Genomic DNA, 56856 nt, shown 5'->3' on the forward strand with positions numbered 1-56856 from the left:
CTTTATGACCGGCATTCGCCACCTGTTTTTATTTGGTTTAATTGGCAGCATCATCGCGCTCATTACCTCATTTTTTATCCGCGATGAAGCGGAAGCCGGCCGAAACTCTTGGCAGCCGGAAGGAACGGCGTAAGGCGGGGAAGCGGCATGGGTGCGGCCTGTTTGCTCTTTGCGAGTTGACGGTGAAAGAGGAGGCTCATTGAGAAAATCCAGTTGATTTTCTCAATGAAGCAGGCCTTTTCATCAAAGATGGCGAAAGAGCCAAAAAAACCCTAAACATTGTCTGTGATCATCCGATAATGTAGATGGAACAACATACTGATTCACAGACGGAGGATTTGCCAATGAACATGAAAATGACCGTGCGCAAAAAACTGCTGGCTGGGTTTGGCCTTGTCTACGTATTGATTGTATGGCTAGTCGGCTTTTCTTATTACGAAATTTCCAAACTGAACGGTACATATACCGATGTCATTGACAAACGGGTGCCGAAGCTCGTCAACGTCAAGGAGCTGGAGGTGCTCATCCGCCGCCAAGTCGGCAGCATGCGCGGCTATTTGTTGACTGGCGATGAGACGTCAAGGAAAAACTTTGAAAAAGCGCATGAGGAGTACAAGAAAATAAGCGAAAAACTTGCGGCGGAGTTGACGCAAGCCCAAACAAAACAATGGCTGGCTCAGCTTGATTTATTGGAGCAGCAGTTTTACGAACTGGGGCAAAAAACGTTTGATTTAAAAGATCAAAACAAAACGGCGGAATACAATGCACTCATTGTGACGACGGGTCGAGACATTACAAATCAGTTCGATGACGTCGTTTCCCGGCTTATTTCCAGCCAGCAGTCGGAGATGAACAAAGCAAGCAAAAAAGCGGATGATGAAGCTTCAGATGTGCAGAAGTTCATTATCGTTGTGGGCATATTGACCGTGGCGGTCGGCGCGATTGCCAACTATTGGATCAGCCGCTCGCTTTCCCGCCCGCTATTGGTGCTGTCGGATGCGGCTGGTCGGATCGCTGCCGGCGATTTGACCAAGACGAAAACCGGCGTCCGCAACCGGGACGAAATCGGCGAGCTGGCCGCTTCGTTTGAACAAATGGCCCAAAATTTGCGCGAAGTGCTAAAGGAAGTGGCGCAAAACGCCGAGCAAGTCGCCGCTTCGTCGGAGGAGCTGGCAGCGAGCGCCGAACAGACGAGCAAGGCGACCGAGCAAATCGCCATGACGATTCAGGGCGTTGCTTCCGGCATGGACAAGCAAATGCAAAGCGTGGAAGAAACGTCCGCCGCCGTCGATTCGATGTCTGAGAGAATCGAGCAAATTTCCGGACGGGCGCAAAGCGTGTCCGCCATCGCTAGTGAGGCGTCGAGACAAGCGGCTGAGGGCGGGCAAACGATCGAGGCGGGCGTCGCGCAAATGAACAAAGTGAACGATACGGTCGAGCGGCTGGCTGACCTCATTAAAGGGCTTGGCCACCGTTCCGAGCAAATCGGCTCCATCATCGAAGCGATCCGCAATATTGCGGCGCAGACGAATTTGCTTGCGTTAAATGCCGCGATTGAGGCGGCGCGCGCCGGGGAGCACGGGCGCGGCTTTGCCGTCGTCGCCGATGAGGTGCGCAAACTCGCCGAGCAGTCGGCGGAATCGGCGCAGCAAATCGCCGAGCTGATCGCCGCTATTCAAGACGAAACGGCTCGTGCCGTCCAATCGATGGAGTCGGTCGTCCATGAGGTGGCGAGCGGAACGGGGGTCATTCGCGCTTCCGGGGAAACATTTGCCCGCATTCGCGCTGCCGTCGATGAAGTCGCTGTGCAAATTCGCGACGTATCGTCGGCGGTCAGCGAGATGGCCGCTTCTTCCGAGCAAATCGCCCGCTCTGTCCGGCTTGTCGCTGATGTGGCCGAATCGACGTCCGCCGGCGCCCAGGAAGTGTCGGCGGCGACCGAAGAACAGTTGGCGTCGATGGAGGAAATTTCGGCTTCGGCCGCGTCGCTCTCGAAAATGGCGGACGATTTGCAGGCGATTGTCAACAAGTTTTCATTATGATGAGCGCCTTTTATGGCGTTCATTTTTTTCCATATGGTTATGGCGAAAGGGAAGAAAGGCGATTTTTCGCGTTGCCATGTATAAAACGATTTGTGGATGGCGAAAACGTATGAAAGAAATGGTTCCATGCACAGCTGTTTTTATGTATAATGATGGTTGACACAAGTCCCACAACAGAAAGCAGTGACGCGCTATGGCTGAAAAAGTCGCCGTCATCGTCGGGCCGACGGCGGTCGGCAAAACGAAGCTCGGCATCGCGTTGGCGAAAAAGCTGGGCGGAGAGGTCATCAGCGGCGATTCGATGCAAATTTATAAAGGGATGGACATTGGCACGGCGAAAGTGAAGCCCGATGAGATGGAAGGAATCCCGCATCATTTGCTGGACATCAAAGAGCCGTGCGAACCGTTTTCCGTCGTCGAATTTCAGCGGCTTTGCCGTGCGCTCATCACCGAGATTTCGGCGCGCGGCCGGCTGCCGATCATCGTCGGCGGCACCGGGCTGTACATTCAGGCAGCCCTTTACGATTACCAATTTTCCGCCGCCCCTTCCGACGAAGCGTACCGCCGGGCGCTCAAACAGCTGGCGGCCGAGCAAGGAGCCGAAGCGCTTCACCGGCGGCTTGAGGCGGTTGATCCAATAAGTGCGGCCCGCATTCATCCGCACAACATCCGCCGCGTCATCCGCGCCTTAGAAGTGTATCATTGCACCGGGAAGCCGTTCAGCGAGTGGCAGCAAGGGCAGTCAAAGCGGCTTTTGTATGAGGCGGCCATCGTTGGCTTGACGGCGGAGCGGGAGGCGCTTTACCGCCGCATCAACGAGCGGGTCGATGAGATGATCGCCGCAGGGTTGATCGAAGAGGCGAGAGCGCTTTATGACCGCGGCCTGCGCGACTGCCAGGCGGTGCAAGCCATCGGCTACAAGGAGCTGTACGACTATTTTGACGGCCGCGTTTCCCTTGATGAAGCGATCGAGCTGCTGAAACAAAATTCGCGCCGCTATGCGAAACGGCAGCTCACTTGGTTTCGCAACCAAATGCCGGTGAAATGGTTTGACATGACCGACGCCGAGCAGTTCGCCGCCAAGGTGCAGGAAATTTCTCGCTATGTAGCAGGAAAGCTTCAACTTGAAGCGAATATATAAGTATATCCTTAGAGAGAAAAGAGGAGGACGTTTGATGAAAAATACGATCAATATTCAAGACCAGTTTTTAAACCAGCTGCGCAAAGAGGGCATTCAAGTGACCGTCTTCTTATTGAACGGCTTCCAACTGCGCGGGTACATTAAAGGGTTTGACAACTTCACCGTACTTTTGGAAGTGCAAGGAAAACAACAGCTCATTTACAAGCACGCCATTTCGACGTTTGCGCCGGAGCGGAACATCCATTTTGAAACCGAACAGTAAGACCGACGGTACATATGCCGCCGAAAAAAGGCGCCTTCCTTCGCGGAGGGCGCTTTTTGCCATTTTCCGTTTTCCTTCCGCGCCCGCTATTTGATCGACAAGCTCCTGCGTCACCCGAAGGGAAGTGAGGGACGAGGTGAATTCAGGCGTAAACCGCCGCTTTTGTGAATAAACATATACAAACTTTTTCCGCTATAGCCGACCCGCTGTTCGCTTGGGCGATTGTCACGGATCGGCGGCGGCGTACGTATACTAATAGCAAAAGCGCGAGGCGCCGGCAGCGAATGCGGAACGTGTGCGGATGGCAGAAAACGGGAAGCGAGGTGACGCCCTTTGTCGGAATTGACGATGAACAAGGCGAAAGGGCAAATCAACATCGTGTTGAACTCCAAAACGGTAAACCATTTAGTGAAAGAAGAGAGAAACGACTGGCTCGATGGCGAAGAGCATCAGGCGCTTCGCAACATCCAGAAAGAACTTGACCAATTGATCGGGCTCGATCATGTCAAAAAAATTGTCAAGGAAATTTACGCCTGGCTGTACATTAACCGGATGCGCAAAGAAAACGGCTTAAAAGCGAACCGCCAGGCGCTCCATATGATTTTCAAAGGCAATCCCGGCACCGGCAAAACGACGGTGGCGCGCTTGCTCGGCAAGCTGTTTTTTGAGATGAACGTGCTGTCCAAAGGGCATTTCATCGAGGCGGAGCGGGCCGATTTGGTCGGAGAGTACATCGGGCATACGGCGAGCAAAACGCGCGATTTGATCAAAAAAGCGCGCGGCGGAATTTTGTTCATCGATGAAGCGTATTCGCTCGCCCGCGGGGGCGAAAAAGATTTCGGCAAAGAAGCGATTGACACGCTTGTCAAAGGGATGGAAGACTATTGCGACGACTTGGTTGTGATTTTGGCCGGCTATCCGAAAGAAATGGACTATTTTTTATCGTTGAACCCAGGGTTGCCGTCGCGCTTTCCGCTGACGATCGAGTTTCCGGACTATACCGTCGAAGAGCTCGTGCAAATCGCCAAACAAATGCTGCGCGAACGCGAGTATGAAATGACGCCGGAAGCGGAGCGGAAACTGTACATTCATCTCGAAGGGACGCTGGAAGCGACCGGCCGCCTCAAGTTCAGCAACGGCCGCTATGTGCGCAATTTGATCGAAAAAGCGATCCGCAAGCAGGCGGTCCGTCTTCTGCACGAAGGGCGCTATGACAAAAAAGAGCTGATGACGATCCGCGACCGCGATTTCGTCTTCCATGCGTAAAACGAAAGGGGTCTCCTTTTCGTTTTTTTTTTGTGCCGTAAAAAGAGGAATGCCGGCCAAAAGAGCGAATACATAAACAACGGGGGCATATGCACTAAATTATTTGAATTGTCTGTCTATGGGATCCGCCCGCCCTCTGTCGAGACACGAAAAAGGGGGAGAAGGCGTTTGTACGTGACGATTGGAGAGATGTTTTCCCAAACAGTGCGAAAGTTTCCGGACCGGGAAGCGGTTGTCGAAGTGGCGACCGGGCGCCGCTATACGTACGCCGAATGGGAGCGGGAGGTCAACCGGTGGGCGAACGCGTTTTTGGAAGCGGGCGTCCGCAAAGGAGACCGCGTTTCGACGGTGCTGTACAATACGCTTGAGCTCGCGACCGCTTTGTTTGCCTGCGCCAAAATCGGCGCGGTGTTCAATCCGATCAACTTTCGGCTGAGGGCGGAAGAAATTGCCTATATTTTGATGGACGCCGAGCCGAAAATTGTGCTGTTTGAACGGGCGGTGGAACCGGAACTTGCCGCGATTCACAGCCGTTTCCCGCACGTGTCATTTTGGTCGATCGACCGCGATCCGCCGCCGTTTGCCAAAAACGCTCACGAGCAGGCCGCGCGGGCTGGAGAGGAAGCGCCGCGTGTTCATGTGGATGAGAGCGATCTTTATGCCATTATGTATACAAGCGGCACAACTGGGCGTCCAAAAGGAGTGATGCACCGTCACCGCGACATGATCGAGCAAAGCGTCATTTGCCATGGCGTCATGCGCATCCGCGAGACGGATCGCGGGCTGGCGGCAGCGCCGCTGTTCCATTGCGCCGAGCTGCATTGCTGCTTGCTGCCGCGCGTGCATGCCGGAGCGGCGAGCGTCATTTTGCACCATTTTGACGCCAAGCTCGTGCTTGAAACGATCGAACGGGAGCGGATTACGATCCTATTCGGAGCCCCAACGATGTGGAACATGATCTTGCAGGAGAATGTAAGCGGTTACGATTTATCTTCGCTTCGCCTCGGCCTATACGGCGCCGCTCCGATGGCTCCAGCCCTTGTCAGGCAATGCCAAGAGCGGCTCGGCATCGAGCTGATTCAAGCGTACGGCATGACGGAAATGGGGCCGGCGGTGACGTTTTTGTTGGAAGACGAGCAGCTGAAAAAAGCCGGTTCCGCTGGACGCGCCTGCCTGAACCATGAGATCCGCGTCGTCCGCGCGCGTGAAGACGGGCCGTCCGACCCAGACGATGTGCTGCCGCCATATGAAGTCGGTGAAATTGTGATGCGCGGGCCGTGCATGATGGCCGGCTACTACAAGCGCGAGGAAGCGACGGAAAAAGCGTTGTACAAAGGTTGGTATCATTCCGGTGACCTCGGCTACCTTGATGAAGACGGCTACTTGTATGTCGCCGACCGGGTCGATGACATGGTGATCAGCGGCGGGGAAAACGTCTATCCGCGCGAAGTCGAGGACGTGTTGTACGAGCATCCGAAAGTGCTTGATGTCGCTGTGCTCGGCGAGCCGGATGAGCTGTGGGGCGAAAAAGTCGTCGCCTTCGTCGTCAAAAAAGACGACCTCCTGACCGCCGATGAGCTCGAGCAGTTTTGCAAAACGAGCGACCGCCTTGCTCCGTACAAACGTCCGCGCGCCTACTATTTCATCGATGCTCTGCCCCGCAACGCGAGCGGGAAAATCCAAAAGTTTTTGCTGCGCGAACAGCTGAAAAAACAGGCGGCGGGCGGAACAGAGAAAAAGTGACCGAACAGAAGAGAGGGATGAACGGGTGACGGCTCGCTATTTGCGTGAGGAGCACCATATGTTCCGCGCGGCGTTTCGCAAGTTTTTGGAAAAAGAAGCGTACCCGCATTATAACGATTGGGAGAAGCGCGGCATCATTCCGCGTTCGTTTTGGGCGAAGATGGGCGAGAACGGCTTTCTTTGCCCCTGGGTCGATGAGAAGTATGGGGGTCTAAACGCCGATTTTGCCTATTCGGTTGTCATTAACGAAGAACTAGAAAAAGTTGGATCGAGCCTCGTCGGCATCGGCTTGCACAACGACATTGTCACGCCGTATATCGCATCGTACGGAACGGAGGAGCAAAAACAAAAATGGCTGCCAAAATGCGTCACCGGCGAGCTCATCACGGCGATCGCCATGACCGAGCCAGGCGCCGGTTCGGATTTGGCGAACATTTCAACGACGGCCATCAAAGACGGCGATTATTACATCGTCAACGGACAAAAAACGTTTATCACGAACGGCATTCATGCCGACTTGATCGTCGTCGCCTGCAAAACCGATCCGCAGGCAAAGCCGCCGCACCGCGGCATCAGCCTGCTTGTCGTGGAGCGGGATACGCCGGGGTTTACGCGCGGCCGGAAGCTTGAGAAAGTCGGGCTGCACGCCCAAGATACCGCTGAGCTGTTTTTCCAAGATGCGAAAGTGCCGGCGCATAACTTGCTCGGCGAAGAAGGAAAAGGTTTTTACTATTTGATGGAAAAGCTCCAGCAGGAGCGGCTCGTTGTCGCCATTGCCGCCCAAACGGCGGCGGAAGTGATGTTTTCCTTGACGAAGCAATATGTCAAACAGCGCACGGCGTTCGGCAAACGGGTGAGCGAGTTTCAGACCGTCCAGTTCCGCCTTGCGAGATGGCGACGGAAATCACCCTTGGCCGCGCGTTTGTCGACCGTGTCATCGAGGAGCATATGGCAGGAAAACAGATCGTCACCGAAGTGTCGATGGCGAAATGGTGGATTACCGAGATGGCCAAACGCGTCGCCGCCGAGGCGATGCAGCTGCACGGCGGCTACGGCTATATGGAAGAATACGAGATTGCCCGGCGCTATCGCGACATTCCCGTAAGCGCCATCTACGCCGGGACGAACGAGATGATGAAAACGATCATCGCCCGGCAGCTAGATTTGTAGAGAGAGGGAAAGACATGCTTCATGGCATTGTAGTCGTTGATTTTTCCCATTACTTGCCCGGCCCGTTTGCCAGCTGGCGGCTCGCGCAGCTCGGAGCGGACGTCATCAAAATCGAGCCGCCGTCCGGCGACCGGCTGCGCCCGTTCGCCGAGGGCCGGTTGTTTGCCGCCTATAACGCCGGTAAACAAAGCATCGCTCTTGATTTAAAGACGGAGGCGGGGCGCGAGCAAGCCCGGCGGCTCGCCGCCCGCGCCGATGTGGTGATCGAAAGCTTCCGCCCCGGGGTGATGGCGCGGCTTGGGCTCGGTTATGACGATATGTGCCGCATGAACGAACAAATCATCTATTGCTCGATCAGCGGCTTCGGTCAACAGAGCGGCCGCTCATTGCTTGGCAGCCATGATTTAAACTATATGGCGCTCTCCGGCTTATTGGCGCAGCTGGCCGATGAACGCGGCCGACCGGTTCATCCGAAGATCACGCTTGCCGATTTTATCGGCGGCATGGCGGCGGCCGAGCGCGTGTTGGCGGCGCTGTTTGCCCGCGAGCGGACCGGCAAGGGGGCTTATCTTGACGTCTCGCTTGTGGACGGATTGGTCGCGATGATGGCTGGCCATTTTGCCATTGAACACGGCGGTGGGCCGAAGACCGGTCTTTCCGAGTTGTCTGGGGAGGTGGTGTGCTATCAGCTGTACGAGACAAAAGACGGCCGTTATATGAGTTTAGCGGCGCTCGAGCCGCACTTTTGGCGGCGGTTTTGCGAGGCGGTCGGCCATCCGGAATGGACGGAGGCGCAATGGGCGCCGGCGCGATCGGGGGAAGCCGTATATGACGAGCTCGCCGCCTTGTTCCGTGAAAAGACATTGGATGAGTGGAGCGCGTTCGCCGAAGCGGTCGACGTCTGCCTTGCCCCGGTGCTGGAGACGGGTGAGGCGAAGGCGCTGTTTGCTGACAGCCGGCTCCGCCATCTCGTTCGGCTGCAGCCGGGCGGCGTGTGGACGGCCGCACATGGGCCGGACGGCCAATGGGGCGGCGGGGAGCCGCCTAAAGTCAATGAACATGCGCATTTGGTAAAGGGGGAGGAATAACCGATGATGAAAACACCGTTAAACATTTCCATGATGCTTGAGCGGGCGGAGTTGTTTTTCCCAAAAAAGCAAGTCGTTTCGCGCATGAAAGGCGGCATCGTCCGCCATACATACAAGGAGATCGGCGAGCGGACGCGCAGGCTGTCAAGCGTGTTGAAGCGGATCGGGGTGGAAGTCGGCGACCGCGTTGGCACGTTCGCTTGGAATCATCACCGCCATTTGGAAGCGTATTTTGCCATTCCCGGCATCGGGGCGGTGCTCCATACGATCAACATCCGCCTCTCCGCGCAGCATATCGCTTACATCATCAACCACGCCGATGACCGTGTGCTGCTGATCGATGATGATTTGCTGCCGGCAATTGAAGCGATCAAGGACGAGATCCCGAACGTACGCGCTTTCATCGTCATGACCGATGCCGACGAGCTGCCGGAAACGAAGCTCTCGCCGGTGTACCATTACGAGAAACTGCTTGCCGAGGGCGATCCAACATTTCCGTTCTTGAAAGACCTCGATGAATACCAACCGGCTGGTATGTGTTATACGTCGGCGACAACGGGAAATCCGAAAGGGGTTGTGTATACGCACCGCAGCACCGTCTTGCACGCGATGGCGTTAGGGCTGGCTGATACGCAAGGGTTATGCGAGCGCGATGTCGTCATGCCGGTCGTACCGATGTTCCATGTCAACGCGTGGGGGCTGCCGTTTGCCGCTACTTGGTTCGGTTCGACGATCGTCATGCCGGGTCCGGCGTTTACGCCGAAAGTGCTTGCCGAGCTGATTGACGCCGAACGAGTGACGATCACCGCTGGCGTGCCGACGATTTGGCTCGGGCTGTTGCAAGAGTTGGAGAAAGGAAACTATGACGTCAGCAGCCTGACGCGCGTCATTTGCGGCGGTTCAGCCGCGCCGAAAGGGATCATCCGCGCGTTTGAAGAAAAATACGGCATTCCGTTCATTCACGCGTACGGCATGACCGAAACGAGCCCGCTTGTGCTTGTCTCACGCCTGAAAAGCTATCAAGACGGGCTGTCGTACGAGGAGAAACTTGATGTTCGCGCCAAGCAAGGGCTGCTTGCGCCGGGGCTTGAGATGAAAGTGATCGGCCAAAACGGGCCGGTTCGCTGGGACGGCCAGGAAATGGGCGAGCTTTGCTTGCGCGGTCCGTGGATTGCGGCCGAGTATTACAACGATGAGAGAACGAACGAAGCATTTCGCGATGGCTGGCTCCATACCGGCGATGTCGTCACCGTGGACGAAGAAGGGTTTGTGAAAATTGTCGACCGGACGAAGGATGTCATTAAAAGCGGCGGCGAATGGATTTCATCGGTTGATTTGGAGAATGCGCTTATGGCCCATGAGGCGGTGTTCGAAGCGGCGGTCGTCGCTGTGCCGCATCCGAAATGGCAAGAGCGCCCGATTGCCTGCGTCGTGCTGAAAGAAGGCAAAAGCGTGACAAAAGAAGAGCTGTACGACTTTTTGCGCCCGCAATTTACAAAATGGTGGCTGCCGGATGACATTGTGTTTCTCGATGAAATTCCGAAAACGAGCGTCGGCAAGTTTTTGAAGCGGAAACTGCGCGATGAGATGGCAGCGCGCTATGCCGATGCGGCGAAGGAGTAAAGGAGGCGGACACCGTGGCAGACACCATTGCGGTCATCGGCGCCGGGGTGATGGGAAGCGGCATCGCGCAAACGGCGGCGATGGCGGGAAAAACGGTGTATTTATATGACGTGTCCGAAGCGGCCTTGCAAAATGGGCTCGCTTCGGCGGAAAAAAGCTTGCGCCGCTTTGTCAAAACCGGCGGGCTGTCCGAGCCGGAAGCGCGAGCGGCGCTCGGGCGCATCCGCTCGACCGTCGATTTGGCCGAAGCGGTGCGCGGGGCGGATGTCGTCATCGAAGCCGTGCCGGAAAACTTGGCGCTGAAAAAAGACGTGTTTCAGCAGCTTGATCAACTGGCGAAGCCGGACGCCATTTTAGCGACCAACACATCCGAGCTGAGCGTCACGGCGCTTGCCGCCGCGACGAAGCGGCCGGAAAACGTCATCGGCATGCATTGGTTCAATCCGGCGCCAGTGATGAAGTTGATCGAAATTGTGAAAGGTGAGACGACTTCTGACGACACAGTCGACGCCATCCGTCGGCTGTCTGTGGAGCTTGGCAAAGAAACGGTCGTCGTGAAAGACCGGCAAGGATTTGTGACGACAAGAGCGATCGCCGCTCATATGATCGAGTGCATCCGCATGTACGAAGAGGGAGTAGCCTCTGTGGAAGACATCGATAAAGCGGTGCGCCTTGGGCTCAATTACCCGATGGGTCCCTTTGAGCTCGCCGACATGGTCGGGCTTGATACGCTCCTGTTTGTGAGTGAAAACATGACGGAAGCATACGGCGACCGGTTCCGGGCGCCTCAGCTTTTGCGCAAGCTCGTTGAAGCCGGGCATTTAGGGCGGAAAACAGGGAAAGGGTTCTATACGTATGCAAAATGAACAAGCGCCTCTCACGGAGAGGTGGACAGAAACGGGCTCGTTTGGCGGCGCCGCGGTGCATCGTTGGATACAACGGTGCGGCTGCGCCGTCAAGGCGTGGCGTTGACAACATCAACAAGGAGGAGAAAATGGTGCGTGAAGCGGTGATTGTGGAAGCCGTCAGGACGCCGGTCGGCAAGCGAAACGGCGTCTTCCGGGATGTTCATCCGGTGCATCTTGCCGCGGTGGTGCTCGATGAAGTCGTGCGCCGGGCGGGCATTGAGAAACGGATGGTCGAAGACATCGTCATGGGCTGCGTGACGCCGATCGCCGAACAAGGGTACAACATCGGCCGGCTGGCGGCGCTCGAGGCCGGATTCCCGATCGAAGTGCCGGCCGTGCAAATCAACCGAATGTGCGGCTCGGGGCAGCAGGCGATTCATTTCGCCGCCCAGGAAATCCGCTCTGGCGATATGGATGTCACGATCGCCGCCGGAGTCGAAAGCATGACGAAAGTGCCGATTTTAAGCGATGGCAACGAGCAGACGATTCCGCCGTCGCTTCATGAAAAATACGAATTCATCCACCAGGCGTCTCGGCTGAGCGGATCGCCAAAAAATACGGCCTGACGCGCGCGGAGCTGGATGCCTATGCCTACGAAAGCCATCGGCGCGCCTTGGCCGCCTTGCGCGAGGGGAAATTTCGCGCCGAAATCGTTCCGGTGAAAGGGCTTGACCGCGATGGCCGCGAAATCCTTGTCACCGATGATGAAGGGCCGCGGGCCGATACATCACCGGAAGCGCTCGCCGCGCTCAAGCCGGTGTTTCAAGAAGACGGCGTCATCACCGCCGGCAATGCGAGCCAAATGAGCGACGGGGCGGCTGCTGTGCTTTTGATGGAACGGGAGGCGGCGAGGCGGTTCGGACTGAAGCCGAAAGCGCGCATTGTCGCGCAAACGGTCGTCGGCTCCGACCCAACGTATATGCTGGATGGCGTCATCCCGGCGACGAGGCAAGTATTGAAAAAAGCCGGCCTCACGATCGACGACATCGACCTTATTGAAATCAATGAAGCGTTCGCCCCGGTCGTGCTCGCTTGGCAAAAGGAAATCGGCGCTCCGCTTGAGAAGGTGAATGTCAACGGCGGCGCCATTGCGCTTGGCCATCCGCTCGGCGCCACCGGTGCGAAGCTCATGACATCGCTCGTTCACGAACTGGAACGGCGCGGCGGCCGCTATGGGCTATTGACGATTTGCATCGGCCACGGGATGGCGACGGCGACGATCATCGAACGGGAGTAAGGGCAACGTGCGGAAAAACATTTGTGTGACACACGCTCGACAGCGGGGGCGCCCGCTGTTTTTTCTTTCGTGACGGGAACATAAAAGTATGGGACGGAGCCAGTGCCGTGTGATAAGATGAAAGAAAAGAAAGTGAAAGGGGAAGCGCAGTGCAGAAGGAGAAGCCGTTTTACACGTATCGCGACATTGAACATTGGGAAGGAAATTGGGAACTGATCGATGGCGTTCCCTATTTATTGGCGTCTCCGTCGTTTGAGCACCAGTATGTGGTCGGACAACTGCACCTTGCATTGGCTTCGCATTTTCAGGCGCGCGGCTGTCATGTTATTCTTGCCCCGTTTAATGTTCAGCTTGATCCTGAAGAGCCGGAACGGATGGCGAAAACGGTTGTTCAGCCGGATTTATCAGTCGTTTGTCGGGTTGAGCAAATCGGGAATCGGCGAATGAAAGGGGCTCCCGATCTCGTTGTGGAAGTGCTGTCGCCAAGCACCGCCCTGCGCGATCGAAACCAGAAATACTATTTATACGAAAAATATGGGGTGCATGAATATTGGATGGTAGACCCCAGCAATCGAACGATCGAAGTGCTCAGCTGGCAAGATGGACGATTCGAGCAGCGAGCGGTTTTCGGGCCAAGCGATGAGTTGGTTTCGTTTTGGCAACCGGATTTGACGGTTTCGCTCGCCCCCGTGTTTCCTCCGGAAGAAAGCGATGTGTAGCTGATGGAGAACAGCCTTGTTTGACTGCCATCTCTGGAAATAACGGCTTCGCCTTTGATGTCAGCAGCAGAAAGAAGAACGCATAGGGGGATCGATGCCATGAAACAACCTGTTCTCGCTTCCTTGTGTTTATCGCTTGCTGCCAGCATTTGGGGCGGGATGTACGTCGTGAGCAAATACGTGTTGGACTACATTCCGTCGTTTACGCTCGTCTGGCTGCGCTACGCCGTTGCCTTGATTGTGCTCGGTGCCATCGCCGCGGTGAAACGCGAGCGCCCGCCGAAAAACGGGCGTGATTGGGGAATGGTCATCGCGATCGGAATCATCGGCTACGTCGTTTCTATTTCCTTGCAGTTTGTCGGCACGAAATGGTCGAACGCCCATACTGCTTCGCTCATTACCGCCTCAACGCCGGCGTTTGTCGTCTTGTTTGCCCGCTGGCTGCTTGGCGAGGCGCTTACATGGCGGAAAATGGCCGCGCTGCTACTGGCGACAGCGGGTGTCATCGTCATCGTTGGCCTCGGGGGCAGCGGGGAGTCGACGTTCGCTGGAAATATGGCGTTAGTCGGCGCGGCGATCACTTGGGCGCTGTTGTCGGTGCTGGTGAAAATGGCGTCAGCTCGCCTGTCCGTGTTTTCGGTCACTACGTATGCCATTTTTGTGGCATTCATTGGCATGACCCCGATGATGTTCGCCGAAGGGCCAGGGCTTGCCGCGAGCCATTGGAGCGTTCCCGTCGCCCTTGGAGTGTTGTATCTTGGCGTTGTATCGACGGCGGGGGCATTTTTTCTTTGGAACAAAGGGATGGAAATGATCGACGCCGGCGTCGGCTCGCTCTTTTTCTTTTTCCAGCCGCTTGTCGGCTCGCTCTTTGGCTGGCTGCTGTTGCATGAGGAGCTCACCGCCTCGTTTTGGCTTGGTGGGGCGCTGATCGTTGCTGGGGTGGTCGTGGCGGTGCGAAGCGGGCAAAGCGCGTAAAGGAAAGCGTCAGCAAACTATATAGATGCAACGAAGAAGTTTAACATATCCTTGACGGAAAAGCGGTTTTCCCCTTTTCGACTGTCGGAGGAAAGCCACAGGCTTCTCCGTCACGCCTTGGCGTGACGGAGGACCGAACAACCGCCTGCTTCACAGACCCATATATGGGTCTTTAAGCCGCGTTGTTCGGTCACTCGACAGTCGGATGAAATGACCGGTAAAAAAGAAAAATGGCAAAGCTTTAAATTGCATCTATATAAAAGCGAGGAGCCGTCTATCTTTTCGTACGAATCAATGAGTAGATGTTGTTTTTGCCATTTGATCATTGCTCGCCCGCTTTTTCTCCAACCGCCCGCCGCGGCAGCTTCCAACCGTATGTGTACGACAAAATGCGGAGGGCGGCGACGACAATCAACAGCACATACAGCTCCATGGGCGATTCGGCCCATTTCAGCCCAACGGCGAGACCGGCGAGAATGGCCCAGGCGGCATAAATTTCTGCGCGCAACACGAGCGGCTTTCTTCCCGCCAACACGTCACGGATCATGCCGCCGCCGCTTCCGGTCAACACCGCGGCGACGATGACCGCGCTTAATGGATGCCCCATGTTGACGGCATGCAGCGCCCCTTGAATGGCGAACGCGGACAACCCAAGGGCGTCAAAAAAGTTGCCCCACCGCTTCCACGGCGGCAGCATTTGCTTTGGGAACAAATACACAACTGTCATGGCCGCCAAAGCGACAAGAAAGAGCGGCTGCTGTTCCCATAACGCCGACACGGGAACGCCGATCAGCAAGTTGCGCACCGCTCCGCCGCCAAAGGCGGTGACGATTCCCAAAATGTACACCCCAAGCAAGTCGTACTCCTCTTCCATGGCGACGATCGCCCCGCTGATGGCAAAGGCGATCGTGCCGATGATGCTCAATACTTCCCACGTCATTCGTGCTGTTCCTTTCCGTGTCGTGTTCTTGTATCATTGTAGAGGCAAAAGCGGCGGAAAATCAATCGTTTTTTTGGAACGAACTAGCAGACCGACGGTGGGATTTGGTATCATGAACGTAGAGAACATGTTCGCCGCGAGGGAAAGGAAGGGGGATGCCATGAGCCGTGAACAAGCGATCCTTGTCGGCTGCCAGCTCGCTGGTGTCGATGATGAACGGTTTCGCTATTCGATGGAGGAGCTCGCTTCGCTCGTTGCGACGGCGAACGGCGAGGTTGTGGCAGAGGTGACGCAAAAACGTGAAGCGCCGCATCCGGCGACGTATATCGGCAAAGGAAAAACGGAAGAGCTCGCCGCCCTTGTGAAGGAACTCGAACCGGATCTTGTCGTTTTCAACAGCGAGCTTTCCCCAAGCCAAGCGCGCAATTTGACGAACCTGCTTGGCGAGGTGAAAGTCCTTGACCGGACGCAGCTCATTTTAGACATTTTTGCTCAGCGCGCCCGATCGAAAGAAGGAAAGCTGCAAGTCGAGCTCGCCCAGCTGGAGTATATGCTGCCGCGCCTTAGCGGCCAAGGGGAGGCGCTGTCTCGCTTGGGCGGCGGCATCGGCACGCGCGGTCCGGGGGAGACGAAGCTGGAGACCGACCGCCGTCACATTCGCCGCCGCATTGACGATATTAAAGGCGAACTTCGCCGGGTGGCTGAGCATCGCGAACGCTACCGCGAGCGCCGGCAAAAAAACCGCGCCTTTCAAGTGGCGCTTGTCGGCTATACGAACGCCGGCAAGTCGACGATTTTCAACCGGCTGACCGCCGCCGATTCGTTCGAGGAAAACTTGCTGTTTGCCACGCTCGACCCGTTGACGCGCAAATGCGTCTTGCCATGCGGCTACACGGTGCTTCTCACCGATACGGTCGGGTTCATTCAAGACTTGCCGACGACGCTTGTCGCTGCGTTTCGCTCGACGCTTGAAGAAGTGAAGGAAGCGGATTTATTGCTTCACGTCGTCGATTCGTCGCATCCGGACTACGCCGAGCATGAGCGGACGGTATCGCGGCTCTTGGCGGAACTAGGGGCTTCTTCCATTCCGGCCGTCACCGTTTACAATAAAAGCGACCGGCAAACGCTGGAATTTCTCCCGACGACAACCGATGCGATCGTGATGAGCGCGCTCTCGGCTGCCGATGTCGACCGGCTCCGCCGCTTTATTGAAGAAGCGGTGAAACGGCAAATGGTTCATTATGACGTATCGATCCCGAGCGGGGAAGGAAAACTGCTCGCCCAGCTAAAATCGGACACCATTTTGCACGAATGGCATTATAATGAACAGGGGGGCACGTACGACTGCCAAGGGTACGTGCTGCCAGCGCATCCCTTGTATGGGGAATTGCAATCATTCCAACGGTAGAAAGGGTTCATCGATGTTTTGGACACAATGGAAACATGGAGAAACGATCGCTGCACTTGTTGAGGAAGTCGAACGGCAAATTGCGCCGATCCACCGGCGCATCGACCGGATGGTCGATGCGAACCAATATCGTGTGCTCGACAGTTTCCGCCGCCATCAAGTGAGCGACGGGCATTTCATCCCATCGACCGGGTATGGCTATGACGATATCGGCCGCGATACGCTTGACCGCATTTACGCCGATGTATTCGGGGCGGAAGCGGGGCTTGTGCGCCCGCAAATCATCTCCGGCACGCACGCGATTGCCATCGCTTTGTTCGGCGTGTTGCGCCCGGGCGATGAACTGCTTTACATCACCGGCGCTCCGTACGATACGCTTGAGGAAATCGTCGGCGTCCGCGGCCGCGGCGTCGGCTCGCTGAAAGAGTTTGGCATCCGCTACCGAAGCGTGCCGCTTACGGCGGACGGGGCCGTTGATTTTCCGGCGGTGCGCGGGGCGATGAACGAGCGGACGAAAATGATCGGCATTCAACGTTCGCGCGGCTATGCGACACGCCCGTCGTTTACGGTCGACGAAATCGCGGAGATGATCGCTTTTGTCAAAGCGATTAAGCCCGACGTCGTCGTGTTTGTCGACAACTGCTACGGCGAGTTTGTGGAGGAGAAAGAGCCGTGTCATGTCGGCGCCGATTTGATGGCCGGCTCCCTCATTAAAAACCCGGGCGGGGGCTTGGCGAAAACAGGCGGCTATATCGTTGGGAGGCAAAAATACGTCGAAGCGTGCGCTTACCGGATGACCTCGCCGGGCATCGGAGCGGAAGTCGGTCCGTCACTGTATGCGTTGCCGGAGATGTACCAAGGGTTTTTCCTCGCCCCTCACATTGTCGGCCAGGCGCTCAAAGGAGCGGTGTTTACGGCGGCGATGCTCGAGCGCATCGGGCTTTCGACATCGCCGTCGTGGAAGGAGAAGCGCACGGACCTTGTGCAATCGGTCCGCTTTGACGATCCAGAACAAATGGTTGCTTTTTGTCAAGCCATCCAAGCCGCTTCTCCCGTCAACGCCCATTTTACCCCGCACCCAAGCGAGATGCCGGGCTATGAAGACAAAGTCATCATGGCGGCCGGCACGTTCGTGCAGGGCGCGAGCATCGAGCTAACGGCAGACGGGCCGCTGCGGCCGCCATATGTCGCCTACGTGCAAGGCGGGCTGACGTATTCACACGTCAAAATCGCCATTTGTTCAGCCGTCCACCGTTTGCTTGAACAGCAGTTGATTTGTTTGTGAGAAAATGTAACGCTTCATTGACTCGTTTCTTGACATTATGGTAAAATGAAGGTATCAAAAGCGAGGAGGAATTGGCATGAGCAGCCATATTCGTCGTTCCATGCCATTGTTTCCGATTGGGATCGTGATGCAGCTGACGGATCTATCGGCCCGCCAAATCCGCTATTACGAAGAGCACGGCCTCGTCACGCCAGCGCGCACGGAAGGCAACCGGCGGCTGTTTTCGCTCAATGACATTGACCGCTTGCTGGAAATTAAAGATTTGATCGACCAAGGCGTCAACTTGGCGGGCATTAAGCAAATTTTTGCCGCGCGGGAGGAAGGACGCCACCAGCAGGCGGAGAAAGTCGAAAAAGTAGGAAAACCGAAGCTGTCGGACGAAGAACTGCGCGAAATTTTGCGGAATGAATTGCTGCAGGCCGGGCGGTTCCAGCGCGCATCGCTTCGCCAAGGAGATCTCGCTCGCTTCTTTCATTAATGACGGAACATGATTTCCGAGCCGGGGAGGAGTTTGGACATGGCAAAATATACGCGTGACGACATTCTACACATCGTCAAAGAGGAAAATGTCAAGTACATCCGCCTGCAATTCACCGATATTTTGGGCACGATCAAAAACGTCGAAATTCCGATCAGCCAGCTGGAGAAAGCGCTTAACAACAAAATTATGTTTGACGGGTCGTCGATCGAAGGATTTGTCCGCATTGAAGAGTCGGATATGTATTTGTATCCGGACTTGGATACGTTCGTCATTTTCCCGTGGACCGCAGAAAAAGGGAAAGTCGCCCGCTTTATCTGCGACATTTACAACCCGGACGGCACGCCGTTTGAAGGCTGCCCACGCTACAACTTGAAGCGGATGCTGAAAGAGATGGAGGCGCTTGGCTTCAACGCCTTTAACTTAGGAGCTGAGCCTGAATTCTTCCTTTTCAAGCTTGACGAAAAAGGACACCCGACGATGGAGCTGAACGATCGCGGCGGCTATTTCGATTTGGCGCCGACCGATCTTGGGGAAAACTGCCGGCGCGACATTGTGCTCGAGCTTGAGGAAATGGGGTTTGAAATCGAAGCGTCCCATCATGAAGTCGCCCCGGGCCAGCATGAGATCGATTTTAAATACGCCCATGCGATTAAAGCGTGCGACGACATTCAAACGTTTAAGCTCGTCGTCAAAACGATCGCCCGCAAACATGGATTGCATGCGACCTTTATGCCGAAGCCGATTTTTGGGATTAACGGTTCAGGAATGCATTGCAACCTGTCGCTGTTCCGCAACGGTGAAAACGCCTTTTTCGATCCGAACGGCGACTTGCAGTTGAGCGATACGGCACGGCAGTTTATCGCCGGTGTGCTGAAGCATGCGCCGAACTTTACGGCGGTGACGAACCCGACCGTCAACTCGTACAAGCGGCTTGTTCCAGGCTATGAAGCGCCGTGCTACGTCGCTTGGTCGGCGCGCAACCGCAGCCCGCTCATCCGCATTCCAGCTTCGCGCGGCATGAGCACGCGCATTGAGGTGCGCAGCGTTGACCCGTCGGCCAACCCATACTTGGCCATGGCGGTGCTTTTAGCCGCTGGGCTTGACGGCATTCGCAACAAGCTCACTCCTCCGGCGCCAGTGGATCGAAACATTTACGTCATGACGAAAGAAGAACGGCTCGAAGAAGGCATTGTCGATTTGCCGGCAACGCTCTATGAAGCGTTGGAAAACTTGAAGTCCGATGAAGTGATGATTCACGCGCTCGGCAAACATTTATTCGAGCATTTCGTCGAAGCGAAAGAAATCGAGTGGGATATGTATCGGACAACGGTTCATCAATGGGAATTGGACCAATATATGGAACTCTACTGATTCATAAAAAAGCTGCCCCGTTTTTTTCAGGGCAGCTTTTTTATGGGCGCAGGCCGGCACGAGTCAGTCGAACAGGCGATAGACGCCGATCACTTTGCCGAGAATCGTGCAGTCGCGGACGATGATCGGCTCAAGATGGGCGTTTTCCGGCTGCAGGCGGATGTGGTCTTTTTCCTTGAAAAACCGCTTCACCGTCGCCTCGTTGTCTTCCGTCATGGCGACGACGATGTCGCCGTTGTTGGCCGATGACTGCTGGCGGACGATGACGTAGTCGCCGTCGAGAATGCCGGCTTCGATCATGCTGTCGCCCATCACTTCAAGCATAAACAGCTGCTCCTCGCCGGCGGCGAGCCGCTTCGGCAGCGGAAAGTAGCCTTCGATGTTTTCCACCGCTGTAATCGGTTGACCGGCCGTCACCTTGCCGATGATCGGCACCGAGATGATCTCCTCTTTTTCTCTCTCCTTGGCCATATCGTTGTCCAAAATTTCAATGGCGCGCGGCTTTGTCGGGTCGCGGCGGATGTACCCTTTGCTTTCTAGGCGCGCGAGATGCCCGTGGACCGTCGAACTTGACGCCAGTCCAACCGCTTCCCCAATTTCCCGCACCGACGGAGGATAGCCTTTTGTTTTTACTTCCTGTTTAATAAACTCTAAAATTTGCTGTTGTCGTTTTGACAGTTTCGTCATGGTTTCACACCTCTCGCCACATCATTTGCCTTCATTATACCATGCGGAAGACGAAAAAACAAACATAAGTTCGAGTTTTTTATTGACACAAACAAATGTTCTTGACTATAATGAAGGAAAGCGAACAAACATTCTAGAAAGGGTGGGGAGAATGGGGAGAACGTTGCTGCACTATGTTTTGTTTTCATTTTTGTTTGCGCTCGTGTTGGCAGGGTTCGTTTACGCCAGCAGCCCGGTCGATAAAAAAGAATACGTGACGATCACGGTCGCTCCCGGCGATACGCTTTGGGGGCTGGCAAAACAGTACGAACAGGAACACCATATGCCGCCTGATGAGTTCATCCGCTGGGTCGTCGATGTCAACCATTTGCCGAGCCCGCGTCTTGCCGCCGGTGAACAAATTGTCATTCCTGTGTTAAAATCAAAGCAGGGCGGCTCGGTGGCCGTCAATCAGTGATGGAAAGAAGGGATTGGCCATGAGGGCGGTCATTTACTGCCGAGTCAGCACGGACAAAGCTGAACAGGAAACGTCGCTCGCGAGGCAACGAGATGAGCTCGAGCGACTGGCGGCCGAGTGTGGATTTGAAGTCGCTAAAGTGATCGCCGAGCAGGCGAGCGGTTATGAAGCCGACCGCGACGGCGTGTTGGAGCTGCTTTCGCTTTGCGAGGAAGGCGAGGTCGATGTGCTGCTCATTCAAGATGAAACGCGGCTTGGGCGCGGCCATGCGCGCATGGCGGTGCTGCATTGCTTGAAAAAGCAAGGGGTGAAAATATACAGCGCCAGCCACCGCGGGGAGATGCCGCTGTCGGAGGCCGATGAGATGGTGTTATCCATCATCGCGATTGTCGAGGAGTACCAAAGAAAAATACATAACGCCAAAATTAAGCGTGGCATGCAGCGAGCCATCGCCAGCGGCTACCGACCGGAGCGGAACCTAAGGCGCCGGGGCGAAAACGCCGGGCGCGATCGAATTGATCTGCCGGTTGAGGAGATCGTCCGCTTGCGCGAGCGCGGACTGACGTTTGCCGATATCGCCGCGACGATGCGAAGCTTCGGTTACGAGGCGTCCAAGGCGACCGTCCATCGGCGTTACCAGGAATATATGGACGAGCAACAAAGGCGGCGTTGATCGTGTACTGCGCCTGACCCTAAAGCGGCGAGCGGGCAAAGGAAGCCAAGATGCCATCGTTGCCATCTTCCCGGTTGATCAGATAAGATAAAACAGAGTGAGAATATGGCAGATAGGAGAAGATGATCAATGCTTGCCAAACATAAATTAGCCCGCATCAATGAACTGGCGAAAAAAGCGAAAACGGCCGGCTTGTCGGCCGAAGAGGCCTTCGAGCAAGCGAAGCTGCGCCGTGAGTACATTCAAGCGTTCCGCAAGGCGATGACCGATATGCTCCATACAGTGACCGTCATTGACCCGAACGGCAACGACGTGACGCCGAAAAAATTAAAGGAAAGCCAGCGGCGGCGCTTCCATTAAACGGTCGAAAGAGGGGTGGCTCGGAAAATAACGTTGTACAAGCCGATCGATTTTCTATATGATAGTAAATGACACCATGTTGATGAAAGGGAGGAAGACGATGGCGCATTCAATCGAGGAGTTGGCGATTACGACGATTCGAACGCTGTCGATTGACGCGATCGAAAAAGCGAAATCCGGGCACCCGGGCATGCCGATGGGCGCGGCGCCGATGGCGTACACGCTTTGGACGAAATTTATGAATCATAACCCGGCGAATCCAAACTGGTTCAACCGCGACCGGTTTGTCTTGTCAGCCGGGCACGGGTCGATGTTATTGTACAGCTTGCTTCATTTAAGCGGCTACGACGTATCGATGGATGATTTGAAACAATTCCGTCAATGGGGAAGCAAAACGCCGGGCCATCCGGAATACGGCCATACGCCGGGCGTGGAAGCGACGACGGGACCGCTTGGCCAAGGGATCGCGATGGCGGTCGGCATGGCGATGGCGGAGCGGCATTTGGCCGCTACATACAACCGCGACGGGTTTGAGATTATCAATCATTATACGTACGCCATTTGCGGCGATGGCGATTTGATGGAAGGAGTGGCGAGCGAAGCGGCGTCACTCGCCGGCCACTTGAAGCTCGGCCGTCTGATCGTCCTGTATGACTCGAACGACATTTCGCTGGACGGGGAGCTCAACCTGTCGTTCTCGGAAAACGTCGCCCAACGTTTCCAAGCGTACGGTTGGCAATATTTGCGCGTTGAGGACGGCAACAATATTGAAGAAATCGCCAAAGCGCTCGAGGAGGCGCGGGCGGACCTCAGCCGGCCGACGCTCATTGAAGTCAAAACGACGATTGGCTACGGCGCGCCAAATAAAGCGGGCACGTCCGGCGTCCACGGCGCTCCGCTCGGCGCCCAAGAGGCGAAGCTGACGAAAGAGGCGTATCGTTGGACATTTGCGGAAGATTTTTACGTGCCAGAAGAAGTGTACGCCCACTTCCGTGCGACGGTGCAAGAGCCGGGAGCGAAAAAAGAGGCGGAATGGAATGAGCAGCTCGCCGCCTATGAACAGGCCCATCCGGAACTGGCCGCCCAATTGAAGCGAGCGATCGAAGGCAAACTGCCAGATGGATGGGAAGCTTCTTTGCCGGTATACGAAGCAGGCAAAAGCCTGGCGACCCGCTCATCGTCCGGGGACGTGATCAACGCCATCGCCAAAGCGGTGCCGCAATTGTTTGGCGGTTCGGCGGACTTGGCAAGCTCGAATAAAACGCTCATCAAAGGCGGCGGCAACTTCTTGCCGGACAGCTACGAAGGGCGCAACATTTGGTTTGGCGTGCGCGAGTTTGCCATGGGGGCGGCGCTCAATGGCATGGCGCTTCACGGCGGATTGAAAGTGTTCGGCGGCACGTTCTTCGTGTTCTCTGACTATTTGCGTCCGGCGATCCGCTTGGCGGCGCTGATGGGCTTGCCGGTCATCTACGTCTTGACGCACGACAGCATCGCCGTCGGCGAAGACGGCCCGACGCACGAGCCGATCGAACATCTCGCTTCGCTTCGGGCGATGCCGAACTTGTCGGTCATCCGTCCGGCTGACGCAAACGAAACGGCGGCCGCATGGCGGCTGGCGCTCGAATCGACGGACAAGCCGACTGCGCTCGTCTTGACGCGTCAAGATGTGCCGACGTTGGCGGCAACAGCTGAGTTGGCGTATGAAGGCGTGAAAAAAGGTGCGTACGTCGTTTCACCGGCGAAAAACGGTGCTCCGGAGGCGCTGTTGTTGGCGACTGGCTCGGAAGTCGGTCTGGCCGTCAAAGCGCAAGAAGCGCTTGCCGCTGAGGGCATCCATGTCTCCGTCATCAGCATGCCATCGTGGGACCGCTTCGAAGCGCAGCCAAAATCGTACCGCGATGAAGTGCTTCCGCCGGCCGTGACGAAGCGGCTCGCCATTGAAATGGGCGCGTCGCTCGGTTGGGAGCGCTACGTCGGCGCCGAGGGCGACATTTTGGCCATCGACCGATTCGGTGCTTCCGCTCCGGGAGAGAAAATCATGGCCGAGTATGGCTTTACGGTTGACAACGTCGTCCGCCGCACAAAAGCGCTGCTCGGCAAGTAACCGGAAAAGCTGCCCTTGCGTTGTTGCAGGGGCAGCTTGTTTTTGTGAAAGATGGCTGCGCTTTGGTCAAGTATTTTCGGGGTTGAATCGAGGACAAAGGCTTGTTTGTTGGCCTGTTTGCGGCCGCATGGCCATCGCAAACAAAAATCGACAATGTTAGTGAAAAAACTTGCCGTTAATAGACATATTTTTCCCCTTTCATTTTCTATAATAGAAAATAGATTGAACAGAAATGGGGGATGGGGCATGGTCCGCTATTGGATTTATTTGTTGAATGACGATGTGGCGTCGCATTACCGCCATCGGGCAGAAAAAATTGTCGAACTGCTTCGTGAGCATCAATACGCGAAAGCGCCGCTGAAGGCGATTTGCCGCAAGCAAGTCGAATTTATCACCGAACGGCTGTCATTTTCGCGCCTGGAACTTGGCTTAAAGCAATATTTTGCCGGCCGCGTCGGCAAAAATTTGGAGCGCAATATGTTTGTTTTGCAAAACGATTCCGGCGAAGCGTTGCTTGTCGTGCAAAAGCGCCGCTTGCTTCTTGTCGCTGACAGCGCGCCGCTTGCCGCGGACATCGGACGGGCGCTCGCTCGGATTTCGCCGACGTTTTTGGCGGTCGACGCCGATTTTGTCGATTACTACTGGCTGTCTGCGCCTCGACAAGGAAGAAAATTTGCGTAATGAAAAGATTTTTGCCGCGAAATATTGTCTAATGACGCATCGTTTAGTACACTGTTAGGGAGACAACAAGAAGGAGGAAAATCGCTGTTATGTGGGGTACGATTCTCGTTGGCGTGCTGGCGCTCATCGCCGGGGTGGCGATCGGATTTTTCGTCGCCCGCAAAACGATGATCAATTATTTGAAGAAAAACCCGCCGATCAATGAACAAATGATTCGCATGATGATGATGCAAATGGGAATGACGCCATCCCAGAAGAAAATCAATCAGATGATGAAAATGATGAACAATCAACTGAAATAAGCGAAACGGACACTCGATCGAGAGTGTCTTTTTATTTTGCCAAAATGTTCTTTCAAAATTTTTCTAGTTTTGTTACAATAATATGGCGATTGTTCGTCAGCCAAATGAAAGGAGGGCGGGCCTTATGCGCGTGTTTCGCGATTTGTTTTGGTTTTTCCGTCAAGAAAAGAAGGCGTATATCACCGGCATTTTCGTGCTTGTCATCGTGGCGTTTTTGGAGACAGTCCCGCCGAAAGTGATCGGCTTGTTGGTCGATCATGTGAAAAACGGCACGATGACAAAAGAAGTGCTCATCCGCTGGATCGCCGTCCTCGCCGCCGTTGCGGCGGCGCTTTACGGGCTCCGCTACGCTTGGCGCATTTTCATTTTCGGTTCGGCGGTCAAGCTTGCCCGCCAGCTGCGCAACGAGCTGTATCAGCATTTTACGAACATGTCGCCGTCGTTTTACCAGCGGAAGCGGATCGGCGATTTAATGGCCCATGCGACCAACGATTTGCAAGCGATTCAGCAGACGGCCGGAAGCGGCATTTTGACGCTTGTTGACTCGGTGACGCTTGGCGGGTTTGTGTTGGCAACGATGGCGTTTTCGATCAGCTGGAAGCTGACGCTCATCAGCCTATTGCCGATGCCCGTGATGGCGGCGGCGACGAGCCGCTATGGGACGATGCTCCATCGTCGGTTTTTAACGGCGCAAGCGGCGTTTTCGTCGCTGAACGACAAGGTGCAGGAAAGCGTCAACGGCATCCGCGTCATCAAGGCGTTCGGCTATGAGGAACACGATGTCGAGGCGTTTCGCCGTCAATCGGAAGACGTCGTGGCGAAAAACGTTGCCGTCGCCAAAATTGACGCCTTGTTTGATCCGACGATCGGGCTGCTTGTTGGGCTGTCATTTTTTCTCGCTGTGGCGTTTGGCAGCCAAATGGTTTTGGCGGGCGAATTGACGATCGGCGAGCTTGTGTCGTTTACGACCTACCTTGGCCTGCTTATTTGGCCGATGTTGGCGTTCGGCTGGCTGTTTAACATTGTTGAGCGAGGGCGCGCTTCGTACGACCGGGTGCGGGCGCTGTTGGCTGAACAAGATGAAATCAACGAACGTCCGGATGCCCTTCACATCGCTCCGCAAGGCGACATTGAGTATGATGTTCGTCAATTTGCCTATCCGGGCGAGGCGAAGCCGGCGCTTCGGGGCATTCGTTTTCAGCTCAAGCGTGGGGCGACGCTTGGCGTCGTCGGCAAAACGGGGGCGGGAAAAACGACGTTGCTTCGCCTGCTGCTGCGCGAGTTTGACGGCTATGACGGCGAGATTCGCTTCGGCGGCCGCGACATCCGCGATTATACGCTTTTCGCGCTCCGTTCGGCGATCGGCTACGTGCCGCAAGACCATTTCTTGTTTTCTGCCTCCATCCGCGACAACATCGCCTTTGCCAAGCCGGAAGCCGGAGAGGACGAGGTCGTACGGGCGGCGCGGCTGGCCGACATTCATGATGACATTTTGCAGTTTCCCGACGGGTATGAGACGGTCATCGGAGAGCGCGGCGTTTCCCTATCCGGTGGGCAAAAACAGCGGCTGTCAATCGCCCGGGCGCTTCTCATTGACCCGGAAGTGCTCATTTTTGATGACGCGTTGTCGGCCGTGGATGCGAAGACCGAGGCGCGGATTTTAGCGGCGCTCAAACAGGAGCGGCGCGGAAAAACGACGATCATCGCCGCTCACCGTTTAAGCGCGGTTGAGCATGCCGATTGGATTCTCGTCCTTGACGGGGGGCGAATTGTGCAGGCCGGAACGCACGAGCAGCTGATGGCAGAAGGCGGCTGGTATCGTGACATGCACCGACGCCAGCAGCTTGAGGCGCTTGCGGAGTAACAACAGGTCTGAACGTTCGAGCTCTCGCCAAAAACGAGCGGAGCGAAAAACCTGAAAATACAAGTTGTTTGTAAGATAGGGGGAAGTGGATGAACGACCGATGGTTGACAACAAAAGAGCAGCGGCGCGTCTTATGGCGGCTGCTCGCTTATATGGGAAGATACAAAAAAGAAACTGCGCTTGCGTTTGCGCTTCTTCTGTTGGCAACGGCCGGGGAGCTTTCCGGCCCGTATTTGGTGAAAGTGTTCATTGATGACTATTTGGTGCCGGGCCGCCTCGCTTTTGGACCGGTGGCGGCGCTGGCCGCCGCCTATCTCGGCGTGCTCGTCTTGAAAACGATCATTTCCTACTTCCAGCTTGTCGAGTTTCAGCGGCTCGCTTTGTACGTCATTCAAGCGCTGCGGATGGATGTGTTTGCGAAAGTGCACCGGCTCGGGATGAGCTATTTTGACCGGACGCCGGGCGGAAGCATCGTTTCGCGGGTGACGAACGATACAGAAGCGATCAAGGACATGTTCATCAGCGTCCTAGCGGCCTTTGTGCAAAACGGCTTGTTTGTCATCGGCGTGTTTGTCGCCATGTTTTCGCTTGATGCTAAGCTTGCGTTGTTTTGCCTGTTCATCCTCCCGGCGATCGCGTTCATCATGCACACATACCGCCGCTACAGCTCAGTGTTTTATCAAGAGATGCGCGAACGGCTGAGCGAACTGAACGCCAAATTGAACGAATCGCTGCAAGGAATGGCCGTCATTCAAGCGTTCCGCCAGCAGCGCCGTTTATATCAAGAGTTTGCCGCCGTCAATGAAGCGCATTACAAGGCGGGGATGAAAAACATCCACCTTGATGGACTGCTGCTTCGACCGGCGATCGATGTGGTGTATATGTTGTCGATCATGGTTGTGCTCAGCTTTTTTGGCATCACGGCGCTTGATGGCCCAGTTGAGATCGGCGTGCTGTATGCGTTTGTCAACTATTTGGAGCGCTTTTTCGAACCGGTGACGCAAATGATGATGCGCCTGTCTCTTTACCAGCAGGCGATCGTTTCCGCCTCTCGCGTGTTTGCCCTTCTTGATCATCAAGAAGAGGCGCCGGCCAATCCAAATCGGTCGCCGCATGTGATCGAGCGCGGGGAAATCGAATTTCGGGATGTCAGCTTTTCCTACGACGGCAAACGGGATGTGCTGAAACGGCTGTCGTTTGTCATCCGTCCAGGTCAGACGGTCGCGTTTGTCGGCCATACCGGCAGCGGCAAAAGTTCGATCATCAACTTGCTCATGCGCTTTTATGAGTTTGACCGCGGCGATATTTTGCTTGACGGCCGGTCGATCCGCGATTACTCGCGCGCCGAGCTGCGCCGCCGCCTCGGCCTTGTCTTGCAAGATCCGTTTTTGTTTTACGGGACGGTCAAAGAGAACATTCGCATGTATAATCAGGAACTGGACGACGAAGCCATTAAGGAGGCCGCTCGGCTCGTGCAGGCCGATGCGTTTATTGAGCAATTGCCCGGCGGCTACGACCATGTGCTCGCCGAGCGCGGGGCGACGTTATCAAGCGGTCAGCGCCAGCTTCTTTCCTTTGCTCGCACGATCGCTGCTGATCCGAAAATTTTGGTGCTCGATGAGGCGACCGCCCATATTGACACCGAAACAGAGGAAGCGATTCAAGATGCGCTCATGCGCATGCGGAAAGGGCGGACGACGATCGCCATCGCCCACCGTCTATCAACGATTCAAGACGCTGATCAAATTTTCGTCCTCCACCGCGGCGAAATCATCGAGCGCGGTACGCATCAGCAACTGCTGGCGCAAAAAGGGCTTTACTACCAAATGTACTTGCTGCAAAACGGCCTCGTCGACGTCCATGCGTAAATGGCGGCGTTTTGCCGCCCCTGCTTGGAACAAAAAGAAGAAAGCGCCATGTCCCGCCTAGCGGGAGGCGCTTTGCTTTCGCCGCTTGGTTTGTTCGCGTTGATAGGCATTGAGCAACGTGTCAAGTTCTTTGCTGATTTTCATGGCCGCCGCCGAGTTTAACCCCGTTTTGGCCACCGTGTCGACAAGCTCCATCCGCTTTTGTTCAATCAAGGTCAACAATTTGCATTTCGGCACGAATCGACCGTCCTTTGCTTGAAGTATTGTGTATGGTGCTTTATACTATTTTATCAGTGAACGCAAAAATGGAAAATAGAAAAATTGACCAGGAACAATGAGAAACATGTTACGGGAAGAAGGAATTCTGCTAAAATAAAAAGTAAAAAAGCAGGGGCTGGTTCACCAATGAATGATCTCAATCTATTTTTAGCGTTCGGCGCCGGGTTTTTGTCGTTTATTTCCCCGTGCTGCTTGCCGCTTTATCCGGCGTTTTTATCGTATATCACCGGCGTGTCGGTCAGCGAGTTGAAAGAGGAAAACGCGATGCTGAACCGCCGCAGCTTATGGCATACGCTTTGCTTTTTGCTCGGCTTCTCGCTCATTTTTATCTCGCTTGGCTTTGGCACCTCGCTTCTTGGAAGGCTGTTTGTTGATTATCAAGATGCGATCCGGCAAATCGGCGCGGTCGTGATCGTCGCTCTCGGCCTCGTCGTCGCCGGGCTGTGGAAGCCGGCGTTTTTGCTGAAAGACCGGCGCATTTCGTTTCGTGAACGGCCATCGGGATATGTCGGCTCCGTGCTGATCGGCATGGCGTTTGCCGCCGGTTGGACGCCGTGCATGGGGCCGATTTTGGTGGCGGTTGTCGCTCTAGCCGCCACCAACCCGGGCTCAGGAATGATGTATATGCTTGCTTATACGCTCGGATTTGCCGTTCCGTTTTTCATGTTGTCGTTTTTTATCGGCAAGCTGCAATGGATCCGCCGCCATAGCGCATCCATCATGAAGGCGGGCGGCTATGTCATGGTGGCGATGGGCGTCGTTTTGTACTTTGACTGGATGACAAAGCTGATTGCTTATACGACAAGCTTGTTTGGCGGATTTACTGGTTTTTAGCGGCGATGGAGCCGCCCTTTGTGCGGCTGTTGTTGGAGGAATATCGTTGAGGAGAGGGCGATGGAAAGATGGCTGCCATTTTAATTGCTGACGATGCGAAGTTTATGCGGGTAACGCTGGCGCGCATATTGGAAAAAACGGATCACACCGTAGCCGGTGAGGCGGAAAACGGCAAAGAGGCGGTCGAGCTGTATCGCCGGCTGCGCCCCGATCTTGTCATCATGGACATTACGATGCCGGTCATGAATGGGATTGAAGCGGTGCGGGCGATTAGGGAGATCGATCCCGGGGCGAAAATCATCATCTGCTCGGCGCTCGGGCAGCAGCGTATGGTCGTTGAGGCCATTGAAGCCGGAGCGGCCGACTTCATCGTCAAGCCGTTTGAAGAAACCCGCGTGCTCGAGGCGATTGCCCGTCTTTTGTAAGCGGGCTTCGGCTCCGTACGGCATAGGAAGGCGCCGGCTTATGACCGCTGGAAGACAGCTGGCTGCGTTCCTCTTGGCAAGCGAGAGGGATGAAGCGAGCGCGATGTTTGGCGAAGGCGGGGGCGGCTTTAGAGGACGGTAGGCAAGCGGAGCGGTTTTTGCTATAATAGCGTTGTCCGTGAATTTTGTCGGAAGAAGGTGATGGCTTTGGCGTTCATTACATCGCTCATCGCCGTTGTGATGGCGTTTTTCATCTTTTTTGTGCGCATGAAGGCGTCGGAAAAGCCGACGAATGCCAAAAAAATTATTTTGCCGCCGCTGTTTATGAGCACCGGGGCGCTGATGTTCATCGATCCGGTCTTTCGCGTTACGCGCGGGGAGCTCATCGAAGCGGTCATTCTCGGCCTGTTTTTCTCGCTGTTTCTCATTAAAACGTCAAAATTTGAAATCCGCGGCAGCGATATTTATTTGAAACGCTCAAAATCCTTTATTTGGATTTTGCTCGGGTTGATTGTCATTCGTCTTGGCTTGAAAACGTATTTAGGACGAACGATCGACTACCGCCAGTTAAGCGGCATGTTTTATTTGCTCGCGTTTTCGATGATCGTCCCATGGCGGATTGCAATGTACGTTTCGTATAGAAAGCTGGCGGCGCAGCTGAAACCGCCAGTGCTGACATAAATAGCTGTCCCGCTGATGGACAGCTCCCTTTTTTGTTGCGCCAAGCCGCTTCACTTCGCTTCCCTGGAATTGTCCCGCAGACGGAGCTGAAGTCGTCGGCCCCGGCCTAAAAAGCTGCTTGTTTGGGCCGCTTTTTCCATGCTGAAACAGACGAAAGCCGCCGGTCAGCCTTAGACGAAAGGCGGAACGTCAGCGGCTTTCCAATAAATGTTTATAAGGGGCGAGATCGATGTTCTTCGCCTGCAATGTCCGGATCAAAAACTTATGGTCGCGCTTGGGGGTTGCGATGATATAGCCGCGGATCAGCAAGTCGCGTGTGATGCGCGGCGCCTGTTCCTTGAGCGCAAGCTCGCCGATTTTGCCGGCGATCTTTTGCCGCGCGACGTCGCGGAACAATTCCGGCACAGGGCGAACCAATTCCTCAAGCAGCGCTTTTTCTTCTTCCCCCCATAGATGACGCGTCTGTTCAATGTAATATTCCTGCCAGTCGAGCTCCGATTTCCCATCTTCTTTCGGCAGCCGCTTCAAAAACTTGCGGAACATGAAAAAGCCGCCGATCGACATCATGACAAGCAAAAAGACGACCCAAAGCAAAATAAACCAAAGAAACCATCCGGTCAGCACGATCCCCACCCCAACATGATGATCAACTGTTTTTGCCATAGGCAAGATTCGTCTACTATTATGTCGAAAAGCTTGCTGTTTGGCAAGTTTCAAACAGCGGCTTGTTACGAAGCGTAACGCAACTGTAATGCAACTGTAAAAAAGCTTGTCCCACCTTACAGCGCCAATGGATTGAAAGCCGCCGGCCGCTTTGTATGGAAAAGATATACAGTGACGTTCCCTTCTTTGCCTGCTAATCTAGTAAACAAAGAAAAAAAGCCAAAAGGCAACGATGAGGGGGATGCGCAGAGTGAAAGTGAAAAAGACGATTGCAGCGCTCACGATCATTTGCTGTATGGCGTTAAGCTCTCATGGGCTGTCGGCGGAAGCGGCTGGCTCGTATACATACTATCAAGTGAAAAAAGGCGATACATTGTCGAAGATCGCCAAACAATATCATACTTCGGTTGCTTCGTTAAAGTCGTTAAACGGGTTAAAAAGCGATGTGATTTATGCCGGCGAAAAGATAAAAGTGCCGGCTGCGGCGAAGCGATCGGCTTCGGCGCCGGCAAAGAAGAAATCGATCTCATTAAGCGCCGCCGACCGGAAGCTGCTCGCCCAGCTTGTGCAGGCGGAGACCGGTTCGAGCGAGCCGTTGGTCGGCAAGGTGGAAGTGGCGCTTGTGGTTTTAAACCGCACAAAGCATCCGGAGTTTCCAAAGACGGTGCGCGGCGTCATTTATCAAAAAACGAAATCCGGCTATGCGTTTGTACCAGCCAAAACGGGGAAATTGACCCGCATTCAGCCGACCAAGCAGGATTACGAGGCGGTCGACAAGGCGCTGGCCTTATTCCCAAACGATCGCCGCGGCTCGCTTTATTTCTACAATCCGAAAATCACAAAAGACAAATGGATGTTGTCGCGTCCGGTGACGATTCGCATCGGGCACCATGTCTTCACGAGATGAACGGGGTCGAATAAGGCCTCGTTCTTTTGTTTTGTGCATAGCGGCAGCCGGTGGTGACGCTTCTGATGGTGCATGCCCAAGATCATTTAATGACGGCGATCACGGTCAAGGATTTAGCCGCTGAATTCGTGGAGCTGTATGAAGCGCTCAAGCGGCAAACAACCGAATCATAATTGTCGTCGGCCGGCTTGTTGACCGGGTGAGGATGATTCGCTTCAACGGGAATGAACCCAAGGCGGGCGGCAACGGGCTGTTCTAGCGACCGCCCGCTTTGTTGATTTTACAATAATTTTATTATGTGAACATAAGGGCGCCAGCCGTTCAGCCCTCCCGGCTGCCGCCGGTCTCGGCTGAACGGAGAAGGAAAACTCCGCTTGTTTGCGTCACATATCGTGGCTTGTGTTGTGCTTTTGCCGCGTGTGATTGCGGTTCTTCACTTTTTTCGAACCGTCAAGCGGCTCCGGCTGCCCAGGATTGTCGCCTTTTGGGGCGTTTTTGCGCATATCTTTGCCGTCGTTTTTGTTCGTCATTTGTTGTCCCTCCTTTGTCCGTTAGCATGCGGCGTTGTGCTTTCGCTTATTCGGCGCATAATTTGCGCCCGGTTTGAAACGATAAGTAGTGAACGACCGCAATGACTGCGAAGGAGGGACGAGCCATGGTTTACCATAAAACGAAGCAAGAGGCGTTTCAAGCAGCGCAAAAGGCGACGATGGAAGCGAAAGAATGGCACGATCACTTGGTGCGTGATCAAGCCGACTACGGCCACCAGCTGGCCCATCTTCGGCAAGAAGTAAACGAGGCGTTCGCCCAAATTGAAAACGCGCTCGAAGTTGCCTCGGAAACGCAGCGCGTGCAGCTCGAAAAATTCCGCAGCGATTTGCAGGCGATCGTTGACGAAGTCAATGAAAACGAGTAAGGGAATGCCGGCGGCGGACATTCCCTTTTTTCATGCTATGGCAGTCCGGGATGGCGGAATGGCCGCCACGCTATTGGTTCTTTTTTCGTTTTTTGTTGTTTTGGCGCTGTGCTTCTGTCAGTGGTTCATTGGAAAACTCTTCGTTGTAGCCGGCCCCCATTCCTTGCGCTTTGGCGGCGTTCATGCCAGGGATCACGTGGTTTGCTTTTCGCTTTGCCATTCGTTTCACCTCCGCTTCTAGTTTGCGACGAAACGGGCGCCTTATTCCTCTTTTGCCGCGGTAAGGAAGTAATATGGCGAGACATTGGAAATCATTATTTACAACTTGTACTGTTCTATAATAAGATAAAGTCGTGCCGAACTTTATGGGGATTGGGAGAATTCATGCTATTTTTCGACTTTTGTGCGAAAAAATAGTATAGTATTATTATGAAGTGAAGGATTATGAAGTGAAGGGGGTTATACATATGGCGAAACAAGATGTGTTCAACGCCCGCTCTTCATTCGAAGTCAACGGTAAAAAATACAATTATTACCGTTTGCAAGCGCTTGAAGAAGCGGGCATCGGCCAGGTGAGCCGCCTGCCGTACTCGATCAAAGTATTGCTTGAATCGGTGCTCCGCCAAGTCGACGGCCGCGTCATCACGAAAGAGCACGTCGAAAACTTGGCGAAATGGGGAACGCCGGAAATGAAAGACATCGACGTGCCGTTTAAGCCGTCGCGCGTCATTTTGCAAGACTTCACCGGCGTGCCGGTTGTCGTCGATTTGGCTTCGATGCGCAAAGCGATGGCCGATTTGGGAGGCGATCCGTACGAAATCAACCCGGAAATTCCGGTCGATCTCGTCATCGACCACTCGGTGCAAGTCGACCGCTACGGGTCAGACGATGCGCTGGAGTACAACATGGATTTGGAATTCAAACGGAACGCCGAACGGTACAAGTTTTTGAAATGGGCGCAAAAAGCGTTTAACAACTATCGTGCCGTTCCGCCGGCAACGGGGATCGTCCACCAAGTGAACTTGGAATATTTGGCAAGCGTCGTTCACGCGGTCGAAGGGGAGAACGGCGAGTACGAAGCGTTCCCGGATACGCTTGTCGGCACGGACTCGCATACGACGATGATCAACGGCCTCGGCGTCCTCGGTTGGGGAGTCGGCGGCATTGAAGCGGAAGCCGGCATGCTCGGCCAACCGTCGTACTTCCCGATGCCGGAAGTCATCGGCGTCCGCCTGACAGGCAAGCTGCCGGACGGAGCGACGGCCACCGACTTGGCGCTTAAGGTGACGCAAGTGCTCCGGAAAAAAGGCGTCGTCGGCAAATTCGTTGAATTTTTCGGACCAGGAGTGGCGACTTTGCCGCTTGCCGACCGGGCGACGATTGCCAACATGGCGCCGGAATACGGGGCAACGTGCGGCTTCTTCCCGGTCGACGCTGAAGCGCTTGACTATTTGCGCTTGACCGGCCGCGACGAACATCACGTTCAAGTCGTCGAAGCGTATTGCAAAGCGAACGGTTTGTTCTACACGCCGGATGCACCGGAGCCGGTGTTTACGGATGTTGTGGAAATCAACTTGTCGGAAATTGAAACGAACTTGTCTGGCCCGAAACGGCCGCAAGACTTGATCCCGCTCTCGAAAATGAAACAGTCGTTCCGCGACGCGGTGAAAGCGCCGCAAGGCAACCAAGGCTTTGGCTTGACGGAAGCGGACTTGGAGCGGGAAATTACGGTCGAGCTGAACGGCGAACAAGTGAAATTAAAAACGGGCGCTGTCGTCATCGCGGCGATCACAAGCTGTACGAACACGTCGAACCCGTACGTGCTTGTCGCCGCTGGTTTAGTGGCGAAAAAAGCGGTCGAAAAAGGCTTGCAAGTGCCGAAATACGTGAAAACGTCGCTTGCGCCGGGCTCGAAAGTCGTCACCGGCTACTTGCGTGACTCGGGGCTGCTTCCGTATCTTGAGCAGCTCGGCTTCAACATCGTCGGCTACGGCTGCACGACATGCATCGGCAACTCGGGTCCGCTTGCGCCGGAGCTCGAAAAAGCGCTCGCGGAAAGCGATCTGCTCGTGACAAGCGTCCTGTCCGGCAACCGGAACTTTGAAGGCCGCATCCACCCGCTTGTCAAAGGCAACTATTTGGCATCGCCGCCGCTTGTTGTCGCCTATGCGCTCGCCGGCACGGTCGACATTGACTTGCTTAACGAGCCGATTGGCAAAGACAAAGACGGCAACGACGTCTATTTCCGCGACATTTGGCCGTCGATGGAAGAAGTGAAAGACGTCGTCAAACGGGCGGTCGATCCGGAACTGTTCCGCAAAGAATATGAGCGCGTGTTCGACGGCAACCCGCGCTGGAATGCGATCGAAACGACGGACGAGCCGCTCTATCAATGGGATGAAAACTCGACGTACATTCAAAATCCGCCGTTCTTTGAAGGCTTGTCGCCGGAAGTGCGCAAAGTCGAACCTCTCACCGGCTTGCGCGTCGTCGGCAAGTTCGGTGATTCGGTCACGACTGACCATATTTCGCCAGCTGGGTCGATCGGCAAAAACACGCCGGCAGGCCAATATTTGATCTCGAAAGGCGTCGAGCCGAAAGATTTCAACTCGTACGGTTCGCGGCGCGGCAACCATGAAGTGATGATGCGCGGCACGTTCGCCAACATCCGCATCCGCAACCAAATCGCGCCGGGCACGGAAGGCGGCTATACGACGTACTGGCCGACCGGCGAAGTGATGTCGATGTACGATGCGTGCATGAGATACAAACAAGACGGCACTGGGCTTGTCGTCATCGCCGGCAAAGACTACGGCATGGGCAGCTCGCGCGACTGGGCGGCGAAAGGGACGTTCTTGCTCGGCATTAAAACGGTCATCGCCGAAAGCTTTGAGCGCATCCACCGCTCGAACCTCGTTTTGATGGGCGTCCTGCCGCTGCAATTCAAAGAAGGCGAAAATGCGGAGACGCTCGGCTTGACGGGCAAAGAAGTGTTCGACATTCACATCGATGAAAACGTCAAACCGCGTGATCTCGTCAAAGTGACGGCGACGAACCCGGATACGGGTGAGAAGAAAGAATTTGAGGTCATCGTCCGCTTTGACAGCGAAGTCGAAATCGACTACTATCGCCACGGCGGCATTTTGCAAATGGTGTTGCGCGAAAAATTGGCGAAAGTGAAACAATAACGACAAAAAGCAGGCTCCCATATCGGGAAGCCTGCTTTTATTTTGTGTTGAGCTTTTTCGCTGCGTTCTCAAGCTTGCTTTTTGGATCCGGGGTGAACGTTCCGTCTTGGCCAAAGCCTTGCGGGTTGACGCCCGGCGCCTTCGTGCCGCGGTTTCGGCCGCCGTTTTTGGTCATTGCTCTCACCTCCGCTCTTTACGGATAGTATGGCCACCCTTGGTCAAAATATAAGCAAAGGAGGAAAGCGTGATGAACAAGGGGCTGAAGACGGCGCTCGCGACAATCGCGCTCGCCCAGTTTTTGAAAATCCCGATCAAGCAGTTGGAGACTGGCCGATCGGACTGGCGGCTCTTTTTCGAAACCGGCGGAATGCCAAGCTCCCACTCTGCCGGTGTTTCCGCCTTAGCGACATTTATCGCCCTCGAGCGAGGCGTGCGCACGATCGATTTTGCCTTGGCCGCGTTGTTTGGACTGATCGTCATGTACGATGCGCAAGGGGTGCGGCGCCAAGCGGGCGAACTCGCCCTTCGCCTGAACGAGCTTGCCGAGGAAGTAAAAAAGTTAGAAGGAGATCCAAAACAAACCGTTTATCACAAACGACAGCGGCAGCTGCGCGCCCGGCTCGGGCACGAGCCGATCGAAGTCGTCGGCGGGGTGCTCTTGGGCATGGCGACCGGTGCTCTTTCGTATTGGGCGTGCCGACGCCGCAAACGAATGGTTTAGGCGGTGAGGCGGGTGGAGCGTCCACAGCATTGGAATGAGGGCGGCCCAACACCTGGAGTTAGGAAAAGAGCTGTCCCGCTTTTCATGCAGGACAGCTTCTGTCGCTACGATGGGATGTTCCGCTTTTCCCGCCACCGTCTGCCCCAGAGGCGCATGCTTGGCAGTTCGGCGAAAATCATGCCGGCCAAAATCGCAGCGCCGCCAAGCCAGGCCGATGGCGACAGCCGCTCTCCAGCCCAAAGGTAGGCGGTCAAAGCGGCGAACAACGGCTCCATGGCGAAAATCAGCGCGACATGGGCGGGAGTCGTATATTTTTGCACCGCCGTTTGGATGAGAAACGCCGCGGTCGTCGCCAACAACGATGTCACAGCGAGCGCCCCCCATACTTCCGGACGGCGGAGCACCGCCATATTCCACATTTGCGCGGCGTCTTCAAACCAAAAGGCAAAGAAGAAACAGAGGATGCCGACGGTAAAAATTTGCACCATTGTCAACAGCATCGTCGAATACTGAGAGGAATAGCGGCCGGTGACGATAATGTGCATGGCAAAGGAAACAGCACAAAGAAAGACAAAGAAATCGCCCTGATTGAACGACAGCTCCGCTCCCCCTGTCAGCCAATACAGGCCGAACGCGGCAAGTGCCGCTCCAACGACCGCATTCACAGACGGTTTTTGCTTTAAAATCAAAAAGGAAAACAATGGAACGAGCACAACGCTCAGTCCGGTAATAAAGCCGGCTTTCGAGGAAGTGGTATACAACAGTCCGATCGTTTGGAATGCGTAGCCGCAAAACAGCCATAGCCCCATCCACGCCCCAGCGCCGATGACTCGCCATGACAACTGGCCGAAGAGTGGGCGGGAAGCGGCAGCGATCCAAGCGAGAAGCAACAAGCCGGCCAAACTGAAGCGAACGGCGTTAAACGACAACGGCTCCAAAAACGAAATGGCATTTTGGACGACGACGAACGTCGCCCCCCAGACGAACGTCACCATTAGCAGACTCAGATCGGCTATGGTTTGACGCTTCAATTCGAATCCTCCCTCTTCATATGCTTGCGCCCCATCTCATTTTGGGTGCTAGCCGCTAGTGTACCACAAGTAGGCCGAAAAAGATAGATATTTTGGAAAAAAGATGGGCGCCTGCGGCAAAATGGTTGATACAAGAAGAAATTGCGCATAATATTAGGTAATGAACAAGGGCGCAAGTGTGGTAAAATAAAAACCAGCTCCGATCATCGCCACGCGGAAGGGTGACAATGCGTTGGACGTACAAATCCACTGGACGTATATCACGCCGAAAAAACAAGAGGCGTTTCTTGTCTCCGATTGGGTCGATGCCAAAAAGGCGCTCGCTTTGGCGGATGATTTTGAAAAAACCGGGCGGACGAAAACAGTGGAGTTCGTCGATCGAAACGGCACGGTGTGGTCAAAAAAAGAGCTGCAAAAGCTGCTTGAGGAGATCGCCGGCGAGCCGCATGAGATCGTTGTGTATTTCGACGGCGGCTTTGACCATGAGACGTCCCAAGGCGGCGCCGGCGCGGTCGTATACTATAAGCAAAACGATCATCGCTACCGGCTGCGCGCCAACCGCCGGCTCGGCGAAATCAAATCCAATAATGAGGCAGAGTATGCGGCGTTTTGGTTTGTCATGCAGCTGCTCGAGGAACTTGGCGTCCATCATTTGCCGGTGACGTTCCGCGGCGACTCCCACGTCGTGTTAAAGCAGCTGTCCGGCGATTGGCCGTGTTTTGAGGACGATTTCAACATCTGGCTTGACCGCATTGAAGCGAAAATGCGCGAGCTTCACATCGAACCGGCGTACGAGCCGATTTCGCGCAAACAAAATAAAGAGGCGGATTCGCTCGCCCGCCAGGCGCTTGAAGGCAGATCATCACAAGCCGAACGGAATTGACAGGGAAAGGGTAAGGTCGTATGGGAAAGAAGCGGAACCGACGCAAAGAAATATTGGACCAAATCGCTTGGCTGGAGGAAACGTACTGCGATGGCTGCTTTTTAAAAAGCACGTTCCGGAAAGAGTACGGCAAAACGTACGCCCAATCGTTTTGCATCCAGCAATGCACGGTCGGGGAACAAATGCGGCAGTACGGGGAGAAGCTGCTTTCCGTCCCACCGCGGCCGCGCCAATAGCGGAGGCCTGAACGGAAGCCGGTTTGCGGGCGCGATGCCAAGCCGCATGACATGGCGCTGTCCGGGAGCGGCCGCACATCGGCCGCCGTCTATCCCCCCTCTGTGCTCGGCGCAGTGAAAAGAGCTTCGCAAGCGAAGCTCTGTCGGATGGGGTTATTGTTGCGCCTCGCGAAGCTGATGCTCGGCGCGGGCCAATTTTTGTTCGCACTGGGTGAGAAAGTCGCCGTCGACGCCAGTCGCCTGTTGACGGGCGCGGGCGAGTTGGCGGCGGGCGTTTTCGACCGCTTCTGCAGCGTGATTGAGCATCTCCGGATCGAGCTGCATCGTCGCCTGGCCGACCATTTTCTCCGCCGTTTCGACGAACATTTCCACTTGCTTTACATCGTTGTATCCCGTATGTACGTCGGCATCGCGTCTGGCCATATGAACACCCCCTTTTCTTTATTGTTTGCCGCTTGGTGAAATTTATGCCAATCAAATGAAAAAGGCATCCTGCGATGGTGCAGGATGCCTTTGTTCCGCTGCCGTTTTTTCGTCTATGTCAACGAAGCCTTATAATTTGACAACGTTCGCTGCTTGCGGTCCGCGGTTTCCTTGTACGATTTCAAACGAAACTTCTTGGCCTTCTTCCAACGTTTTGAACCCTTCACCTTGGATCGCCGTGAAGTGGACGAATACGTCGGAACCGCCTTCCACTTCGATGAAACCGTAGCCTTTTTCGTTGTTAAACCATTTTACTTTACCACGTTGCATAATACTGAATTCCTCCTAATACCTTTAGCCTGTTCGGCTAACCTCAAGATTTTTATCAAATAACAAAATATACTTCACAGCCAACCAAGGTGCGTCCTCATGATGAATGCCTGAAATATATTCTGTTATGTGATGACTTTACTATACACTATTCGGAGCTGCCGCGTCAAGCAAAAGAAAGGAAATTTCCGAAAAAAAGTGTCCCCCGCTGAAAAAATGCTGTTCAGCAAAGGAAAACAGGCCGTCCGGGGAGAAAATAGTCATGAGCGGGCCACAACGCCCATACATTGGAATAGGAACGACAAAAAGGGGGAGAGCGGATGTACCGCGGAAAAATCGCGGGAAAAGAAGTGATCGTCCGGTTAGGGAGCCGGGTCAGCCGCCGTTATTTCAGCGACAATAAAATTTACCACATGGTTCTTTCGTACGGAGAGTCGGCGTTTCGCAAAGGGCAGGATATGTTTTGCATCTATAATGACCGCGTCGGCTTGATTGTCGCGGAAGTCGAGCAACAGGACGTCCCGGTCATTCGAATCGATTACATTATCGAAAACGAAAATGTGTACGAATAACCAATTGACAGCGGAAGGCGAATGCGGTAATCTCGAATGTAAGCGGTAACAAAACAAGCCGCATTCGTCCCTGTTTCTCCCAGGGGCAGACGTGCCGCGCCAGCATCGTCTGTTTATTTTTTGGCTCGCGTTGAAACAAGCGGCTTCGTTTTTTCGTATGATGATATGACAAGAGAGACAAAGAGGTGACTACGGTGTTATTGCGCAAAATGATGTCAAGAGTCGGAGTCGGGTCGGCGCACGTCGACTTGATCTTAAATAAATCGTTATGGCGCCAGGGGGAAATGATTCAAGGGATCGTCCACATTTACGGCGGAACGGTGGAACAAAGGATCGAGCGGCTCGATGTGGAGCTCGTGCAAAAAACAATCGAAAACGGCAAGGAGCTGGATGCCATTGTCGCCGTCATTCCGGCGGCCGGAGCGTTTTGGATCAAGCCGAGCGAGAAAAAGGAAATCCCGTTTTCCTACATGATTCCAGAAACCTTGCCGCCATCGCGCCCCGGCCGGTCGTACCGGTTCATCACCCGCCTTCATATCGAAGACGCGGTCGATACGCTCGACTTCGATTACGTGCAAATTTTGCCGAAGAAATAGGTTGACAGCGTTTTCAACAGATGATATGCTAAAAGCAAGTTAATAACGTTGTGGTGGAGAAGCGGAGACCCACACATATTCCTCGTTGCTTAGCGGGGAAGTGTGTGGGTTTTTGTTTTTCCACCCAACGGCTAACCCTCCGGAGGGGCCGTCCAAGCAGGAAATAGCAGAGGAAATCACGAATGAAAAGGGGGAAGAGAACAAATGTCGCCATTTTTAGGGGAATTCATCGGCACGGCACTGCTCATCATTTTCGGCGCTGGTGTGTGCGCCGGGGTCAATTTAAAGAAATCATATGCGGCCAATTCGGGCTGGATTGTCATTACGATGGGGTGGGGGCTGGCGGTGGCCGTGGCCGTATACGCTGTCGGCCGGTATAGCGGCGCCCATCTCAATCCAGCGCTGACAGTGGCATTGGCCATAAGCGGTGATTTTCCATGGAAAGATGTCCCTGGCTATGTGTTGGCACAAGTACTTGGCGCTATGGTTGGGGCTGCCGTCGTCTATCTCCACTATTGGCCGCATTGGAAGGAAACAGACGACCCGGGTGTCAAGCTTGGCGTGTTTGCGACGGGTCCGGCAGTGCCGAATACGGCTGCCAACTTGCTTAGCGAGATCATCGGAACGTTTGTGTTGGTTTTGGCCATCTTGGCCATTGGCGCCAACAAATTCGCTGATGGACTCAATCCATTTATCGTTGGTTTTTTGATCGTGGCGATTGGACTGTCGCTCGGCGGTACGACGGGATACGCCATTAATCCGGCCCGAGACTTTGGACCTCGCTTAGCCCATTTTTTGTTGCCAATCCCAGGGAAAGGGTCATCGAATTGGGCGTATGCGTGGGTGCCGATCGTCGGACCGCTGCTTGGCGGCGCGTTAGGCAGTTTGGTCTATAAAGCCGTTTTCTTGGGAAAACCGACAGGCGCATTATGGGGAGTGCTGGCGGCAACCGCAGTCGTTTTGGCGGCGGCGAAGATGGCAAAAGGAAAAACAACCAGCGCCGCAAGCCGCCGTTCTCTCTAGTTGGCGTACCGGGTTTGTAAGCAAATAAAGGTGAAGGGGGAAGAATGTCATGAATCAATACATTTTAGCCATCGACCAAGGCACAACGAGTTCGCGCGCGATTTTGTTCAATCAAAAGGGCGAAATCGTCCATATGGCGCAAAAAGAGTTTACGCAATATTTTCCGCAGCCCGGCTGGGTCGAGCACAACGCCAATGAAATTTGGGGATCGGTGCTTGCGGTCATTGCCAGCGTCTTGTCCGAGGCGCAAGTGAAGCCGGAACAAGTGGCGGCGATCGGCATTACGAACCAGCGGGAAACGACGGTTGTGTGGGAGAAAGACACCGGCAACCCGATTTACAACGCCATCGTCTGGCAGTCGCGGCAGACGGCCGGCATTTGCGATGAACTGAAAGCGAAAGGGTATGACCCGCTATTCCGCGAAAAAACCGGCTTGCTTATTGACGCCTATTTTTCCGGGACAAAAGTGAAATGGATTTTGGACCATGTCGAGGGGGCGCGCGAACGGGCGGAGCGAGGAGAGCTGCTCTTTGGCACGATTGATACGTGGCTCATTTGGAAGCTGTCCGGCGGCCGCGCCCATGTAACCGATTACTCGAACGCGTCGCGCACATTAATGTTTAACATTCATACGCTCGAGTGGGATGACGAGCTGCTTGCGATTTTAAACGTGCCAAAGGCGATGCTTCCTGAGGTGCGCCCGTCCTCGGAAGTATACGCGAAAACGGTTCCGCATCATTTCTTCGGCGTGGAGGTGCCGATCGCGGGAGCCGCGGGCGACCAGCAGGCGGCTTTGTTCGGCCAGGCGTGCTTTACGGAAGGGATGGCGAAAAATACGTACGGCACCGGCTGCTTTATGCTGATGAATACGGGGGAAAAAGCGGTGCAATCGAAACACGGGCTGCTCACAACGATCGCCTGGGGAATTGACGGCAAGGTTGAATACGCCCTTGAAGGCAGCATTTTCGTCGCCGGTTCGGCCATTCAATGGCTGCGCGACGGCTTGCGGATGATCAAAACGGCGGCTGACAGCGAAGCGTACGCCGAAAAAGTCGAGTCGACCGACGGGGTGTATGTCGTACCGGCGTTCGTCGGGCTTGGCACGCCGTATTGGGACAGCGAGGTGCGCGGGGCGGTGTTTGGCCTCACGCGCGGCACAACGAAAGAGCATTTCATCCGGGCCACCTTGGAATCGCTCGCTTACCAGACAAAAGATGTGCTCGCCGCCATGGAAGCCGATTCCGGCATCTCGCTGACCACGTTGCGCGTTGACGGCGGGGCGGTGAAAAACAATTTCCTTATGCAATTCCAGAGCGATTTGCTTGCCGTTCCGGTCGAACGTCCGGTTGTGAATGAAACGACGGCCTTGGGTGCGGCGTATTTGGCCGGGCTGGCGGTCGGCTACTGGAACAGCCGAGATGACATCGCCGCCCAATGGCAGCTCGAGCGCCGGTTTGAGCCGAAGATGGATGACGACAAGCGAACGATGCTCTACGATGGCTGGAAAAAAGCGGTGCGGGCGGCGATGGCGTTTAAATAACTATAGGGAACAAAGCAATAATCGATCGTGAATGGGCGGCCGCGGTCAAGCTGTGTCCTTTTCCACTTTTTTGTTCATTGCTTAGGCAGATGTTCCTTTCGTGGAGCATCTGCTTATTTATTGTCCAAAAAATAGTGGTTGAAACTGAGCTGTAGTTCACAGTCATGTTTTTCTATGAGGTATAAGACTGGAAAGGAATCAAAAAATTTACTGATATTTTTTCTATAAATATTGAATTTACGAAAAAAAAAATGATAGAATATTATCTGAATATTATATATAGTCTAAAATTTAGTAATACTAACAAAAGGGAGAAGGACACATTGGCAAAGCAAACGTTATTGGAAATTGAGGAGCTGCGAGTCTCTTTCCGCATCGGTGATGACTATTATGCGGCGGTCGACGACGTTTCGCTGGCGATCGGAGAGAACGAAGTCGTCGCTCTCGTCGGGGAGTCGGGTTGCGGCAAAAGCGCACTCGCTTTGTCGATCATGGGTCTCCACCCGCCCGAAAAGACAAAAATTGAGGGGCGCCTGCACTTTAAAGGGACAAATTTGCTGTCGCTCTCCGTTGCCGAACTCAATCGCATCCGCGGCAAAGAAATCGGGATGATCTTTCAGGATCCGTTAACGGCGCTCAATCCGCTCATGACGGTCGGCCGGCAGATCGAAGAAAGCATGGATTACCATCTGCGGCTGTCAGCAGCCGAAAAAAAGAAGCGAACGATCGTCTTGCTTCGCAAAGTCGGCATTCCGGAGCCGGAAAAGGTGTACCACCGTTATCCGCACGAGTTGTCCGGGGGGATGCGGCAGCGGGTCGTCATCGCGATCGCCATCGCCTGCGAGCCCGCCCTGCTCATCGCCGATGAACCGACAACGGCGCTTGATGTGACGATTCAGGCGCAGATCATAGGGCTGCTCAAAGAGTTGCAGCGGCAAATGAAAACGAGCATTATTTTAATCACGCATGATTTGGGGGTGGTGGCGGAAATGGCGGACCGTGTGGCGGTCATGTATGCTGGGGAAATCGTTGAGTTAGCGGACGTCGATACCATTTTTCACCGTCCGCTTCATCCATACACTCGCTCATTGTTGCAGTCGATCCCGTCTGCGCAGACGAAAAAGGAACGACTCCACGTCATCCAAGGGATCGTTCCGCCGCTGCATAAACTGCCGCGGCGCGGCTGCCGCTTCCAGCCGCGCATCAGCTGGATTGGGGCGGATAAGCACGAATCGGATCCGAAGTTGCGGGAAGTGGAGCCGGGGCACTGGGTGCGTTGCACATGTTACCAACATTTTTATTTTCCCGATGATCAAACGGTAGGTGGAATCGGCTATGGCGCTTCTTAACGTCAACCATTTGAAAGTATACTATCCGGTGCGCGGCGGTTTTTTTTCGCCGGGTGGTCGACCATGTCCGCGCGGTGGATGATGTCAGTTTCACGCTGAACAAAGGGGAAACGTACGGGCTCGTCGGCGAGTCCGGCTGCGGCAAGACGACGACAGGGCGCACGATTATCGGTTTGATTCGCGCCACGGCCGGGGAAGTGCTGTTTGAAGGGACGGATTTGACAAAGCTTCGCCGCCGCGAGTTTCATCCGTATCGGAAAGACATCCAGATGATTTTCCAAGATCCGTATTCTTCGCTCAATCCGCGCAAACGTGTGCTCGACATTGTCGCCGAGCCGCTCCGCAATTTTGAACGCCTGTCCCCGCAAGAGGAGCGGCAGAAGGTGCAATACGTTTTAGAGCGGGTCGGCTTGAGCGCGGAGTCGATTTACAAATATCCGCATGAATTTTCCGGCGGACAGCGCCAACGCATCGGCATTGCGCGGGCGCTCACGCTCAATCCGAAGCTCATCATCGCCGATGAGCCGGTGTCGGCGCTTGATGTGTCGGTGCAGGCGCAAGTGTTGAATTTCATGAAAGAAATCCAGCAGGAGTACGGGCTGACGTATTTGTTCATCAGCCATGATTTAGGGATCATCCGGCATATGTGCGACCGCATCGGCATTATGTACCGCGGCCGGCTCGTGGAGGAAGGGACGAGCGAGGAGATTTTTACGAATCCTCAACATATTTATACGAAACGTCTGCTCTCCGCCATTCCGAACGCCGATCCGCGCGAACGCGGCCGGCAGGAGGCGCTTCGCCGCGAAGTGGAAAAAGAATATGAGCAGTCGTATTCCCGCTATTTTGATGAAAACGGCCGGGCTCACCCGCTCAAGCCGATTTCGCCGACGCACTCGGTGGCCATTCCGTAAAGAGGGGAAGACGGGAAGATGCTGAAATTTATTTTACGGCGAATCCTCATTATGATTCCGCAATTGTTTTTGCTGAGCGTCCTCATTTTCTTACTGGCGAAGGCGATGCCGGGCGATGCGCTGACGGGGCAGCTGGCGGCCAACCCGAAAATGGATCCGCAGACGCTTGAGGAAATGCGGGAAAAACTTGGCTTGAATGATCCGGTACATATTCAATACATCCGTTGGGTGAAAAACATGCTGCAAGGGGATCTCGGCCTTTCCTATACCCACCAGCAGCCGGTCACTGATCTGCTGGCCGGACGGATCGGGAATACGGTGTTGCTGTCGGCGGCGATTTTAATTTTGACGTACCTGATTGCCATTCCGCTTGGCATCGTGTCGGGGCGATGGACAGATACGTGGGCTGATAAGCTGATCGTCGGCTACAGCTATCTCGGGTTTGCCACGCCGCTGTTCATTTTTGCTTTGATCATGCTGTTTATTTTCGGCTTTCACCTTGGCTGGTTTCCAACCGGCGGCAGCGTGGACGTTCAGGTCGAGGAAGGGACGCTCGCTTACTATTTAAGCAAATTGAACCATCTCATGCTTCCGGCGTTGTCGGGAGCGCTCATCAACACGGTCGTTACGATTCAATATTTGCGCAGCGAAATCGTCGATACGAAAGTGAAAGATTTCGTGAAAACGGCGCGGGCGAAAGGCGTGCCGGAGCGGCACATCTATTGGCGCCATATTTTGCGCAATTCGTTTTTGCCGATCGCGGCGTTTTTAGGGTATGAGATCACCGGGCTTGTCGGCGGTTCCGTGTTTTTGGAGTCGATCTACAGCTATCCGGGGCTTGGCCAGCTGTTTTTGCAGTCGATTATGCAGCGGGATTACAGCGTCGTGACGGCGCTCGTCATGATTTCCGGTCTGGCGACGCTGGTGGGCACTCTGTTGTCGGACATCATTTTGAGTGCGGTCGACCCGCGCATCCGGATTGAGTAGGGAAGGAGGAAGGCAGCTGACATGAAAGCGGAAATCAGCGGCCCAACGCCGGCCGGAGCGAACATCGAGAAAAGCCCTTCCGCCTTTTCGATCATGTGGCGGGAGGTGGTTCGGGATCGGCTCGCGCTTGGTTCGCTCATCATTTTAGGAATCCTTTTGTCGATCGTCTATGGCGTGTCGCTCTTTTTGGATCAAGAGGAAATCGTGAAAGTGGATTTTCTTTCCATCTATTCTCCGCCGTCAGCGGAACACTGGCTTGGCACAGACTACGGAGGGCGCGACGTGTTTGGCCAGCTCATCATCGGCGCCCGCAATTCGTTTACGATCGGACTGGCCATTACGCTCATCACTGGGGCGATCGGCCTCATTGTCGGATTGGTGGCCGGCTATTTCGGCGGCTGGATTGACAATGTCATTATGCGCATCATCGATTTCATTCTCGTTCTGCCGTTTTTGATGCTCGTTATTGTTTTTGTCGCCATTGTGCCTAAATATAATGTATTGACGTTCATTTTGATCATGAGCGCGTTTTTGTGGACGGGCAAAGCCCGGCTGATCCGCGCCAAAACGCTGGCCGAGCGCGAGCTGGATTATGTCAGCGCGTCAAAAACGCTCGGCACGCCAGATTGGAAAATCATTATTTTTCAAATTTTGCCCAACCTCAGCTCGATCATTATCGTCAATTTGACGTTAAATTTGGCGGGCAACATCGGCATCGAGTCCGGGCTCACGTATCTTGGCTTCGGGCTGCCGGAGAGCACGCCGAGCTTAGGGACGTTGGTCAGCTATGCGACCAACCCGGATGTTTTGCAAAACAAATGGTGGGTTTGGTTGCCTGCGTCATTGCTTATTTTAGTGATGATGCTGTGCATAAATTTCATCGGCCAAGCGCTGAAACGTGCGGCTGATGCAAGACAACGACTAGGATAAGGGGGAAGAAAATGTGAAGAGAAAATGGCTGGCGGCTCTCGCCGCGCTCTTGCTCGTGCTCGCCGGGTGCACGGGCAAATCCGACACAACGAGCGGAAAGGGCAACAATAACGAAAAACCGGCGGCTCAGAAGGAAGACATCAGCAAATTCCCGATGACGGTGAAAAACGACGGGAAAATCATCGACGGCGGCGTGTTGAAATACGGCCTTGTGTCCGATACGCCGTTTGAAGGGACGCTCAGCTATGCATTCTACACCGGAGCGCCCGACGCAGAGATTTTGCAATTTTTTGACGAGTCGCTTTTCCGGACGAACGGTGACTATGAAATTACAAATGATGGGGCTGCCACGTATGAGTTGTCGGATGATAAAAAGACGATGACAATCCATATTAAAGACAATGTGAATTGGCATGACGGCCAGCCGGTGACCGCTGAAGACTTGGAGTATGCGTATTTGGTCATCGGCCATAAAGATTACACCGGCGTCCGCTATGGCGATGCGCTCATCCAAGGGATCGTCGGGATGGAAGAATATCACAGCGGCAAAGCGGATAAAATTTCCGGCATTAAAGTCATCGACAAAAAGACGTTGACGATCACATGGAAACAGGCCAATCCGTCGGTGTTGACCGGCATTTGGGCGTATCCGCTGCCGAAGCATTACTTGAAAGACATTCCGATCAAAGACTTGGCGAAATCGGATAAAATCCGGAAAAACCCGATCGGGTTCGGTCCGTTTAAAGTGAAGAAAATCGTTCCGGGCGAGTCGGTAGAGTTTGTTCGCAATGATGACTACTGGGCTGGCAAACCGAACTTGGAAGGCGTCATTTTGAAAGTCGTCAGCCCGCAAGTCGTCCTGCAAGCGCTGAAAAAAGGCGAAATTGACGTCGCTGAGTTCCCGACTGACCAATATTTGAACGCGAAAGGGACGAAAAACATTCAGTTTATCGGTAGAGTGGATTTGGCGTACAACTATATCGGCTTTAAACTCGGCCATTGGGATGCGAAAAAGCAGGAAAACGTAATGGACAATCCGAAATTCCAAAACAAAAAACTGCGCCAAGCCATGGCGTACGCCATCAACAACCAAGAGGTGGCCGACCGCCTGTATCATGGTTTGCGCTTCCCGGCGAACACGCTCATTCCGCCGTCGTTCCCGGGCTATCATGACAGTTCCATCAAAGGGTATACGTACAATCCGGAAAAAGCGAAACAATTGCTGGATGAAGCGGGATATAAAGATGTGGATGGCGATGGCCTCCGCGAAGATCCAAACGGCAAAAAATTCAAGGTCAACTTCTTGGCGATGAGCGGTGGGGACATCGCTGAACCGCTGGCCAAATTTTATATGCAATGCTGGAAAGATGTGGGCCTCGATGTTCAGCTTGTAGACGGACGCTTGGCGGAGTTCAACTCCTTCTACGATATGGTCGAAAAAGACGATCCGAAAGTGGATGTCTACGCCGCCGCTTGGGGAACTGGAACGGACGTCGACCCGTACGGATTGTACGGCCGCAACGTCATGTTCAACTACTCGCGCTGGGTGAATGAGAAAAACGATGAACTGTTGGAAAAAGGCCATTCCGAACAGGCGTTTGACAAAGAATATCGTCGGAAAATTTACAGTGAATGGCAACAGCTGATGAACGAAGAAGTTCCGGTCATTCCGACGTTGTATCGTTCGGCCATTTATGCCGTCAACAACCGCGTCGCCAACTTCACGGTCGATCCGGGCTCGAAACTGACGTGGAAAGATGTCGGCGTCACGTCCGAGCAACCGGAAGTCGAACAATGACGATTGTTGCCTTTGATGATGTATGATAAGATAGAAGATAAATTGCATACGTCTTATCAAGAGTGGGCGAGAGAACGGGCTTGATGACCCCACAGCAACCTGCCGCAGGCAAGGTGCTAACACCCGCAAAGCGGTTTCGCTTTGGATGATAAGAACGGCTCATGGCCCCTTTCGCATCATTCCGAGGCGAAGGGGGTTTTTGTCGATGGGAGGTGAAGGAGAAACAGTGGAGGAGGCGGTTTCGCTCCGCGCTTGCATGGCCGCTCATCTCCCTGCCGCAGCGTTCGCCGTTTGTGTCATGCGCTGTGTGCAGGCGGAGCTCATCCGGTTTGACCCTAAGGCGGCGGTGCATGTCGACCGTGGGGACGGATACGTTCATTTGTATGGGGAAGCGCAAGGAACAGCCTTTTCGTTGTTGTTGACCAACAGTGAGGCGGACGAATGGAAGGCGGACGGACCGTACGCCCTTGACCGCTACATATGGACAGAGCTTGGGAAAAAAGGGATTTTCCCGATGCAGATGACGCCGTATTTACAAGCAGTATGGTTAACTGAGTCATAGAAAGGAAGAGGGACGAATGGCAGTCAAAAAATTTGAACATGTCGGCATTCAAGTGAAAGACATCGAAGCATCGAAAGAGTTTTATCAAAATGTTGTCGGCTTGGAGCTGCTCGACGAAATGATTCATACGAACGGCACGATGAAATTGGCGTTTTTAGGGATTGGCGGCTCGATCATTGTCGAGCTCATCGAAGGATACAATCCGGATTTGCCGACGGAAGGAAAAGTGCACCATGTGGCGTTTACGGTGGAAGGCATTGAGCAGGAGAAAGAACGGCTTCAGTCGCTCGGTGTGCCGCTTGTGTGGGAAGAAATAACGACACTTCCGAACGGGGCAAAATATTTGTTCTTCCTCGGGCCCGACGGCGAATGGATCGAGTTTTACGAGCCTGCTCGATAAATGGCGTCACGCTAGGCGGCCAGCTGTTTGGGCCGCCTATGAATTTGCCGTCTGGCGATTGGCGCTTCGTTCCATTTTTCTTCGTATGGCCTTGCCTGCCGCTAGACAACAACCGTCCATGTAGGAGTCGTCGTCTTCTCGATTCAATGGTATACTAGAAAAAGAGAGGGGGAGGATGACGTGGAAGAAATGATCGTGCACGCGATTCAAGACGACTACCCTGATGAATTCGCCTGGTGCTACGGCTGCGGGCGTCTGAATGAACAAGGCCACCATTTCCGCACCGGGTGGCGGGGCGACAAAACGGTGACGGTGTATACGCCGCGTCCGGAACATACGGCGATTCCAGGGTTTGTGTACGGCGGGCTGATCGCCTCGCTCATTGATTGCCACGGCACCGGTTCAGCGGCGCTTGCCTTGCATCGGAAAAACGGCCATGAACCAGGGAGCGGGGAAACGCCGCCGCGCTTTGTCACTGCGTCGCTTCACGTCGATTTCGTCAAGCCGACGCCGCATGGAGTGCCGCTTGTCGCCGTCGGCACTGTGACGGAGATTCATCCGAAAAAATGGAAAGTGGACACCGAAGTGTTCGCCAACGGCGAACTGTGCGCCCGCGGGCAAGTCGTCGCCGTCGTAATGCCGAAAACGTTTGTCCGTGGGTAACAAGCAACAAAAGGCGCCGGAGAGCGGCTGTTTTTGACAGCGCTTTCTCCGGCGCTTGGCAACTGGTCGAAAACGGCTGCGCCTCACCTCGTTTCGCCATTGAGGACTGATGATGTCATGAAAAAGGCAACTCGACAACGCCTCTTCTCAAGTGGGGAAACCTTGTGAAATTGGTTCTCCTTTTTCAACAAAACCACCGATTTGGCGAACATCATCGTTTTTCACCGGTTTTCTCGGATTCCTCTGATCATCGCTTTCCATGCGTTTCAAAACAACAACAGCAGCTGCTGTTTGGACTCGTCGAATCCAAGGAGAACGAGCATGCGCAAAAACGCCTTTTGGAGATCCATCACCTTCACGGTTTGTCCATGATCAGCACCGACGACGTGGCGCTCGCCACCTCTTTGCCGTTTTGCCGCACGATGGCGGTTACATAGGCGACGGTTTTCCCGAACTTTTCCACCCGCGCCTCGATTTCGGCTTCTCCAGCCGCCGCTGGGCGGTGAAACGTCGTCTGCAAGTTGATGGAGGCGTGCATTTGGTCATCGCGAAGCAAGGTCGTCACCGCATACGCCATGAGAATGTCCGCCGCCGCCCCGACGAACCCGCCCATAATCACCCCGTTGCCGTTGAGCAGCGATTCGCTGATCGTCCATACGCCTTTCGCATAGCCGTCTCGGGCTTCCGTCAGGCGGACGCCGAGCGTTTCGTCGCATGGGGGCGGCGCGCTTTGACCGGCGATGACAGCGTGCAAGTTGGTCATTGGCTTCATGTGGAACACCCTTTCTGTTGTCAATCATGTTTTTTTATTCGCCAAACGGCGGCGATTTCCTCTTTTCGCGTGCATGAGGAGGAGAACGGCAAAGCTGTGGCGAAAGAAACAAGCAGCTGATGATGGAAAGGAGATGGTCTCATGTATCAACCGCCAGACGCCGGCCGTTGGACGGGACGGATTGACAGCGTGAGCGATGAGCAGGCGTTTCGTCTTCATCAGCGCATTCGCTTGCTCGATTTGTCGCGGCCATTGGAGACGGTGGAACGAGCGGCGGCATTCATCGGGTTTGCGTGCGACGAAGGAGTGCGCCGCAACCAAGGCCGCCAAGGGGCGAAAGAGGCGCCGGCCGCCGTCAAAGCGGCGCTGGCCCGGCTGCCTTGGCATCTTCCGGAAGGGGTCGTTGTCTATGACGCAGGCGATGTCGTTTGCGTCGATGAACGGCTCGAACAAAGCCAGACTGAACTTGGGAAGGCGGTCGCCCGCCTGCTGAAAAACGGGATGGCGTCTATCGTGATCGGCGGCGGCCATGAGACGGCGTACGGCCATTACTTGGGCGTTCGCGAAGCGCTCGGGCCCGAAGCCCGCCTTGGCATCCTCAACATTGACGCCCATTTCGACTTGCGCCCGTACGATGACGGGCCGACGTCCGGGACGATGTTTCGGCAAATATTGGATCAAGACGAACGGGTCCGTTACTTCTGCCTCGGCATTCAGCGGCTTGGCAACACGGCGGCGCTGTTTGCGGCGGCCGAGACGTACGGCTGCCGGTACATGCTTGAAGACGAGCTGACCGCAGGGCCGATCGAGGCCGCCTATGAACAAATCGAGGAATTTGCCGCTCATCACGATGCCGTGATGTTGACCATTTGCATGGACGCCATCAGCGCGGCTGCCGCGCCGGGGGTGAGCGCGCCGTCGCCGTTTGGACTCGCTCCGTCGCTAGTGCGCGCTCTCGTCCGCCGAATCGTTTCTCATCCGAAAACGATCAGCGTCGATCTTTGCGAAGTCAATCCACTCTGGGATGAAGGCGGAAAAACGGTGGCGTTGGCCGCCGCCTTTTGCATGGAAGCGCTCCTTCATTTTCGACGCTTGCAGCCAAGGCGGTGAGAACGTGAAATTGGTCATTGCCGAACGGGACGACAAGGAACGAGAAGCGATCCGCTGGCTCGTTTCCGCGTATTCCTTGCCGATTGAGCAAGTATATACGGCGGCTACGGTCGAGGAGATGATGGCGTTTCTTGAGCGGGAGGCGCCGGAGCTATTGTACGTCGAACTGGATATGATTCCGTATGAACGATGGCCGAAGGCGACATCCCACGTCCGCTTGTTTTGCCAACGCGTGATTGCCGCAACGGCCGAGGCGACGTTTGCGCGGGCGAAACAAGCCATCGACTGGCAATGCGTCGATTTGCTTGTGAAGCCGCTTGAGCCCGCCAAGCTGAAACAAGCGTTGAGGACGGCGGTTTCGCTTTCCTCCAACAGCCGCTCGAGCCTGACAGCGGGTTTTGACGGCCATGACGACTACCGCGCATTATTTTACGATGACCCCGCCGCAGCTTCCACCCATGTATGGCTTGTGCAGGCGGAACAGCCTGCCTTGTCTCGAGAAGTGATCCGCTTTTTAACGAGCTATCCGTTTCGCGGACGGGCGCGCGTATTGCCGCTCACCCATATGGCGGTTTGCCTGCTTCCCGATTTGCCGGGCGACGGGAAAGAAGAGGCGTGGAAGCTGCTGCGCGATTGGGAAGAGGAGCATCATGAGCCGCTCGCGGTTGTCGTGATGCCGCCTGATGGCCGGAGGACGGTGCGCGCGCAATACCAAGCGGCGCGCCGGTTGCTCGAGACGACGTTTTTCATTGGCTATCGCCAAGTGATCGCTCCCGCTTCGGAATACGAACAGTGGCGTGAGCTCGATCCGTTTTTGACGCCGGAGGAGCAGCGGCAATGGATCGAGATGCTCGAGCGGTTCGACCATGAAGGGGTGAAGCGATGGCTGCGGCGCGAATTCTCCCATTGGAAGCCGCCGTTTCCGAGCCCGGAGATGGTGCGGACGCGGCTGACGAGCATCTTGGCGCAAATCCGCCGGTTTATGAAAACATACGGCCTTGACCGCGGCGGAACCGAGCGGGAGTATATGCGCATTTTTCAAGACATTTTGTACAATCCCGTCTTGTATCGCATCGTTCAAGAATTGATTTTATTTTTATATCGATTGTTCCATGAGGCCAAGCAGGCCGCGGAAGACGCGCGCGTCGACGCCGTGGAGCGCGGCCTCCGCTATATGGAGGCGCATTTTCGCGATCCGTCGCTCACGCTTGAGCGGGTCGCGGCCGCCGCCGGGCGCAGCCCCGCGTATTTCAGCCATTTGTTGTCGAAAAAGCGCGGCGTGACGTTTCGCCAGTGGCTGACCAACCGGCGGCTTGAGGAAGCGAAACGGCTGCTTCGGCAGACGGATTTGTCGATTAAAGAAATCGCCGAACAAACCGGGTTTCGCACCGCCCATTATTTGATGCGCGTCTTTAAAGCCGAACTGAACCAGACGCCGACCGCCTACCGCGATGAACAACGGCTGAAACCGTCATCACCGCGGTAGGCGGTTTTTTCAAAAGAAATGAACATATATCAAAAGAAATGGATAGATGAAGCGAAAAGAAAAAAGAAATTTCAAAAAAAATGGATCATCTTGAAAAGACGAGAATCTATCTCCATCCTCTTGGCTTCCTTACAATAAAAAGCAAAGAGGAAAAAGGAGAGGATGACGATGGCAGAAAAACGGACCGTACGCCCGTTTGCGGGAACAGAGCGGCGGGCGAAAGGATGGATTCAAGAAGCGGCGTTGCGTATGTTAAACAACAATTTGCATCCCGATGTCGCCGAGCGGCCGGATGAGTTGATCGTCTACGGCGGCATCGGCAAGGCGGCGCGCAACTGGGAATGTTACGAGGCGATTGTGGACACCCTTCTTCGTTTAGAAAACGATGAAACGTTGCTCATTCAATCCGGCAAGCCGGTGGCGGTGTTTCGCACGCATCCGGACGCCCCTCGCGTGCTGATCGCCAACTCCAACCTCGTGCCCGCATGGGCGACGTGGGACCATTTCCACGAACTTGACAAAAAAGGGTTGATCATGTACGGACAAATGACGGCCGGGAGCTGGATTTACATCGGCAGCCAAGGGATCGTCCAAGGGACGTATGAAACGTTTGCCGAAGTGGCGCGCCAGCACTTTGGCGGCACGCTGGCCGGGACGATCACGCTAACCGCCGGCCTTGGCGGCATGGGCGGGGCGCAGCCGCTCGCCGTGACGATGAACGGCGGCGTCTGCCTCGCCATCGAAGTCGATCCGGCCCGCATCCAGCGCCGCATTGACACGAATTACTTGGATACGATGACCGACAGCCTAGACGCGGCGCTCGAGATGGCGAAACAAGCGAAGGAAGAGAAAAAAGCGCTGTCGATCGGCCTTGTCGGCAATGCGGCTGAAGTGTTGCCGCGTCTCGTCGAAATGGGCTTTGTTCCGGACGTCTTGACCGATCAAACGTCCGCCCACGATCCGTTAAACGGCTACATCCCGGCTGGCCTTACGCTTGATGAGGCCGCCGAACTCAGGGCGCGCGATCCGAAGCAGTACATCGCCCGTGCAAAACAGTCGATCGCCGCGCATGTTCGAGCGATGCTGGCGATGCAAAAGCAAGGGGCGGTGACGTTTGATTACGGCAACAACATCCGCCAAGTGGCAAAAGACGAAGGGGTGGACGACGCCTTTTCCTTCCCGGGTTTTGTGCCGGCCTACATCCGTCCGCTCTTTTGCGAAGGAAAAGGGCCGTTCCGCTGGGTGGCATTATCCGGCGACCCGGAAGACATTTATAAAACCGATGAAGTCATTTTGCGTGAATTCAGCGACAATGAGCGTCTTTGCCATTGGATTCGCATGGCGCAAAAACGCATTAAGTTCCAAGGGCTGCCGGCGCGCATTTGTTGGCTCGGCTACGGCGAGCGGGCGAAGTTCGGGAAAATCATCAACGACATGGTGGCCAAAGGCGAGCTGAAAGCGCCGATCGTCATCGGCCGCGATCATTTGGATTCGGGCTCCGTTGCTTCGCCGAACCGGGAGACGGAAGGAATGAAAGACGGAAGCGACGCCATCGCCGACTGGCCGATTTTAAACGCGCTGTTGAATGCGGTCGGCGGCGCAAGCTGGGTGTCGGTTCACCACGGCGGCGGCGTCGGCATGGGCTACTCCATTCACGCCGGCATGGTCATTGTCGCCGACGGCACGAAAGAGGCGGAAAAACGGCTGGAGCGCGTGTTGACGACCGACCCGGGGCTTGGTGTGGTCCGCCACGCCGACGCTGGGTATGAGCTCGCCATTCGGACAGCGAAAGAAAAAGGCATCGATATGCCGATGCTGAAGTAGAAAGGGGGATCCATATGCGCCCGCTTTTTGTCCGCCGCGCCCGCCAGCTCGTCACGCTGGCGGGAAGCTCCGCGGCTCCGCTTGTCAAGGAGAAGATGAGCGATCTTCACATCATCGAAAACGGCAGCGTCTGGATCGAACATGGCACGATC

57 protein-coding genes, 5 pseudogenes and 1 riboswitch (1 of these 63 only partly in view) are annotated in these 56856 nt (G+C 54.9%); of the genes and pseudogenes, 51 read left to right on the forward strand and 11 right to left on the reverse strand.

All coding sequences use genetic code 11. The annotated features are described in order from the left end of the window. The first annotated feature begins 344 nt into the window (after nucleotides 1–344). The 13 genes and pseudogenes from I656_RS03955 to I656_RS03905 all read left to right on the forward strand — a co-directional run bounded on the left by I656_RS03955 (nucleotide 345) and on the right by I656_RS03905 (nucleotide 14177). Entirely contained in the window at nucleotides 345–2042 is a 1698-nt protein-coding gene (locus tag I656_RS03955) for a methyl-accepting chemotaxis protein (RefSeq protein ID WP_033006253.1), read from the forward strand. A gap of 193 nt (nucleotides 2043–2235) precedes the next feature. Further along, nucleotides 2236–3183, forward strand: coding sequence for a tRNA (adenosine(37)-N6)-dimethylallyltransferase MiaA (gene miaA, locus I656_RS03950; RefSeq protein WP_020756044.1), 948 nt, complete (start codon nucleotides 2236–2238; stop codon nucleotides 3181–3183). Between the two features lie 34 nt (nucleotides 3184–3217). After that, nucleotides 3218–3445, forward strand: a complete 228-nt coding sequence (gene hfq, locus I656_RS03945; protein WP_011230812.1) for an RNA chaperone Hfq — start codon at nucleotides 3218–3220, stop codon at nucleotides 3443–3445. A gap of 333 nt (nucleotides 3446–3778) precedes the next feature. Next, nucleotides 3779–4711, forward strand: a complete 933-nt coding sequence (gene spoVK / locus I656_RS03940; RefSeq protein WP_020756046.1) for a stage V sporulation protein K — start codon at nucleotides 3779–3781, stop codon at nucleotides 4709–4711. 168 nt (nucleotides 4712–4879) lie between these two features. Then, nucleotides 4880–6454, forward strand: coding sequence for a fatty acid--CoA ligase (locus tag I656_RS03935; protein ID WP_033006255.1), 1575 nt, complete (start codon nucleotides 4880–4882; stop codon nucleotides 6452–6454). 25 nt (nucleotides 6455–6479) lie between these two features. Next, nucleotides 6480–7624, forward strand: a pseudogene (locus I656_RS03930) (acyl-CoA dehydrogenase family protein). 14 nt (nucleotides 7625–7638) lie between these two features. Further along, a complete protein-coding gene (locus tag I656_RS03925) occupies nucleotides 7639–8712 on the forward strand; it encodes a CaiB/BaiF CoA-transferase family protein (RefSeq protein WP_020756049.1) in 1074 nt (357 codons plus the stop codon). Between the two features lie 3 nt (nucleotides 8713–8715). Next, complete coding sequence (locus I656_RS03920) at nucleotides 8716–10335, forward strand: long-chain fatty acid--CoA ligase (protein ID WP_020756050.1); 1620 nt, start codon at nucleotides 8716–8718, stop codon at nucleotides 10333–10335. 14 nt (nucleotides 10336–10349) lie between these two features. Continuing rightward, a complete protein-coding gene (locus I656_RS03915; RefSeq protein WP_013145691.1) occupies nucleotides 10350–11201 on the forward strand; it encodes a 3-hydroxyacyl-CoA dehydrogenase family protein in 852 nt (283 codons plus the stop codon). A gap of 21 nt (nucleotides 11202–11222) precedes the next feature. Further along, nucleotides 11223–11348 carry a hypothetical protein gene (locus I656_RS19785; RefSeq protein WP_255348558.1) on the forward strand — a complete coding sequence of 42 codons (126 nt, stop codon included), beginning with the start codon at nucleotides 11223–11225 and terminating at the stop codon, nucleotides 11346–11348. Continuing rightward, nucleotides 11330–12480: pseudogene (locus tag I656_RS0116290) on the forward strand (acetyl-CoA C-acyltransferase). The gene I656_RS19785 and the pseudogene I656_RS0116290 overlap by 19 nt, the downstream one beginning before the upstream one ends. 149 nt (nucleotides 12481–12629) lie before the next feature. Continuing rightward, nucleotides 12630–13199 carry a Uma2 family endonuclease gene (locus I656_RS03910; RefSeq protein WP_020756055.1) on the forward strand — a complete coding sequence of 190 codons (570 nt, stop codon included), beginning with the start codon at nucleotides 12630–12632 and terminating at the stop codon, nucleotides 13197–13199. 99 nt (nucleotides 13200–13298) lie between these two features. After that, on the forward strand, nucleotides 13299–14177 hold the full coding sequence (locus I656_RS03905) for a DMT family transporter (protein WP_015374464.1): 879 nt from the start codon (nucleotides 13299–13301) through the stop codon (nucleotides 14175–14177). A 322-nt stretch (nucleotides 14178–14499) separates the two neighbouring features. Here the strand turns inward: I656_RS03905 and I656_RS03900 are convergent, their stop codons facing one another. Further along, on the reverse strand, nucleotides 14500–15117 hold the full coding sequence (locus tag I656_RS03900; RefSeq protein WP_015374465.1) for a trimeric intracellular cation channel family protein: 618 nt from the start codon (nucleotides 15115–15117) through the stop codon (nucleotides 14500–14502). A gap of 160 nt (nucleotides 15118–15277) precedes the next feature. Between I656_RS03900 and hflX the strand changes: the two genes are divergently transcribed. The 4 genes from hflX to glnA all read left to right on the forward strand — a co-directional run bounded on the left by hflX (nucleotide 15278) and on the right by glnA (nucleotide 19662). Beyond that, nucleotides 15278–16525: a GTPase HflX gene (gene hflX, locus I656_RS03895; protein ID WP_020756058.1), complete on the forward strand. Its 1248-nt coding sequence runs from the start codon at nucleotides 15278–15280 to the stop codon at nucleotides 16523–16525. A 13-nt stretch (nucleotides 16526–16538) separates the two neighbouring features. Beyond that, nucleotides 16539–17810 (forward strand): methionine gamma-lyase family protein, encoded by a 1272-nt coding sequence (locus I656_RS03890; protein ID WP_033006258.1) that lies wholly within the window; start codon nucleotides 16539–16541, stop codon nucleotides 17808–17810. A 76-nt stretch (nucleotides 17811–17886) separates the two neighbouring features. Next, nucleotides 17887–18288 carry a MerR family transcriptional regulator gene (locus I656_RS03885; protein ID WP_020756060.1) on the forward strand — a complete coding sequence of 134 codons (402 nt, stop codon included), beginning with the start codon at nucleotides 17887–17889 and terminating at the stop codon, nucleotides 18286–18288. Between the two features lie 39 nt (nucleotides 18289–18327). After that, entirely contained in the window at nucleotides 18328–19662 is a 1335-nt protein-coding gene (gene glnA / locus I656_RS03880; RefSeq protein WP_033006260.1) for a type I glutamate--ammonia ligase, read from the forward strand. 63 nt (nucleotides 19663–19725) lie between these two features. Here the strand turns inward: glnA and lexA are convergent, their stop codons facing one another. Then, complete coding sequence (lexA, locus tag I656_RS03875; protein WP_011230827.1) at nucleotides 19726–20349, reverse strand: transcriptional repressor LexA; 624 nt, start codon at nucleotides 20347–20349, stop codon at nucleotides 19726–19728. A 151-nt stretch (nucleotides 20350–20500) separates the two neighbouring features. On the opposite strand from lexA, the gene yneA reads away from it, so the two are divergent. The 8 genes from yneA (at nucleotide 20501) to I656_RS03845 (ending at nucleotide 28661) form a co-directional block, all read left to right on the forward strand. Next, the gene (yneA, locus tag I656_RS0116295) at nucleotides 20501–20806 is read left to right on the forward strand and encodes a cell division suppressor protein YneA (RefSeq protein WP_033006263.1); all 306 of its coding nucleotides are present in this window, start codon (nucleotides 20501–20503) and stop codon (nucleotides 20804–20806) included. Nucleotides 20807–20825: 19 nt separating this feature from the next. Further along, nucleotides 20826–21479, forward strand: coding sequence for a recombinase family protein (locus I656_RS03870; protein ID WP_033006265.1), 654 nt, complete (start codon nucleotides 20826–20828; stop codon nucleotides 21477–21479). A gap of 129 nt (nucleotides 21480–21608) precedes the next feature. Beyond that, a complete protein-coding gene (locus I656_RS03865) occupies nucleotides 21609–21839 on the forward strand; it encodes a DUF896 domain-containing protein (protein ID WP_013145682.1) in 231 nt (76 codons plus the stop codon). A 100-nt stretch (nucleotides 21840–21939) separates the two neighbouring features. Beyond that, nucleotides 21940–23946, forward strand: a complete 2007-nt coding sequence (gene tkt, locus I656_RS03860; protein WP_015374472.1) for a transketolase — start codon at nucleotides 21940–21942, stop codon at nucleotides 23944–23946. A gap of 246 nt (nucleotides 23947–24192) precedes the next feature. Further along, on the forward strand, nucleotides 24193–24627 hold the full coding sequence (gene sirA / locus I656_RS0116300) for a sporulation inhibitor of replication protein SirA (RefSeq protein ID WP_033006267.1): 435 nt from the start codon (nucleotides 24193–24195) through the stop codon (nucleotides 24625–24627). Nucleotides 24628–24716: 89 nt separating this feature from the next. Beyond that, a complete protein-coding gene (locus I656_RS03855) occupies nucleotides 24717–24929 on the forward strand; it encodes a YneF family protein (RefSeq protein ID WP_011230833.1) in 213 nt (70 codons plus the stop codon). Nucleotides 24930–25053: 124 nt separating this feature from the next. After that, nucleotides 25054–26793 (forward strand): ABC transporter transmembrane domain-containing protein, encoded by a 1740-nt coding sequence (locus I656_RS03850; RefSeq protein WP_011230834.1) that lies wholly within the window; start codon nucleotides 25054–25056, stop codon nucleotides 26791–26793. 89 nt (nucleotides 26794–26882) lie between these two features. Continuing rightward, nucleotides 26883–28661: an ABC transporter ATP-binding protein gene (locus I656_RS03845; RefSeq protein ID WP_011230835.1), complete on the forward strand. Its 1779-nt coding sequence runs from the start codon at nucleotides 26883–26885 to the stop codon at nucleotides 28659–28661. Between the two features lie 57 nt (nucleotides 28662–28718). On the opposite strand, the gene I656_RS03840 is transcribed toward I656_RS03845, so the two are convergent. Further along, nucleotides 28719–28898, reverse strand: coding sequence for an aspartyl-phosphate phosphatase Spo0E family protein (locus I656_RS03840; protein ID WP_011230836.1), 180 nt, complete (start codon nucleotides 28896–28898; stop codon nucleotides 28719–28721). 168 nt (nucleotides 28899–29066) lie between these two features. Between I656_RS03840 and I656_RS03835 the strand changes: the two genes are divergently transcribed. From I656_RS03835 to I656_RS03825, 3 genes are all read left to right on the forward strand, one after another. Beyond that, the gene (locus I656_RS03835; RefSeq protein ID WP_011230838.1) at nucleotides 29067–29774 is read left to right on the forward strand and encodes a cytochrome c biogenesis protein CcdA; all 708 of its coding nucleotides are present in this window, start codon (nucleotides 29067–29069) and stop codon (nucleotides 29772–29774) included. Nucleotides 29775–29842: 68 nt separating this feature from the next. Further along, the gene (locus tag I656_RS03830; RefSeq protein WP_015374476.1) at nucleotides 29843–30199 is read left to right on the forward strand and encodes a response regulator; all 357 of its coding nucleotides are present in this window, start codon (nucleotides 29843–29845) and stop codon (nucleotides 30197–30199) included. A 201-nt stretch (nucleotides 30200–30400) separates the two neighbouring features. Further along, nucleotides 30401–30880 (forward strand): CcdC family protein, encoded by a 480-nt coding sequence (locus tag I656_RS03825; protein WP_020278238.1) that lies wholly within the window; start codon nucleotides 30401–30403, stop codon nucleotides 30878–30880. Nucleotides 30881–31069: 189 nt separating this feature from the next. Here the strand turns inward: I656_RS03825 and I656_RS03820 are convergent, their stop codons facing one another. Then, nucleotides 31070–31504 carry a DUF2621 domain-containing protein gene (locus I656_RS03820; RefSeq protein WP_011230841.1) on the reverse strand — a complete coding sequence of 145 codons (435 nt, stop codon included), beginning with the start codon at nucleotides 31502–31504 and terminating at the stop codon, nucleotides 31070–31072. A gap of 271 nt (nucleotides 31505–31775) precedes the next feature. On the opposite strand from I656_RS03820, the gene I656_RS03815 reads away from it, so the two are divergent. Together I656_RS03815 and I656_RS0116305 are read left to right on the forward strand one after the other, a co-directional pair. Continuing rightward, nucleotides 31776–32450, forward strand: coding sequence for a cell wall hydrolase (locus I656_RS03815; RefSeq protein ID WP_020756072.1), 675 nt, complete (start codon nucleotides 31776–31778; stop codon nucleotides 32448–32450). Nucleotides 32451–32503: 53 nt separating this feature from the next. Beyond that, a pseudogene (locus I656_RS0116305) lies at nucleotides 32504–32623 on the forward strand (PTS lactose/cellobiose transporter subunit IIA); the annotation flags it as partial. Between the two features lie 210 nt (nucleotides 32624–32833). Here the strand turns inward: I656_RS0116305 and I656_RS03810 are convergent. Further along, complete coding sequence (locus I656_RS03810) at nucleotides 32834–32980, reverse strand: small acid-soluble spore protein P (RefSeq protein WP_011230843.1); 147 nt, start codon at nucleotides 32978–32980, stop codon at nucleotides 32834–32836. Nucleotides 32981–33105: 125 nt separating this feature from the next. Between I656_RS03810 and I656_RS03805 the strand changes: the two genes are divergently transcribed. Then, the gene (locus I656_RS03805; RefSeq protein ID WP_011230844.1) at nucleotides 33106–33366 is read left to right on the forward strand and encodes a hypothetical protein; all 261 of its coding nucleotides are present in this window, start codon (nucleotides 33106–33108) and stop codon (nucleotides 33364–33366) included. A gap of 70 nt (nucleotides 33367–33436) precedes the next feature. Here the strand turns inward: I656_RS03805 and sspO are convergent, their stop codons facing one another. Continuing rightward, entirely contained in the window at nucleotides 33437–33586 is a 150-nt protein-coding gene (gene sspO / locus I656_RS03800) for a small acid-soluble spore protein O (RefSeq protein WP_008879509.1), read from the reverse strand. Between the two features lie 247 nt (nucleotides 33587–33833). Here sspO and acnA point away from each other — a divergent pair, with 247 nt between their 5' ends. Continuing rightward, a complete protein-coding gene (acnA, locus tag I656_RS03795; RefSeq protein ID WP_033006274.1) occupies nucleotides 33834–36554 on the forward strand; it encodes an aconitate hydratase AcnA in 2721 nt (906 codons plus the stop codon). A gap of 37 nt (nucleotides 36555–36591) precedes the next feature. Here the strand turns inward: acnA and sspL are convergent, their stop codons facing one another. After that, entirely contained in the window at nucleotides 36592–36729 is a 138-nt protein-coding gene (gene sspL, locus I656_RS03790) for a small, acid-soluble spore protein L (protein WP_011230846.1), read from the reverse strand. Nucleotides 36730–36801: 72 nt separating this feature from the next. Here sspL and I656_RS03785 point away from each other — a divergent pair, with 72 nt between their 5' ends. Further along, nucleotides 36802–37275: a divergent PAP2 family protein gene (locus I656_RS03785; RefSeq protein WP_033006275.1), complete on the forward strand. Its 474-nt coding sequence runs from the start codon at nucleotides 36802–36804 to the stop codon at nucleotides 37273–37275. Between the two features lie 104 nt (nucleotides 37276–37379). Here the strand turns inward: I656_RS03785 and I656_RS03780 are convergent, their stop codons facing one another. Then, nucleotides 37380–38306 (reverse strand): DMT family transporter, encoded by a 927-nt coding sequence (locus tag I656_RS03780; RefSeq protein ID WP_020756080.1) that lies wholly within the window; start codon nucleotides 38304–38306, stop codon nucleotides 37380–37382. 232 nt (nucleotides 38307–38538) lie between these two features. On the opposite strand from I656_RS03780, the pseudogene I656_RS03775 reads away from it, so the two are divergent. Together I656_RS03775 and I656_RS03770 are read left to right on the forward strand one after the other, a co-directional pair. Beyond that, nucleotides 38539–39203, forward strand: a pseudogene (locus I656_RS03775) (ribonuclease H family protein). A 6-nt stretch (nucleotides 39204–39209) separates the two neighbouring features. Next, nucleotides 39210–39425, forward strand: a complete 216-nt coding sequence (locus I656_RS03770; protein ID WP_020756082.1) for a zinc-finger domain-containing protein — start codon at nucleotides 39210–39212, stop codon at nucleotides 39423–39425. Nucleotides 39426–39578: 153 nt separating this feature from the next. Here the strand turns inward: I656_RS03770 and I656_RS03765 are convergent, their stop codons facing one another. Next, complete coding sequence (locus I656_RS03765) at nucleotides 39579–39848, reverse strand: DUF2564 family protein (protein WP_020756083.1); 270 nt, start codon at nucleotides 39846–39848, stop codon at nucleotides 39579–39581. A gap of 129 nt (nucleotides 39849–39977) precedes the next feature. Next, nucleotides 39978–40178: a cold-shock protein CspD gene (gene cspD / locus I656_RS03760; RefSeq protein WP_003251474.1), complete on the reverse strand. Its 201-nt coding sequence runs from the start codon at nucleotides 40176–40178 to the stop codon at nucleotides 39978–39980. 320 nt (nucleotides 40179–40498) lie between these two features. Here cspD and I656_RS03755 point away from each other — a divergent pair, with 320 nt between their 5' ends. The 12 genes and pseudogenes from I656_RS03755 (at nucleotide 40499) to I656_RS03700 (ending at nucleotide 51512) form a co-directional block, all read left to right on the forward strand. After that, nucleotides 40499–40750 (forward strand): hypothetical protein, encoded by a 252-nt coding sequence (locus I656_RS03755; RefSeq protein WP_014195521.1) that lies wholly within the window; start codon nucleotides 40499–40501, stop codon nucleotides 40748–40750. A gap of 194 nt (nucleotides 40751–40944) precedes the next feature. Further along, nucleotides 40945–41346 (forward strand): sporulation protein, encoded by a 402-nt coding sequence (locus tag I656_RS03750; protein ID WP_014195522.1) that lies wholly within the window; start codon nucleotides 40945–40947, stop codon nucleotides 41344–41346. Nucleotides 41347–41550: 204 nt separating this feature from the next. Further along, nucleotides 41551–42369, forward strand: coding sequence for an MIP/aquaporin family protein (locus tag I656_RS03745; protein WP_020756086.1), 819 nt, complete (start codon nucleotides 41551–41553; stop codon nucleotides 42367–42369). A 49-nt stretch (nucleotides 42370–42418) separates the two neighbouring features. Further along, nucleotides 42419–43909 (forward strand): glycerol kinase GlpK, encoded by a 1491-nt coding sequence (gene glpK / locus I656_RS03740; protein WP_013523471.1) that lies wholly within the window; start codon nucleotides 42419–42421, stop codon nucleotides 43907–43909. 323 nt (nucleotides 43910–44232) lie between these two features. Beyond that, nucleotides 44233–45258, forward strand: coding sequence for an ABC transporter ATP-binding protein (locus tag I656_RS03735; protein WP_033006278.1), 1026 nt, complete (start codon nucleotides 44233–44235; stop codon nucleotides 45256–45258). Beyond that, nucleotides 45245–46172, forward strand: a pseudogene (locus I656_RS03730) (ABC transporter ATP-binding protein). The gene I656_RS03735 and the pseudogene I656_RS03730 overlap by 14 nt, the downstream one beginning before the upstream one ends. A gap of 18 nt (nucleotides 46173–46190) precedes the next feature. Next, nucleotides 46191–47159 carry an oligopeptide ABC transporter permease gene (opp4B, locus tag I656_RS03725; RefSeq protein WP_014195525.1) on the forward strand — a complete coding sequence of 323 codons (969 nt, stop codon included), beginning with the start codon at nucleotides 46191–46193 and terminating at the stop codon, nucleotides 47157–47159. Between the two features lie 21 nt (nucleotides 47160–47180). Next, nucleotides 47181–48089 (forward strand): ABC transporter permease, encoded by a 909-nt coding sequence (locus I656_RS03720; protein ID WP_014195526.1) that lies wholly within the window; start codon nucleotides 47181–47183, stop codon nucleotides 48087–48089. 13 nt (nucleotides 48090–48102) lie between these two features. Further along, the gene (opp4A, locus tag I656_RS03715; RefSeq protein WP_020756090.1) at nucleotides 48103–49887 is read left to right on the forward strand and encodes an oligopeptide ABC transporter substrate-binding protein; all 1785 of its coding nucleotides are present in this window, start codon (nucleotides 48103–48105) and stop codon (nucleotides 49885–49887) included. Between the two features lie 50 nt (nucleotides 49888–49937). After that, nucleotides 49938–50042, forward strand: a riboswitch (SAM riboswitch). Between the two features lie 50 nt (nucleotides 50043–50092). After that, nucleotides 50093–50449, forward strand: coding sequence for a hypothetical protein (locus I656_RS03710; RefSeq protein ID WP_014195528.1), 357 nt, complete (start codon nucleotides 50093–50095; stop codon nucleotides 50447–50449). 16 nt (nucleotides 50450–50465) lie between these two features. Beyond that, the gene (locus I656_RS03705; protein ID WP_014195529.1) at nucleotides 50466–50849 is read left to right on the forward strand and encodes a VOC family protein; all 384 of its coding nucleotides are present in this window, start codon (nucleotides 50466–50468) and stop codon (nucleotides 50847–50849) included. Between the two features lie 180 nt (nucleotides 50850–51029). Then, entirely contained in the window at nucleotides 51030–51512 is a 483-nt protein-coding gene (locus I656_RS03700; RefSeq protein ID WP_013523474.1) for a PaaI family thioesterase, read from the forward strand. A 355-nt stretch (nucleotides 51513–51867) separates the two neighbouring features. Here I656_RS03700 and I656_RS03695 read toward each other — a convergent pair whose 3' ends face one another. Then, nucleotides 51868–52284 carry a PaaI family thioesterase gene (locus I656_RS03695; RefSeq protein ID WP_014195531.1) on the reverse strand — a complete coding sequence of 139 codons (417 nt, stop codon included), beginning with the start codon at nucleotides 52282–52284 and terminating at the stop codon, nucleotides 51868–51870. Nucleotides 52285–52425: 141 nt separating this feature from the next. Here I656_RS03695 and hutG point away from each other — a divergent pair, with 141 nt between their 5' ends. The 4 genes from hutG to hutI form a co-directional block, all read left to right on the forward strand. Continuing rightward, a complete protein-coding gene (hutG, locus tag I656_RS03690; protein ID WP_020756095.1) occupies nucleotides 52426–53394 on the forward strand; it encodes a formimidoylglutamase in 969 nt (322 codons plus the stop codon). 4 nt (nucleotides 53395–53398) lie between these two features. Next, nucleotides 53399–54880 (forward strand): helix-turn-helix domain-containing protein, encoded by a 1482-nt coding sequence (locus tag I656_RS03685; RefSeq protein WP_033006281.1) that lies wholly within the window; start codon nucleotides 53399–53401, stop codon nucleotides 54878–54880. A 168-nt stretch (nucleotides 54881–55048) separates the two neighbouring features. Then, nucleotides 55049–56704 (forward strand): urocanate hydratase, encoded by a 1656-nt coding sequence (gene hutU / locus I656_RS03680; protein ID WP_021321288.1) that lies wholly within the window; start codon nucleotides 55049–55051, stop codon nucleotides 56702–56704. A gap of 14 nt (nucleotides 56705–56718) precedes the next feature. Continuing rightward, a protein-coding gene (gene hutI / locus I656_RS03675; RefSeq protein ID WP_020756097.1) for an imidazolonepropionase crosses the window boundary here: on the forward strand, nucleotides 56719–56856 show its start. 1137 nt of this gene lie beyond the right edge of the window; 138 of the gene's 1275 nt are visible here — the first part of the coding sequence; the start codon lies at nucleotides 56719–56721; its stop codon lies beyond the right edge, outside the window.

Source organism: Geobacillus sp. WSUCF1, assembly GCF_000422025.1.
Classification (GTDB): domain Bacteria; phylum Bacillota; class Bacilli; order Bacillales; family Anoxybacillaceae; genus Geobacillus; species Geobacillus zalihae.

Bases quoted from the DNA above. Each gene is read 5' to 3' on its own strand.
- I656_RS03955 (WP_033006253.1), top strand. From the start codon at position 345: ATGAACATGAAAATGACCGTGCGCAAAAAACTGCTGGCTGGGTTTGGC.
- miaA (WP_020756044.1), top strand. From the start codon at position 2,236: ATGGCTGAAAAAGTCGCCGTCATCGTCGGGCCGACGGCGGTCGGCAAA.
- hfq (WP_011230812.1), top strand. From the start codon at position 3,218: ATGAAAAATACGATCAATATTCAAGACCAGTTTTTAAACCAGCTGCGC.
- I656_RS03925 (WP_020756049.1), top strand. From the start codon at position 7,639: ATGCTTCATGGCATTGTAGTCGTTGATTTTTCCCATTACTTGCCCGGC.
- I656_RS03920 (WP_020756050.1), top strand. From the start codon at position 8,716: ATGATGAAAACACCGTTAAACATTTCCATGATGCTTGAGCGGGCGGAG.
- I656_RS03905 (WP_015374464.1), top strand. From the start codon at position 13,299: ATGAAACAACCTGTTCTCGCTTCCTTGTGTTTATCGCTTGCTGCCAGC.
- I656_RS03900 (WP_015374465.1), bottom strand. From the start codon at position 15,117: ATGACGTGGGAAGTATTGAGCATCATCGGCACGATCGCCTTTGCCATC.
- hflX (WP_020756058.1), top strand. From the start codon at position 15,278: ATGAGCCGTGAACAAGCGATCCTTGTCGGCTGCCAGCTCGCTGGTGTC.
- I656_RS03890 (WP_033006258.1), top strand. From the start codon at position 16,539: ATGTTTTGGACACAATGGAAACATGGAGAAACGATCGCTGCACTTGTT.
- I656_RS03885 (WP_020756060.1), top strand. From the start codon at position 17,887: ATGAGCAGCCATATTCGTCGTTCCATGCCATTGTTTCCGATTGGGATC.
- glnA (WP_033006260.1), top strand. From the start codon at position 18,328: ATGGCAAAATATACGCGTGACGACATTCTACACATCGTCAAAGAGGAA.
- lexA (WP_011230827.1), bottom strand. From the start codon at position 20,349: ATGACGAAACTGTCAAAACGACAACAGCAAATTTTAGAGTTTATTAAA.
- yneA (WP_033006263.1), top strand. From the start codon at position 20,501: ATGGGGAGAACGTTGCTGCACTATGTTTTGTTTTCATTTTTGTTTGCG.
- I656_RS03870 (WP_033006265.1), top strand. From the start codon at position 20,826: ATGAGGGCGGTCATTTACTGCCGAGTCAGCACGGACAAAGCTGAACAG.
- I656_RS03865 (WP_013145682.1), top strand. From the start codon at position 21,609: ATGCTTGCCAAACATAAATTAGCCCGCATCAATGAACTGGCGAAAAAA.
- tkt (WP_015374472.1), top strand. From the start codon at position 21,940: ATGGCGCATTCAATCGAGGAGTTGGCGATTACGACGATTCGAACGCTG.
- sirA (WP_033006267.1), top strand. From the start codon at position 24,193: ATGGTCCGCTATTGGATTTATTTGTTGAATGACGATGTGGCGTCGCAT.
- I656_RS03855 (WP_011230833.1), top strand. From the start codon at position 24,717: ATGTGGGGTACGATTCTCGTTGGCGTGCTGGCGCTCATCGCCGGGGTG.
- I656_RS03850 (WP_011230834.1), top strand. From the start codon at position 25,054: ATGCGCGTGTTTCGCGATTTGTTTTGGTTTTTCCGTCAAGAAAAGAAG.
- I656_RS03845 (WP_011230835.1), top strand. From the start codon at position 26,883: ATGAACGACCGATGGTTGACAACAAAAGAGCAGCGGCGCGTCTTATGG.
- I656_RS03835 (WP_011230838.1), top strand. From the start codon at position 29,067: ATGAATGATCTCAATCTATTTTTAGCGTTCGGCGCCGGGTTTTTGTCG.
- I656_RS03830 (WP_015374476.1), top strand. From the start codon at position 29,843: ATGGCTGCCATTTTAATTGCTGACGATGCGAAGTTTATGCGGGTAACG.
- I656_RS03825 (WP_020278238.1), top strand. From the start codon at position 30,401: ATGGCTTTGGCGTTCATTACATCGCTCATCGCCGTTGTGATGGCGTTT.
- I656_RS03815 (WP_020756072.1), top strand. From the start codon at position 31,776: ATGAGGGGGATGCGCAGAGTGAAAGTGAAAAAGACGATTGCAGCGCTC.
- I656_RS03810 (WP_011230843.1), bottom strand. From the start codon at position 32,980: ATGACGAACAAAAACGACGGCAAAGATATGCGCAAAAACGCCCCAAAA.
- I656_RS03805 (WP_011230844.1), top strand. From the start codon at position 33,106: ATGGTTTACCATAAAACGAAGCAAGAGGCGTTTCAAGCAGCGCAAAAG.
- sspO (WP_008879509.1), bottom strand. From the start codon at position 33,586: ATGGCAAAGCGAAAAGCAAACCACGTGATCCCTGGCATGAACGCCGCC.
- acnA (WP_033006274.1), top strand. From the start codon at position 33,834: ATGGCGAAACAAGATGTGTTCAACGCCCGCTCTTCATTCGAAGTCAAC.
- sspL (WP_011230846.1), bottom strand. From the start codon at position 36,729: ATGACCAAAAACGGCGGCCGAAACCGCGGCACGAAGGCGCCGGGCGTC.
- I656_RS03785 (WP_033006275.1), top strand. From the start codon at position 36,802: ATGAACAAGGGGCTGAAGACGGCGCTCGCGACAATCGCGCTCGCCCAG.
- I656_RS03770 (WP_020756082.1), top strand. From the start codon at position 39,210: ATGGGAAAGAAGCGGAACCGACGCAAAGAAATATTGGACCAAATCGCT.
- I656_RS03765 (WP_020756083.1), bottom strand. From the start codon at position 39,848: ATGGCCAGACGCGATGCCGACGTACATACGGGATACAACGATGTAAAG.
- cspD (WP_003251474.1), bottom strand. From the start codon at position 40,178: ATGCAACGTGGTAAAGTAAAATGGTTTAACAACGAAAAAGGCTACGGT.
- I656_RS03755 (WP_014195521.1), top strand. From the start codon at position 40,499: ATGTACCGCGGAAAAATCGCGGGAAAAGAAGTGATCGTCCGGTTAGGG.
- I656_RS03745 (WP_020756086.1), top strand. From the start codon at position 41,551: ATGTCGCCATTTTTAGGGGAATTCATCGGCACGGCACTGCTCATCATT.
- glpK (WP_013523471.1), top strand. From the start codon at position 42,419: ATGAATCAATACATTTTAGCCATCGACCAAGGCACAACGAGTTCGCGC.
- opp4B (WP_014195525.1), top strand. From the start codon at position 46,191: ATGCTGAAATTTATTTTACGGCGAATCCTCATTATGATTCCGCAATTG.
- I656_RS03720 (WP_014195526.1), top strand. From the start codon at position 47,181: ATGAAAGCGGAAATCAGCGGCCCAACGCCGGCCGGAGCGAACATCGAG.
- I656_RS03710 (WP_014195528.1), top strand. From the start codon at position 50,093: ATGGGAGGTGAAGGAGAAACAGTGGAGGAGGCGGTTTCGCTCCGCGCT.
- I656_RS03705 (WP_014195529.1), top strand. From the start codon at position 50,466: ATGGCAGTCAAAAAATTTGAACATGTCGGCATTCAAGTGAAAGACATC.
- I656_RS03695 (WP_014195531.1), bottom strand. From the start codon at position 52,284: ATGAAGCCAATGACCAACTTGCACGCTGTCATCGCCGGTCAAAGCGCG.
- hutG (WP_020756095.1), top strand. From the start codon at position 52,426: ATGTATCAACCGCCAGACGCCGGCCGTTGGACGGGACGGATTGACAGC.
- hutU (WP_021321288.1), top strand. From the start codon at position 55,049: ATGGCAGAAAAACGGACCGTACGCCCGTTTGCGGGAACAGAGCGGCGG.